The organism is Micromonospora arida (genome assembly GCF_042873195.1).
GTDB classification, from domain to species: domain Bacteria; phylum Actinomycetota; class Actinomycetes; order Mycobacteriales; family Micromonosporaceae; genus Micromonospora; species Micromonospora arida.
In genome coordinates, this window is record NZ_JBIALC010000008.1 from 56,704 (window position 1) to 109,586 (window position 52,883).

Annotated in this window: 66 protein-coding genes (2 of these 66 only partly in view); 48 read left to right on the plus strand and 18 right to left on the minus strand. The window is 69.2% G+C overall.

Translation table 11 applies throughout. The features are described 5' to 3' along the window. Both ACFYP0_RS22850 and ACFYP0_RS22855 read right to left on the minus strand, forming a co-directional pair. Positions 1-152 carry the beginning of an ABC transporter ATP-binding protein gene (locus ACFYP0_RS22850; RefSeq protein ID WP_356976817.1) on the minus strand. The gene continues 850 nt to the left of window position 1, outside the view, so only the first 152 of its 1,002 coding nucleotides appear in the window; the start codon lies at positions 150-152; its stop codon lies beyond the left edge, outside the window. Continuing rightward, positions 149-1,204 (minus strand): ABC transporter ATP-binding protein, encoded by a 1,056-nt coding sequence (locus ACFYP0_RS22855; protein WP_356976899.1) that lies wholly within the window; start codon positions 1,202-1,204, stop codon positions 149-151. Before ACFYP0_RS22855 ends, ACFYP0_RS22850 begins: the two co-directional genes overlap by 4 nt. Positions 1,205-1,729: 525 nt before the next feature. Between ACFYP0_RS22855 and ACFYP0_RS22860 the strand changes: the two genes are divergently transcribed. The 6 genes from ACFYP0_RS22860 (at position 1,730) to ACFYP0_RS22885 (ending at position 9,352) form a co-directional block, all read left to right on the plus strand. After that, positions 1,730-2,299 carry a Uma2 family endonuclease gene (locus ACFYP0_RS22860; RefSeq protein ID WP_356976819.1) on the plus strand — a complete coding sequence of 190 codons (570 nt, stop codon included), beginning with the start codon at positions 1,730-1,732 and terminating at the stop codon, positions 2,297-2,299. Positions 2,300-2,331: 32 nt separating this feature from the next. Then, positions 2,332-3,768: a TldD/PmbA family protein gene (locus tag ACFYP0_RS22865; RefSeq protein ID WP_356976821.1), complete on the plus strand. Its 1,437-nt coding sequence runs from the start codon at positions 2,332-2,334 to the stop codon at positions 3,766-3,768. Positions 3,769-3,888: 120 nt separating this feature from the next. After that, positions 3,889-5,295: a TldD/PmbA family protein gene (locus ACFYP0_RS22870; protein ID WP_356976823.1), complete on the plus strand. Its 1,407-nt coding sequence runs from the start codon at positions 3,889-3,891 to the stop codon at positions 5,293-5,295. A gap of 245 nt (positions 5,296-5,540) precedes the next feature. After that, on the plus strand, positions 5,541-6,347 hold the full coding sequence (locus tag ACFYP0_RS22875) for a hypothetical protein (protein ID WP_356976825.1): 807 nt from the start codon (positions 5,541-5,543) through the stop codon (positions 6,345-6,347). A gap of 12 nt (positions 6,348-6,359) precedes the next feature. After that, on the plus strand, positions 6,360-8,288 hold the full coding sequence (locus ACFYP0_RS22880; RefSeq protein ID WP_124859398.1) for a fumarate reductase/succinate dehydrogenase flavoprotein subunit: 1,929 nt from the start codon (positions 6,360-6,362) through the stop codon (positions 8,286-8,288). After that, a complete protein-coding gene (locus ACFYP0_RS22885; RefSeq protein WP_356976827.1) occupies positions 8,285-9,352 on the plus strand; it encodes a succinate dehydrogenase/fumarate reductase iron-sulfur subunit in 1,068 nt (355 codons plus the stop codon). Before ACFYP0_RS22880 ends, ACFYP0_RS22885 begins: the two co-directional genes overlap by 4 nt. 193 nt (positions 9,353-9,545) lie before the next feature. Here the strand turns inward: ACFYP0_RS22885 and ACFYP0_RS22890 are convergent, their stop codons facing one another. After that, on the minus strand, positions 9,546-9,989 hold the full coding sequence (locus ACFYP0_RS22890; RefSeq protein WP_356976829.1) for a (deoxy)nucleoside triphosphate pyrophosphohydrolase: 444 nt from the start codon (positions 9,987-9,989) through the stop codon (positions 9,546-9,548). Between the two features lie 183 nt (positions 9,990-10,172). Between ACFYP0_RS22890 and ACFYP0_RS22895 the strand changes: the two genes are divergently transcribed. Continuing rightward, positions 10,173-10,481, plus strand: a complete 309-nt coding sequence (locus ACFYP0_RS22895; protein WP_124859878.1) for a 4a-hydroxytetrahydrobiopterin dehydratase — start codon at positions 10,173-10,175, stop codon at positions 10,479-10,481. On the opposite strand, the gene ACFYP0_RS22900 is transcribed toward ACFYP0_RS22895, so the two are convergent. Together ACFYP0_RS22900 and ACFYP0_RS22905 are read right to left on the minus strand one after the other, a co-directional pair. Next, positions 10,468-10,881: a VOC family protein gene (locus tag ACFYP0_RS22900; RefSeq protein ID WP_357007918.1), complete on the minus strand. Its 414-nt coding sequence runs from the start codon at positions 10,879-10,881 to the stop codon at positions 10,468-10,470. The two genes, ACFYP0_RS22895 and ACFYP0_RS22900, sit on opposite strands and share 14 nt — an antisense overlap. 5 nt (positions 10,882-10,886) lie before the next feature. Beyond that, positions 10,887-11,240 (minus strand): DUF1801 domain-containing protein, encoded by a 354-nt coding sequence (locus tag ACFYP0_RS22905; protein WP_356976833.1) that lies wholly within the window; start codon positions 11,238-11,240, stop codon positions 10,887-10,889. Between the two features lie 114 nt (positions 11,241-11,354). Here ACFYP0_RS22905 and ACFYP0_RS22910 point away from each other — a divergent pair, with 114 nt between their 5' ends. The 5 genes from ACFYP0_RS22910 to ACFYP0_RS22930 all read left to right on the plus strand — a co-directional run bounded on the left by ACFYP0_RS22910 (position 11,355) and on the right by ACFYP0_RS22930 (position 15,800). Then, entirely contained in the window at positions 11,355-12,239 is an 885-nt protein-coding gene (locus tag ACFYP0_RS22910; protein WP_356976835.1) for a LysR family transcriptional regulator, read from the plus strand. After that, a complete protein-coding gene (locus ACFYP0_RS22915; RefSeq protein WP_356976837.1) occupies positions 12,236-12,991 on the plus strand; it encodes a class I SAM-dependent methyltransferase in 756 nt (251 codons plus the stop codon). Before ACFYP0_RS22910 ends, ACFYP0_RS22915 begins: the two co-directional genes overlap by 4 nt. A 10-nt stretch (positions 12,992-13,001) precedes the next feature. Then, entirely contained in the window at positions 13,002-13,364 is a 363-nt protein-coding gene (locus tag ACFYP0_RS22920; protein ID WP_030337500.1) for a PH domain-containing protein, read from the plus strand. A 223-nt stretch (positions 13,365-13,587) separates the two neighbouring features. Beyond that, on the plus strand, positions 13,588-14,319 hold the full coding sequence (locus tag ACFYP0_RS22925; protein WP_356976839.1) for a class I SAM-dependent methyltransferase: 732 nt from the start codon (positions 13,588-13,590) through the stop codon (positions 14,317-14,319). A 203-nt stretch (positions 14,320-14,522) separates the two neighbouring features. Further along, positions 14,523-15,800 (plus strand): MFS transporter, encoded by a 1,278-nt coding sequence (locus ACFYP0_RS22930; RefSeq protein ID WP_356976841.1) that lies wholly within the window; start codon positions 14,523-14,525, stop codon positions 15,798-15,800. Here ACFYP0_RS22930 and ACFYP0_RS22935 read toward each other — a convergent pair. Genes ACFYP0_RS22935 through ACFYP0_RS22945 form a run of 3 tightly spaced genes read right to left on the minus strand, consistent with a single transcriptional unit; the run spans position 15,784 to position 17,035 of the window. Continuing rightward, on the minus strand, positions 15,784-16,227 hold the full coding sequence (locus ACFYP0_RS22935) for an SRPBCC family protein (RefSeq protein ID WP_356976843.1): 444 nt from the start codon (positions 16,225-16,227) through the stop codon (positions 15,784-15,786). The two genes, ACFYP0_RS22930 and ACFYP0_RS22935, sit on opposite strands and share 17 nt — an antisense overlap. A 2-nt stretch (positions 16,228-16,229) precedes the next feature. Beyond that, positions 16,230-16,580 (minus strand): ArsR/SmtB family transcription factor, encoded by a 351-nt coding sequence (locus tag ACFYP0_RS22940; protein ID WP_356976845.1) that lies wholly within the window; start codon positions 16,578-16,580, stop codon positions 16,230-16,232. Continuing rightward, a complete protein-coding gene (locus ACFYP0_RS22945; RefSeq protein WP_356976847.1) occupies positions 16,577-17,035 on the minus strand; it encodes an SRPBCC domain-containing protein in 459 nt (152 codons plus the stop codon). The genes ACFYP0_RS22940 and ACFYP0_RS22945 overlap by 4 nt, the downstream gene beginning before the upstream one ends. Positions 17,036-17,149: 114 nt before the next feature. On the opposite strand from ACFYP0_RS22945, the gene ACFYP0_RS22950 reads away from it, so the two are divergent. Together ACFYP0_RS22950 and ACFYP0_RS22955 are read left to right on the plus strand one after the other, a co-directional pair. Further along, a complete protein-coding gene (locus ACFYP0_RS22950; protein ID WP_124859860.1) occupies positions 17,150-17,524 on the plus strand; it encodes a VOC family protein in 375 nt (124 codons plus the stop codon). A gap of 59 nt (positions 17,525-17,583) precedes the next feature. Beyond that, positions 17,584-18,390: a nucleotidyltransferase gene (locus ACFYP0_RS22955; RefSeq protein ID WP_124859858.1), complete on the plus strand. Its 807-nt coding sequence runs from the start codon at positions 17,584-17,586 to the stop codon at positions 18,388-18,390. Between the two features lie 4 nt (positions 18,391-18,394). Here ACFYP0_RS22955 and ACFYP0_RS22960 read toward each other — a convergent pair whose 3' ends face one another. Further along, the gene (locus ACFYP0_RS22960) at positions 18,395-18,721 is read right to left on the minus strand and encodes an HflX-like GTP-binding protein (protein ID WP_208741321.1); all 327 of its coding nucleotides are present in this window, start codon (positions 18,719-18,721) and stop codon (positions 18,395-18,397) included. 65 nt (positions 18,722-18,786) lie between these two features. Further along, positions 18,787-19,557, minus strand: coding sequence for a class I SAM-dependent methyltransferase (locus ACFYP0_RS22965; protein ID WP_356976850.1), 771 nt, complete (start codon positions 19,555-19,557; stop codon positions 18,787-18,789). Between the two features lie 40 nt (positions 19,558-19,597). Here ACFYP0_RS22965 and ACFYP0_RS22970 point away from each other — a divergent pair, with 40 nt between their 5' ends. Both ACFYP0_RS22970 and ACFYP0_RS22975 read left to right on the plus strand, forming a co-directional pair. After that, positions 19,598-20,200: a DUF3592 domain-containing protein gene (locus ACFYP0_RS22970; RefSeq protein WP_356976852.1), complete on the plus strand. Its 603-nt coding sequence runs from the start codon at positions 19,598-19,600 to the stop codon at positions 20,198-20,200. 70 nt (positions 20,201-20,270) lie between these two features. Then, entirely contained in the window at positions 20,271-20,909 is a 639-nt protein-coding gene (locus ACFYP0_RS22975) for an SAM-dependent methyltransferase (RefSeq protein WP_356976854.1), read from the plus strand. A gap of 28 nt (positions 20,910-20,937) precedes the next feature. On the opposite strand, the gene ACFYP0_RS22980 is transcribed toward ACFYP0_RS22975, so the two are convergent. Then, a complete protein-coding gene (locus ACFYP0_RS22980) occupies positions 20,938-21,288 on the minus strand; it encodes a hypothetical protein (RefSeq protein WP_356976856.1) in 351 nt (116 codons plus the stop codon). Positions 21,289-22,000: 712 nt separating this feature from the next. On the opposite strand from ACFYP0_RS22980, the gene ACFYP0_RS22985 reads away from it, so the two are divergent. From ACFYP0_RS22985 to ACFYP0_RS23020, 8 genes are all read left to right on the plus strand, one after another. Further along, positions 22,001-22,393, plus strand: a complete 393-nt coding sequence (locus ACFYP0_RS22985; RefSeq protein WP_355494594.1) for a YbaB/EbfC family nucleoid-associated protein — start codon at positions 22,001-22,003, stop codon at positions 22,391-22,393. Next, the gene (locus ACFYP0_RS22990; protein ID WP_355494595.1) at positions 22,393-22,707 is read left to right on the plus strand and encodes a hypothetical protein; all 315 of its coding nucleotides are present in this window, start codon (positions 22,393-22,395) and stop codon (positions 22,705-22,707) included. The genes ACFYP0_RS22985 and ACFYP0_RS22990 overlap by 1 nt, the downstream gene beginning before the upstream one ends. 19 nt (positions 22,708-22,726) lie before the next feature. Further along, the gene (locus ACFYP0_RS22995) at positions 22,727-23,452 is read left to right on the plus strand and encodes a WXG100 family type VII secretion target (RefSeq protein ID WP_355494596.1); all 726 of its coding nucleotides are present in this window, start codon (positions 22,727-22,729) and stop codon (positions 23,450-23,452) included. Between the two features lie 10 nt (positions 23,453-23,462). Then, positions 23,463-24,101: an EndoU domain-containing protein gene (locus tag ACFYP0_RS23000; RefSeq protein ID WP_355494597.1), complete on the plus strand. Its 639-nt coding sequence runs from the start codon at positions 23,463-23,465 to the stop codon at positions 24,099-24,101. Between the two features lie 22 nt (positions 24,102-24,123). Continuing rightward, positions 24,124-24,381: a hypothetical protein gene (locus ACFYP0_RS23005; RefSeq protein ID WP_355494598.1), complete on the plus strand. Its 258-nt coding sequence runs from the start codon at positions 24,124-24,126 to the stop codon at positions 24,379-24,381. Positions 24,382-24,534: 153 nt separating this feature from the next. Next, positions 24,535-24,735, plus strand: coding sequence for a hypothetical protein (locus ACFYP0_RS23010; RefSeq protein WP_355494599.1), 201 nt, complete (start codon positions 24,535-24,537; stop codon positions 24,733-24,735). A gap of 494 nt (positions 24,736-25,229) precedes the next feature. Next, on the plus strand, positions 25,230-25,844 hold the full coding sequence (locus ACFYP0_RS23015; protein ID WP_386997513.1) for a RipA family octameric membrane protein: 615 nt from the start codon (positions 25,230-25,232) through the stop codon (positions 25,842-25,844). A 92-nt stretch (positions 25,845-25,936) separates the two neighbouring features. Continuing rightward, a complete protein-coding gene (locus tag ACFYP0_RS23020; protein ID WP_386997515.1) occupies positions 25,937-26,233 on the plus strand; it encodes a hypothetical protein in 297 nt (98 codons plus the stop codon). Positions 26,234-26,435: 202 nt separating this feature from the next. Here the strand turns inward: ACFYP0_RS23020 and ACFYP0_RS23025 are convergent, their stop codons facing one another. Next, positions 26,436-27,176 carry a hypothetical protein gene (locus tag ACFYP0_RS23025; protein WP_386997517.1) on the minus strand — a complete coding sequence of 247 codons (741 nt, stop codon included), beginning with the start codon at positions 27,174-27,176 and terminating at the stop codon, positions 26,436-26,438. 64 nt (positions 27,177-27,240) lie between these two features. Then, positions 27,241-27,810, minus strand: a complete 570-nt coding sequence (locus ACFYP0_RS23030) for a hypothetical protein (protein ID WP_386997519.1) — start codon at positions 27,808-27,810, stop codon at positions 27,241-27,243. Between the two features lie 1,785 nt (positions 27,811-29,595). On the opposite strand from ACFYP0_RS23030, the gene ACFYP0_RS23035 reads away from it, so the two are divergent. Next, positions 29,596-30,159 carry an HD domain-containing protein gene (locus ACFYP0_RS23035; RefSeq protein WP_386997521.1) on the plus strand — a complete coding sequence of 188 codons (564 nt, stop codon included), beginning with the start codon at positions 29,596-29,598 and terminating at the stop codon, positions 30,157-30,159. Here ACFYP0_RS23035 and ACFYP0_RS23040 read toward each other — a convergent pair. Together ACFYP0_RS23040 and ACFYP0_RS23045 are read right to left on the minus strand one after the other, a co-directional pair. Beyond that, positions 30,147-30,617: an NUDIX domain-containing protein gene (locus tag ACFYP0_RS23040; protein WP_386997523.1), complete on the minus strand. Its 471-nt coding sequence runs from the start codon at positions 30,615-30,617 to the stop codon at positions 30,147-30,149. The genes ACFYP0_RS23035 and ACFYP0_RS23040 overlap by 13 nt on opposite strands. A 4-nt stretch (positions 30,618-30,621) precedes the next feature. Continuing rightward, positions 30,622-31,380: an XRE family transcriptional regulator gene (locus ACFYP0_RS23045; protein ID WP_386997525.1), complete on the minus strand. Its 759-nt coding sequence runs from the start codon at positions 31,378-31,380 to the stop codon at positions 30,622-30,624. 176 nt (positions 31,381-31,556) lie between these two features. Between ACFYP0_RS23045 and ACFYP0_RS23050 the strand changes: the two genes are divergently transcribed. The 14 genes from ACFYP0_RS23050 (at position 31,557) to ACFYP0_RS23115 (ending at position 40,280) form a co-directional block, all read left to right on the plus strand. Next, positions 31,557-31,877 (plus strand): hypothetical protein, encoded by a 321-nt coding sequence (locus ACFYP0_RS23050; RefSeq protein WP_112681382.1) that lies wholly within the window; start codon positions 31,557-31,559, stop codon positions 31,875-31,877. A gap of 236 nt (positions 31,878-32,113) precedes the next feature. Continuing rightward, positions 32,114-32,542: a DUF3307 domain-containing protein gene (locus ACFYP0_RS23055; protein ID WP_386997528.1), complete on the plus strand. Its 429-nt coding sequence runs from the start codon at positions 32,114-32,116 to the stop codon at positions 32,540-32,542. Positions 32,543-32,576: 34 nt separating this feature from the next. Further along, a complete protein-coding gene (locus tag ACFYP0_RS23060) occupies positions 32,577-32,759 on the plus strand; it encodes a hypothetical protein (RefSeq protein ID WP_386997530.1) in 183 nt (60 codons plus the stop codon). A 104-nt stretch (positions 32,760-32,863) separates the two neighbouring features. Next, complete coding sequence (locus ACFYP0_RS23065; protein ID WP_386997532.1) at positions 32,864-33,796, plus strand: hypothetical protein; 933 nt, start codon at positions 32,864-32,866, stop codon at positions 33,794-33,796. A gap of 80 nt (positions 33,797-33,876) precedes the next feature. Next, positions 33,877-34,746 carry an FtsK/SpoIIIE domain-containing protein gene (locus tag ACFYP0_RS23070; RefSeq protein ID WP_386997534.1) on the plus strand — a complete coding sequence of 290 codons (870 nt, stop codon included), beginning with the start codon at positions 33,877-33,879 and terminating at the stop codon, positions 34,744-34,746. Then, entirely contained in the window at positions 34,743-34,952 is a 210-nt protein-coding gene (locus ACFYP0_RS23075) for a hypothetical protein (RefSeq protein WP_386997536.1), read from the plus strand. Before ACFYP0_RS23070 ends, ACFYP0_RS23075 begins: the two co-directional genes overlap by 4 nt. Positions 34,953-35,039: 87 nt before the next feature. Beyond that, complete coding sequence (locus tag ACFYP0_RS23080) at positions 35,040-35,480, plus strand: DUF6197 family protein (RefSeq protein WP_386997538.1); 441 nt, start codon at positions 35,040-35,042, stop codon at positions 35,478-35,480. Further along, on the plus strand, positions 35,477-35,779 hold the full coding sequence (locus tag ACFYP0_RS23085; protein ID WP_386997539.1) for a hypothetical protein: 303 nt from the start codon (positions 35,477-35,479) through the stop codon (positions 35,777-35,779). The genes ACFYP0_RS23080 and ACFYP0_RS23085 overlap by 4 nt, the downstream gene beginning before the upstream one ends. A gap of 20 nt (positions 35,780-35,799) precedes the next feature. Next, positions 35,800-36,180 (plus strand): RRQRL motif-containing zinc-binding protein, encoded by a 381-nt coding sequence (locus ACFYP0_RS23090; RefSeq protein ID WP_386997636.1) that lies wholly within the window; start codon positions 35,800-35,802, stop codon positions 36,178-36,180. Next, a complete protein-coding gene (locus tag ACFYP0_RS23095; RefSeq protein WP_386997541.1) occupies positions 36,180-36,893 on the plus strand; it encodes a hypothetical protein in 714 nt (237 codons plus the stop codon). Before ACFYP0_RS23090 ends, ACFYP0_RS23095 begins: the two co-directional genes overlap by 1 nt. Next, on the plus strand, positions 36,890-37,156 hold the full coding sequence (locus tag ACFYP0_RS23100) for a hypothetical protein (RefSeq protein ID WP_358086535.1): 267 nt from the start codon (positions 36,890-36,892) through the stop codon (positions 37,154-37,156). The genes ACFYP0_RS23095 and ACFYP0_RS23100 overlap by 4 nt, the downstream gene beginning before the upstream one ends. Then, positions 37,156-38,952: a replication initiator gene (locus ACFYP0_RS23105; protein ID WP_386997543.1), complete on the plus strand. Its 1,797-nt coding sequence runs from the start codon at positions 37,156-37,158 to the stop codon at positions 38,950-38,952. Before ACFYP0_RS23100 ends, ACFYP0_RS23105 begins: the two co-directional genes overlap by 1 nt. A 49-nt stretch (positions 38,953-39,001) precedes the next feature. Next, on the plus strand, positions 39,002-39,172 hold the full coding sequence (locus tag ACFYP0_RS23110; protein WP_386997545.1) for a helix-turn-helix transcriptional regulator: 171 nt from the start codon (positions 39,002-39,004) through the stop codon (positions 39,170-39,172). A gap of 1 nt (position 39,173) precedes the next feature. Beyond that, positions 39,174-40,280, plus strand: a complete 1,107-nt coding sequence (locus ACFYP0_RS23115) for a tyrosine-type recombinase/integrase (RefSeq protein ID WP_386997547.1) — start codon at positions 39,174-39,176, stop codon at positions 40,278-40,280. A 20-nt stretch (positions 40,281-40,300) separates the two neighbouring features. On the opposite strand, the gene ychF is transcribed toward ACFYP0_RS23115, so the two are convergent. Then, a complete protein-coding gene (gene ychF, locus ACFYP0_RS23120; protein WP_355494600.1) occupies positions 40,301-41,386 on the minus strand; it encodes a redox-regulated ATPase YchF in 1,086 nt (361 codons plus the stop codon). Between the two features lie 143 nt (positions 41,387-41,529). On the opposite strand from ychF, the gene ACFYP0_RS23125 reads away from it, so the two are divergent. Continuing rightward, positions 41,530-42,099 carry an exonuclease gene (locus tag ACFYP0_RS23125; protein ID WP_355494601.1) on the plus strand — a complete coding sequence of 190 codons (570 nt, stop codon included), beginning with the start codon at positions 41,530-41,532 and terminating at the stop codon, positions 42,097-42,099. A 3-nt stretch (positions 42,100-42,102) separates the two neighbouring features. Here the strand turns inward: ACFYP0_RS23125 and ACFYP0_RS23130 are convergent, their stop codons facing one another. Next, positions 42,103-42,837: a Type 1 glutamine amidotransferase-like domain-containing protein gene (locus ACFYP0_RS23130; protein WP_355494602.1), complete on the minus strand. Its 735-nt coding sequence runs from the start codon at positions 42,835-42,837 to the stop codon at positions 42,103-42,105. Between the two features lie 121 nt (positions 42,838-42,958). Next, on the minus strand, positions 42,959-43,462 hold the full coding sequence (locus tag ACFYP0_RS23135; RefSeq protein WP_355494603.1) for a hypothetical protein: 504 nt from the start codon (positions 43,460-43,462) through the stop codon (positions 42,959-42,961). A gap of 139 nt (positions 43,463-43,601) precedes the next feature. On the opposite strand from ACFYP0_RS23135, the gene ACFYP0_RS23140 reads away from it, so the two are divergent. From ACFYP0_RS23140 to ACFYP0_RS23175, 8 genes are all read left to right on the plus strand, one after another. Further along, positions 43,602-44,111 carry a SigE family RNA polymerase sigma factor gene (locus ACFYP0_RS23140; protein ID WP_355494604.1) on the plus strand — a complete coding sequence of 170 codons (510 nt, stop codon included), beginning with the start codon at positions 43,602-43,604 and terminating at the stop codon, positions 44,109-44,111. Then, complete coding sequence (locus ACFYP0_RS23145) at positions 44,108-44,623, plus strand: hypothetical protein (protein WP_355494605.1); 516 nt, start codon at positions 44,108-44,110, stop codon at positions 44,621-44,623. Before ACFYP0_RS23140 ends, ACFYP0_RS23145 begins: the two co-directional genes overlap by 4 nt. Positions 44,624-44,913: 290 nt before the next feature. Then, positions 44,914-46,338, plus strand: coding sequence for an FAD-binding oxidoreductase (locus tag ACFYP0_RS23150; RefSeq protein WP_355494606.1), 1,425 nt, complete (start codon positions 44,914-44,916; stop codon positions 46,336-46,338). Between the two features lie 85 nt (positions 46,339-46,423). Then, entirely contained in the window at positions 46,424-47,902 is a 1,479-nt protein-coding gene (locus ACFYP0_RS23155; protein ID WP_355494607.1) for a DNA-3-methyladenine glycosylase 2 family protein, read from the plus strand. Next, a complete protein-coding gene (locus ACFYP0_RS23160) occupies positions 47,899-48,408 on the plus strand; it encodes a methylated-DNA--[protein]-cysteine S-methyltransferase (protein ID WP_124854017.1) in 510 nt (169 codons plus the stop codon). Before ACFYP0_RS23155 ends, ACFYP0_RS23160 begins: the two co-directional genes overlap by 4 nt. A gap of 37 nt (positions 48,409-48,445) precedes the next feature. Beyond that, complete coding sequence (locus ACFYP0_RS23165; protein ID WP_386997553.1) at positions 48,446-50,302, plus strand: ABC transporter ATP-binding protein; 1,857 nt, start codon at positions 48,446-48,448, stop codon at positions 50,300-50,302. Then, positions 50,299-52,179, plus strand: a complete 1,881-nt coding sequence (locus ACFYP0_RS23170; protein ID WP_355494609.1) for an ABC transporter ATP-binding protein — start codon at positions 50,299-50,301, stop codon at positions 52,177-52,179. The genes ACFYP0_RS23165 and ACFYP0_RS23170 overlap by 4 nt, the downstream gene beginning before the upstream one ends. Before the next feature lie 117 nt (positions 52,180-52,296). Further along, positions 52,297-52,883, plus strand: the 5' portion of a protein-coding gene (locus ACFYP0_RS23175) for a trypsin-like serine protease (RefSeq protein WP_355494610.1). 982 nt of this gene lie beyond the right edge of the window; only the first 587 of its 1,569 coding nucleotides appear in the window; its start codon is at positions 52,297-52,299; its stop codon lies beyond the right edge, outside the window.

Below are 52,883 nucleotides of genomic sequence, written 5' to 3' on the forward strand. Positions count from 1 at the left end.
CCCGACTCCCCCACCAGGCCGAGCGTCTCGCCGGGGCGCACGTCGAAGTCGAGCCCGTCCACCGCCCGCACCAGGCCGGTGGCGCGCAGTCCCTGGCGTACCGGGAAGTGCTTGCTCAGGCCGCGTACCCGCAGCAGTGGTTCATCGGTCATCGGGCCACCCCCACGGATGCGACGTCCTCGGCGTAGAACGTGGCGCGCTCCTCGGCGCTCAGGTGGCAGGCGACCAGATGGCCATCGGCCCCGGCTGGGCGCAGCTCGGGCACCTCGGTGCGGGAGCGGCTGCCGGCGCGGTCCGCGTACCGGCAGCGGGGGTGGAACGCGCAGCCCGGCGGCAGGTTGATCAGGCTGGGCGGGTTGCCGGGGATGGGCACCAGGTCCGCGTCCGCGTCGCCGTGCAGCGACGGCACGCTGGAGAGCAACCCCCAGGTGTACGGATGCTGCGGCGAGCGGAGCACCTGCTCGACGCTGCCCCGCTCGACGGCCCGCCCGCCGTACATGACCAGCACGTCGTCGGCGACCTGGCCGACCACGCCGAGGTCGTGGGTGATCAGGATGATCGCGGAGTTGAACTCGGCCTGGAGGTCGGCGAGCAGGTCCAGGATCTGCGCCTGCACGGTGACGTCCAGTGCGGTGGTCGGCTCGTCGGCGATCAGCAGCGCCGGGTCGTTGACCAGGGACATCGCGATCATCGCCCGCTGGCGCATGCCGCCGGAGAACTCGTGCGGGTACTGGTCGAAGCGGCGCGCCGGCTGTGGGATGCCGACCCGGTCCAGCATGTCGACCGCCCGCTGGCGGGCCTCGCGCCGGTTGGCCTTCGGGTGGTGCACCCGGTACGCCTCGGCGATCTGCCGGCCCACCGTGTAGTACGGGTGCAGCGCCGACAGTGGATCCTGGAAGATCATCGCCATGTCCCGGCCGCGCAGCCGGCGTACCTCCTCGTCGCCGAGGCCGACCACCTGCCGGCCACCCACGGAGATCTCCCCGGTGATGGTGGTCCGTTTCGGGTCGTGCAGGCCGAGAATGGCCAGCGAGGTGACGCTCTTGCCGGAGCCGGATTCACCGACGATGCCGAGGGTGCGGCCCCGCTCGACGGCGAACGACACGCCGTCGACCGCGCGCACCACGCCGTCCTCGGTGTCGAACTGGACCCGCAGGTCACGCACCCGCAGGTAGGCATCCTCGTCGGAGCGCTGTGCCGGCACGGCGGGACGGTCGTCCGGATCGCCGGACGACAACGGTTCCGAGCTGTCCACGGCCACCTCCCTCAGTGACGAAGGGAACTTACAGGAAAGTCCCGAGGGTGAAAATAAGCTACAAAGTCGGCACGTGTCAGCGGGCCAGAGCGTAACGAGTCGGCATCGGCCTGAACACCCCGTCACCTCGCCATCCACGCCCGCGCCCCGCGCCCCGCGCCCCGCGCCAAGATCTGCGCAACATCTCCGATACTGCGCGGATCTTGACGACGAACCACCGCCCCCGAGAGCAGGAGCGGGGTCTGGTGCGCCCACCGCCGCCAAGGTCACGCTCGAACCAGGATCCAGTGGCATCGCCGACGCGCCGACACCACTACAACCAGGATGTTGCGCGATCTTGCCTTCCGCGGAGCGCCGGGAACGCCTACATCTGTGTAGAGCGCGATCTTTGGCGACTCAACCTTGACGGTTACCCTTCCTGACCGGACATTTCATCCTGTGCTCGCACGTCAGGTGCGACCTGGGCGATCCGGCATGAGCTGCACTGGGCAGGTGATTCCCGCCAGCATTCTTGGCCACGCGCTGCCATGGTCCGAGTCGGACTACCTCGCCCTCGGTGAGACAGCCCAGCGGATCGAGCTCCTCGACGGCAGCCTGCTCATCGGACCACCGCCTTCCGTCCGACACCAGGTGATCGTCCGTGGTCTGACGGCCGCGTTGGAACCCGGCTGCGCGGCGGCGGATCGCACTCTGCTCCCGGTGATCAACCTACGACTGAACGGCACGCGGATCCTCAACCCCGACCTTGTGGTGACGGCGGAGCTGGATCTCACGGCCGACTGCGTGCCGGCGGACCCGGTCCTGCTGGTCGGGGAGGTCACCGCACCACACACCGCCACCATCGACCGGGTGCTGAAGCCGCACCTGTACGCCACAGCCGGGATCGAGTGGTATCTCCTCGTTGAGCAAGAAAGCCTGAGCGTGAACCTCTACCAGCTACAGGGGGCCCACTACGTAGAGCGGTCGACCACCAGGACCGGCGAGGTGTTGGAGCTGACTGAGCCGGTGAAGGCCACCATCCGGCCGGAGGAACTGCTCCCCTGACGGGTGTCGGTCGGCTGGCCTAGGGTCGGTCCATGACCGAGTTCGACGCGGCCACCGCCGCCGTCCAGGCCGCCCTCGACGCGGGCGCCCGGTACGCCGACGCGCGGGTGATGCACCGCCGCTACGAGTCGATGACCGCGCGCAACGGCGACGTGGAGGAGCTGACGCAGGACGAGAGCATCGGCATCGGTGTCCGGGCTCTTGTCGGTGCGAGTTGGGGCTTCCACGCCGTACCCGATCTGTCGGACACCGCCGCCCGCGACGCCGGCCGCCGCGCGACGCGGACCGCCATGGCGAGCGCGCGGGTGCCGGGCCCTTCGGTCGACCTGGTGCCGGTCCAGGCGGTCACCGCGAGCTGGGCCTCCGGCTGCCAGATCGACCCGCTCGGGGTGCCCCTGTCGGACAAGGGCGATCTAATGGTCGACGCGACCCGCACGATGGCCGAGCACGGCGCGGACCTGGCCGAGGGCCTGTACCAGATCTGGGACACCGCGAAGTGGTTCGTCTCCAGCGAGGGCCACCGGATCGACCAGCGCATCCGCGAGTGCGGCGGCGGCATCTCCGCCACTTCGATCGGCGACGGCGAGACGCAGCGCCGCTCCTGGCCGAGCTACCGCGGTCAGTACGGCACCACCGGGTGGGAGCTGGTCGAGTCGCTGGACTTGGCCGCGCATGCCGCGCAGATCGCCGAGGAGTCCCGGGCGCTGCTCACCGCGCCGCCCTGCCCAGCCGGGGAGACCGATCTGATCCTCGGCGGGGAGCAGTTGGCCCTGCAGATCCACGAGTCGGTCGGGCACGCCATCGAACTGGACCGGATCCTCGGCTGGGAGGCGGCGTTCGCCGGCACGTCCTGGCTGGACCTGGCCCAGCTCGGCTCGCTGCGTTACGGCTCGGAGCTGATGAACATCACCATCGACCCGACGATCCCGGGTGCGCTGGGCAGCTTCGGTTTCGACGACGAGGGCTCCCCGGCGGTCAAGCGGGACGCGGTCCGCGACGGTCGCTGGGTGGGTGTGCTCGCCGGCCGGGATTCCGCCGCGATGGCAAGCCTGGACTACGGCGGCAGCGTACGGGCCGACGGGTGGGCCCGGCTGCCGATGGTGCGGATGACCAACGTCGGCCTGGAACCCGGCCCACACACGCTGGAGGAGATCATCGCCGCCACCGACGACGGCGTGTTGATGGACCTCAACCGGTCCTGGTCGATCGACGACAAGCGGCTCAACTTCCAGTTCGGCTGTGAGGTCGGCTGGGAGATCAAGAAGGGGCGGCGGGGGCGGATGCTGCGCAACCCCACGTACACCGGGATCGGTCCGCTGTTCTGGCGCTCGATGGACATGCTCTCCAGCGAGACGGTCTCCTGGGGGACGCCCAACTGCGGCAAGGGCCAACCCGGCCAGGTCGGGCACACCGGCCACCCGGCCGCGCCGGCCCGGTTCCGCAACGTCCGCGTGGGGGTGTCAGCGTGAGCGCGAGGAGTGAGCCGGGTTTGCGAGCCCCGCAGTCGCGAACGAAAGGTGGCTCAGCGTGAGCGCGAGGAGTGAGCCGGGTTTGCGAGCCCCGCAGTCGCGAACGAAAGGTGGCTCGGCATGAGTGGGCAGACGGAGTTGGAGCTGGCCGGGCAGGTCGTGGAGCTGGTTCGGCGTCTTGGCGGACCGGCCACGCAGGTCGAGGCGGTGGTGACACGGGCGGACCTCGCTCTGACCCGGTTCGCCAACTCGGGCATCCACCAGAACGTCTCCGAGTCCACGGTCGGGGTCCGGCTGCGGGTGCACGTCGACGGTCGGACGGCTGCCGGTGGCGGCAGCGTGGTCACCGACGACGGGTTGTCCGCCCTGGTGGAGCGCACGCTGGCCGCGGCCCGGCTCTGCCCGCCCGACCCGGGTTGGCCGGGGCTGACCCCGCCCATGCCCATGCCGGACGCCCCGCCCGTCGACGAGGCCACCGCGCACGCCGAGCCGGATCAGCGGGCCGATCGGGTCGGGGCGTTCGTGGCCGCTGCCGGGGGCCTCAGCACCGCCGGTTACTGCCGCACCGCGCACCGCTCGTCGGCGTTCGCCAACTCGGCCGGGCACTCGGCGTACGGCCGCTCGGTGGAGGCGGCGATGGACGGCATCGCCCGCCGTGACGGCGTGGACGGGGTGGCGCGGCGCAGCGCCGACCGGCTGTCCGACCTTGACGGCGCCGAGTTGGGCGCGCAGGCGGCCGCGAAGGCGCAGGCGGCGGCCGACCCGGTCGAGCTGCCGCCGGGGCACTACGAGGTGGTGTTCGAGCCGGCCGCGGTGGCGGACCTCCTGCAGAACCTGTCCTTCTACGGCTTCAACGGCAAGCGCTACGCCGAGCGGCAGTCGTTCGCCGAGCCGGGCGCGGCCCAGTTCGACCGGGCGGTGACAGTGGTGGACGACCCGCTTGGCGGGTCCGGGTTGCCGTTCGACGCGGAGGGCACCGGCCGACGGGCGCTGACGCTGGTCGAGGCGGGCACCACCCGTGCGGTGGCCCACGATCGCCGAACTGCCGCCGAGGCGGGCTCGGAGTCCACCGGGCACGCGGTCGCGGGGGGTGCCACCTGGGGCCCGATGCCCCGCAACCTGCGGCTGACCGGCGCGGTGGCGGGTCCGGCGAGTGCGGTGGGCCGGAGCACCACCGGCGCGGCGGCCGGGGCTGTCGTCGACGCGGACACTGCCGCGTTGGTGGCCGGCGTACGCCGAGGGCTGCTGGTCACCGACCTCTGGTACACGCGGGTGCTCGACCCGAAAAGCCTCGTGGTCACCGGGTTGACCCGCAACGGCGTCTGGCTGATCGAGGACGGCACTGTCGTCCGGGCGGTCCGTGACCTGCGGTTCACCGAGTCGTACCCGCGGGCGCTCGGGCCGGGGGCGGTGCTCGGGCTGGGGGCGCGGGCGGTGCGCCAACCGGAGCGGGTGGACGGTGCCTGGTGGGCGGCGCCCTCACTGCGGCTGGCGTCCTGGCACTTCACCGGAGGCGCCTCCGGCTGACGTTCTCGACCGCGGGCGCCAAACCGGCGTGTCGAGGGCTTTTCCGCAGGCCAGACACACGGGACACTCCCTTGCGCGGACGGCTCGCAGAGATCGGCGTAACGTGTGTCACTTAGCTGCGTCGGTCGATCCGGCGTGGTCGTTGGTGTGCGCATGACGTGGCAGCGGGTGCGGGTTCGCCGGTCCGCGTGCCGACCGGAGAGAGACCAGCCCGCCCGTACGGGCCCGTCGAGGAGACGACTCGAATGACTTCAACGGCAACGAGGCCGAAGGGGGCGCGGGCGCGCGCCGCCATCGCGGCGAAGACGTTGCGTACCGACCGATGGTGGTTCGCCCCGCTGATCACCGTGATCGGGCTCAGCGCCTGGGTCGCGTACGCGACCGTCCGGGTCTTCATGCACAAGTGGTACTGGGTGGACCAGTTCCACTACCTGACCCCGTTCTACTCCCCGTGCGTGACCGACCGGTGTGTCGAGGAAGCCTCGCACTTCGGCCAGTTCCTGCCCGGCTGGTGGATCATCCCGGACGCCGCGCTGACCCTGCCGTTCCTGCTGCTGTTCCGGCTCACCTGCTACTACTACCGCAAGGCGTACTACCGGTCGTTCTGGCTGTCGCCGCCGGCCTGCGCGGTCCCGGACGGGCACAAGGAGTACGGCGGTGAGACCCGTTTCCCGCTGCTCGGGCAGAACCTGCACCGCTACTTCTTCTACGCCGCCGCGATCATCTCGCTGATCAACACCTGGGACGCGATCCTCGCCTTCCACTCGCCCAAGGGCTTCGGCTTCGGGCTGGGCAACATCATCCTGCTGCTCAACGTGGTGATGCTCTGGGCGTACACGATCTCCTGCCACTCCTGCCGGCACATCATCGGCGGCCGGCTCAAGCACTTCTCCAAGCACCCGGTGCGGTACAAGGCCTGGACCTTCGTCTCGGCGTTGAACGTCCGGCACATGCAGCTCGCCTGGATCACCCTCGGCACCCTGGCGCTGGCCGACTTCTACATCATGGCGCTCGCGGCCGGCTGGTTCTCCGACCTGCGGTTCATCAACTAAAGGGCCCCTGACATGACCACAACCACTCGCATCGAACGACACCACTACGACGTCGTCGTCATCGGGGCCGGCGGCGCCGGTCTGCGCGCGGCGATCGAGGCCCGGCTCGCCGGCAAGAAGACCGCGATCATCTCCAAGTCGCTGTTCGGCAAGGCGCACACGGTGATGGCCGAGGGCGGCGCGGCCGCCGCGATGGGCAATGTGAACAGCCGGGACAACTGGCAGGTGCACTTCCGCGACACCATGCGCGGCGGCAAGTTCCTCAACAACTTCCGGATGGCCGAGCTGCACGCGAAGGAGTCGCCGCAGCGGATCTGGGAGCTGGAGACGTACGGTGCGCTCTTCGACCGCACTAAGGACGGCAAGATCTCGCAGCGCAACTTCGGTGGCCACGAGTACCCGCGCCTGGCGCACGTGGGCGACCGGACCGGCCTGGAGTTGATCCGCACCCTCCAGCAGAAGATCGTCTCGCTCCAGCAGGAGGATCAGCGGGAGTTCGGCTCGTACGACGCCCGGATCAGGGTGTTCTCCGAGACGACCATCACCGAGCTGCTGCTCGACGGTGACCGGGTGGCCGGCGCGTTCGGCTACTACCGCGAGTCGGGCGAGTTCATCCTCTTCGAGGCGCCGGCGGTCGTGCTGGCCACCGGCGGCGTCGGGCGCTCCTACAAGGTCACCTCGAACTCCTGGGAGTACACCGGGGACGGGCACGCGCTGGCGCTGCGTGCCGGGGCGACGCTGATCAACATGGAGTTCCTCCAGTTCCACCCGACCGGCATGGTCTGGCCGCCCTCGGTGAAGGGCATCCTGGTCACCGAGTCGGTGCGTGGTGACGGCGGAGTCCTGAAGAACTCCGACGGCAAGCGGTTCATGTTCGACTACGTCCCCGACGTCTTCCGCAAGCAGTACGCGGAGACCGAGGAGGAGGCGGACCGCTGGTACACCGACCCGGACAACAACCGGCGTCCACCGGAGCTGCTGCCCCGCGACGAGGTGGCCCGGGCCATCAACAGCGAGGTCAAGGCCGGCCGGGGCTCCCCCGCCGGTGGTGTCTTCCTGGACATCGCGAGCCGACGTTCGGCCGACGAGATCCGCCGCCGGCTGCCGTCGATGTACCACCAGTTCAAGGAGCTGGCCGACGTCGACATCACGGCCGAGCCGATGGAGGTCGGCCCGACCTGTCACTACGTGATGGGCGGGGTCGAGGTGGACCCGGATTCGGGTGCCGCCTTCGGCCACGTACGCGGGCTGTTCGCCGCCGGTGAGGTCTCCGGTGGGATGCACGGCTCCAACCGACTCGGTGGTAACTCCCTGTCCGACCTGCTGGTCTTCGGCAAGCGGGCGGGCGGGCACGCGGCCAGCTACGCCGACGGGCTGACCGCCCGGCCGAAGGTGGCCGTGCACGAGGTCGAGGCGGCCGTGGAGACCGCCCTCGCGCCGCTGCAGCGGGACACCGGCGAGAACCCGTACACCCTTCAGCAGGACCTCCAGGCGGTCATGGGTGACCTGGTGGGCATCATCCGCCGCGAGGGTGAGCTGGCCGACGCACTGGTCCGGCTCGCCGAGCTGCGTGAGCGGGTGGCCAAGGTGAGCGCGGCCGGCGGCCGACGCTACAACCCGGGCTGGCACCTGGCCCTGGACCTGCGCAACATGCTGGTGGTCTCGGAGTGCACCGCGAAGGCGGCGCTGGAGCGGCAGGAGTCGCGCGGCGGGCACACCCGGGAGGACTACCCGACGATGGAGCCGAAGTGGCGGCAGGTCAACCTGGTCTGCGCGCTGGACGGTGACACCGTGCAGCTGACCCGCAAGCCGCTGCCGAAGATGCGGCCGGAGCTGATCGGCCTCTTCGACCGGGCCGAGCTGGCCAAGTACCTCACCGACGAGGAGCTCGCCGACTTCGACGCCCTCGTTGCCGACGCTGGAGAGGCGGACAACCGATGAGCGGGAAGCGTCAGTTCCGGATCTGGCGGGGCGACGAGAGCGGCGGCGACCTCCAGGACTACATGGTGGAGGTGAACGAGGGCGAGGTCGTCCTCGACGTCATCCACCGCCTGCAGGCCACCGACGCGCCCGACCTGGCCTGCCGGTGGAACTGCAAGGCCGGCAAGTGCGGCTCCTGCTCCATGGAGATCAACGGCAAGCCGCGGCTGGGTTGCATGACGCGGATGTCGACCTTCGGCGACGACGAGACCGTCACGGTCACCCCGCTGCGTACCTTCCCGGTCATCCGGGACCTGGTCACCGACGTCTCGTTCAACTACGAGAAGGCACGGGAGACCCCGGCGTTCGCCCCTCCGGCGGACGTGGCCCCGGGTGACTACCGGATGCAGCAGGTCGACGTGGAGCGCTCGCAGGAGTTCCGCAAGTGCATCGAGTGCTTCCTGTGCCAGACGGTCTGCCACGTGATCCGCGATCACGAGGAGAACAAGCAGGCGTTCTCCGGCCCGCGGTACTTCATCCGGGCGGCCGAGCTGGACATGCACCCGCTGGACGCCCGGACCGACCGCAAGGAGTACGCGCAGGCCGAACAGGGCCTCGGCTTCTGCAACATCACCAAGTGCTGCACCGAGGTCTGCCCCGAGCACATCAAGATCACTGACAACGGGATCATCCCCATGAAGGAACGGGTCGTCGACCGCAGGTACGATCCCCTTGTGTGGCTTGGTAGCAAGATCTTCCGTCGGGGCGAGACGCCCCAGACCAGCGTGACCACCGCCCGTCAGGGCTCGGCGAACCCGTCGGGCGGGACCGGGGGCGGGGTCCACTCGCACGCCGGTGGCTCCCACGATTCGCGGGCTGAGGCGCAGGCGCAGAGCGGCGTCAACTGGCATCGGGAGGTGCCCCACCCGACCGCTCCGGCGGTCGACGACCGGGGCAAGCTGCCGCTGACCGAGCTCACCTTCGACCGGGCCGCCGCGCCGTCGCCGTTCGGCGACGACGTGACCTTCCCGCTGCCTCCGGAGCACCTCAACTTCGCGCACCCGGAGCAGGACAACAAGCACTAACCACCCGAACAACAACGGGGGCCGTGGCAGTTGCCACGGCCCCCGTCCCACTTCCCGCACCCCCAGCGCTCGCCCCACCCACCCCCACCACCCGGGTGATCAAGAGGTTTCGGTCATGCAAAGGCGTGGTCGTGACCGAAACCTCTTGATCACCCGGGTGTCGGGGCTCGCGGGTGGGGAAGGAGAGGATGAGTTACGGGGTTGGGATCAGGAGGGGACGGAGGGCTGCCACGATGGGGGCGTCGGCGGGGAGCCAGGTGACCGAGTCCAGTTCGTCGGCGGTGAGCCAGCGGAGCGCCTCGTGTTCCAGCGCCTGTGGCTGGTCGTCGCCGAGAAGGCGGGCCGCGTACACCTTGAGCACCGAGCGGCCGTGCGCCATCCGTACGTTGCGGCCGACCCGGGCGCCGATTTCGACGCGTACGGCCAACTCCTCGGCGCACTCCCGGATCAACGCGTCGGTCTCGGCCTCCCCCGGCTCGACCTTTCCGCCCGGAAACTCCCACATGCCCGCTACTTCAGGTGGGGCGGAACGCGCACAGGCGAGCACCCGCCCATCCCGGATGATCGCCGCACCGACGATCACCTTCAGGTCCCGTCGTTCGGCCTGCCCGCCATCATTCGCCCGTTCGGTCCGCACGGGCGTCCAGGGTGCCAGATCAATCGGCGGTTTGGGTACCGTAGCCGGCCGCTAGGCCAGCAAGACACGGAAGTGTGGGCGTGGACACCCCCTCCGAGCAGCGGGAGACTAGGGGGCACCGACAAGACACGGGATGGCGACGATTTGGCCACAAGCCGGCAACGGCGCTTGGGGGGTGCGGTGATGCGCGTGCTGTTCAACAGCAGGGCCAAGCACGACTACCTTTCCGACGCGTTGACCTTGCTATCTGGTTGGACGCGCGAGGGCGAGCAGATCCGACGGACGCTCGTGATCGACGATACCCAACACGCCGCACTAACTGAACGGGTCAAGGTCGTCGCGGATGCGCTGCATCTGCGACCCGAGATCAGCCGCCGGGCCGACAGCACCCAGATCCGGGTCGGGCACGGCAGCGGCGAGCCCCTGACCGAGGGCGAGGTCCTGTTGGCCGCCCGCATCGAGGACGCGTACCGAGCGGTCACCGAGGGCTGACGACCGTCTCCGAATCCGACCCGGCGTCCTGTGGGTACCAGCGCAGCTCCACCGAGTTGCCATCCGGGTCCCGTACGTAGATCGAGGTCGCCGAACCGCGCGCGCCGAACCGGCTGACCGGCCCGGTCAGCACCGTGAAGGTCCCCGACTCGATCACCTGCGCCCAGTCCAGTGGTGCCACCACCAGGCAGAAGTGATCCACGTTCGCGCCCTGCGGCTCACCGCGGACGAGGTCGATGATGCTGTCGGGGCTGATCCGCACCGACGGGAACGGGACGCTGCCGGCACGCCACTCGTCGACCCGTACGGGTGCCAGCCCGAGCCGGCCGCAGTAGAAGTCCAGGGACCGTTCCACGTCGGCGACGGTCAGCACCAGGTGGTCGAAACCGGTTACCCGCACCGCGCTCACGCCTCCTCCAGGTGGGCCGCCGCGCGCAGCCAGTCGTTGAACAGGGCCGGGTCGATGTCGGCGACGTCGCGCAACTTCACCGCCGCCATCGCCCGCGCACCGGGGATCAGCCGCCCCGACGGGTCGGTGATCTCCTGCCCCCGCCACAGCCCGAAGGTGACGTACGACCCGTACGCCTTGACCAGGCAGACCGGGCGCTGGCCGGGCCGGTCGCCCAGGCTCCAGACCGGGTGCCCGTGCCACATCGCCCCGGTCGCCCCGGGAAGGGCCGCCGTGATGATCGGCGTCAGCTTCTCGCCGATCTCGCGCAGTGGGCCGGCCAGGCCGGCCAGGTAGTCGTCAATGGTCACGTCAGAGCCTTTCGCTCGGTTGTCCCTGCCGCGTTCACGATCCTCGGACGAGGGACGCCGACCAAGACCTGATACCGCTACGATCGTTGCCCACAGGTCAACGATGGGAACGGTGTGCTGGAGCGGTACGAGGTCGAGACGTTCCTGACGCTCGCGGAGGAGCTGCACTTCGGCCGGACCGCCGAGCGGCTGACCGTCAGCACCGGCCGGGTCAGCCACATCGTGAAAAAGCTGGAGCGCCGAATCGGCGCACCGCTGTTCGCACGCACCAGTCGGGTCGTCCGACTCACCCCGATCGGCCGGCAGCTCGCCGACGAGCTGGCCCCGCTGGTGGCGGGCATGGACGAGGCCGTCCGCCGCGCGACCGACGCCGCCCGGGGCGTGACCGGGACCCTACGGGTGGCGTTCCTCGGTGAGTGGACCGCGCCGGTGCTGCTCCGGGCGGTGGCCCTGTTCGGCGAACGGCACCCCGACTGCCGGGTGGAGGTGCACGAGGCGCAGTTGTCCACCACCCGATCGGGGCTGCTCGACGGCTCGACCGACGTGTTGATCGCCTCGTACCCGTTCGACGGGATGGCCACCGGCCCGGCGCTGCTCTCCGAGGACCGGGTGCTGGCGGTGGCGACGGGCCACCCGCTCACTCGCGAGCGGTCGGTGTCGTTGGAGGTGCTCGCCGACCACCCGGTGGTGCAGTACCCGACCGTGACCTCGGTGGAGTTCAAGCGGGACCGCACCCCGGAGCGCACCCCGTCCGGTCGGCCGGTGCCGAAGGGGCCCGCCGGGAACACGTTCTCCGAGATGCTGTCCCTGGTCGCGCTGGGCCGGGGAGTCCTGCCGGTGGGCGAGCACACGCGGCGCTACTACCCGCGCCCCGACGTGGCGTACGTACCCATCCACGACGCGCCACCGATCGAACGAGGGCCGGTCTGGCTGGCCAGCAACACCACCACCCGGGTACGCGAGTTCGTCCGCGCCGCGACCGACGCGAACCCCCGATGAGGCACTCCGAGTTCCGCCACCAACGGCTGGTCCAGGTGTACGACGCGGAGTGCCGGTGGGGGCCGGACGACGACTTCTTCCAGACGGTGGTCGACGAGACCCCGGCCGCCCGGGTGCTCGACCTCGGCTGCGGCACCGGTCGGCTGACCATTGCCCTCGCCGCCGCCGGCCACACCGTCACCGGTGTGGACCCGGCCGACGCGTCCCTGACCGCCGCCCGCGCCAAGCCGGGTGGTGAGCGGGTGACCTGGCTCGCGGGCACCTCGGCACAGCTGCCGGAGCGGGCGTTCGACGTGGCGGTGCTGACCAGCCACGTCGCGCAGTTCTTCGTGGACGATGCGGAGTGGGCGCGTACCCTCGCCGACCTGGCCCGGGCGCTGGTGCCCGGCGGCCGGCTGGTGTTCGACGCCCGCGACCCGGCGGACCGTCGCTGGGAGCGGTGGAACCCGGTGGACTCGCACCGGCTGGTCACGCTGCCCGACGGCGGCGAGGTCCGCGCGTGGACCGAGGTCACCGGGGTACGCGACGGAGTGGTCGACTTCACCCACCACTACCACTTCGACGACGGGGAAGAACTCCTCAGCTCGGCGAGCCTGCGTTTCCGCACCGAGGCCGAGCTGCGCACCTCTCTGACCAGCACGGGCTTCATCGTGGATCGCGTTCACGGGGGCTGGCACGGCGAGCCCGTCGGCCACGGCGACGGCGAGTTCGTGGTCCTCGCCCGGGTGGGCACGTTGGCACCGGTTTTCTAGCCTGGATCACATGGCGAACATCGCGTACGACCGCAAAGAGCAGGTCCAGCAGATTGAGAGTGGCCTCCTCGAAGGCGAGCAGATCATCGCCGTCTACGACGCCGTCGGCACCGGCACCGGGTTCATCGGGCTGACCGACCGCCGCGTGATCATCCAGGACCGGTCCTTCGTCGGGAAGCGGTTCGCGATCACCAGCATCCCGTACTCGAAGATCACCAGCGTGAGCGTGGTCAGCAACAAGTCGTGGGGTGGTTCGTTCTTCTCCACCGGCGCCATCGCCATCCACGTCGGCACGCACACCTATGAGGTGGAGTTCCGTGGCGCGCAGAAGAGCCACCACGTGCACAACGTGATCCTGCACCACATCTCCTGACCACACGTTTCGTTGTGGGCCCGGCTGGCGTAATTGCCTTGCCGGGCCCGCGGTGTCTCTGGTGTCCTCGGTCGACAGCCGCGCGAAGGGAGCAGCCGCCATGCCCAACACGACGAAGTCCCCCGAACCAACCCTCATCCGACCCGAGGAATCGAGACTTCGTGAGCAGAATTGTTCCCCTGACGCTGCCGGGCGCCACTGACCCCAACCTCGGAGGCCGCTGATGTCGGTCTTCGACGATCCCGGCCTCTTCGGCCGGCTCTGGGCCGCCGACTACGACGGCCCAGGCAACCCCGATCCAGTCCCCGCCGTTGATTTCCTGGCCGACCTGGCCGACGGCGGCCCAGTTCTCGAACTGGCGATCGGCACCGGCCGGGTCGCACTGCCGTTGGCCGAACGTGGTCTCGCCGTGCAGGGCGTCGAGGCGTCCGAGGAGATGCTCGCGCAACTGCGGGCGAAACCCGGCGGCGACCGGATCCCGGTGGTCGTCGCCGACATGGCGGACGTGCCGGTGGCCGGTGAGTTCCGGCTCGCGTACCTGGTCTTCAACACGCTGTTCAACCTGGTCGACGCCGAGCGGCAGGCGGACTGCTTCCGCAACGTCGCCCGGGTGCTGTCGCCCGGCGGCGCGTTCGTCATCGAGACGTTCGTGCCCGACCCGCGCGACTTCGACGAGGACGAGCAGGTGCAGGTACGTGCCGTGACAGAGGACTCCGCGACGATCCGACTGCACAAGTACGACCGGCCGGCGCAGCGGTTCATCCGGCAGACGATCACGTTCGACGTGGACGGTGTGCACCTGAAGCCGTTCGCCATGCGGTATGCCTGGCCACACCAGATCGACGAGATGGCGCAGCAGGCCGGGCTCCGGCTCACCGAGCGGTACGCCGACTGGCACCGACGACCGTTCCAGGCCGACAGCCCGTCGCACATCTCCGTCTACCGGGCGGAGTAGCGGTTTGATCGGCTCGGGTTCCGGAAAGTCGGTGTGTCATCGCCCCGACTTCAAGGAACCCGAGTCGGTCTACCGCCGCGTCCTTCGGCGCTGCCCGCGATAACGACGGCCCGGACCGGTAGGTCGAGCCTTCCGCCCTTGGCTGATTCTGCTGGTGGCAGTAGGTATTGATCCGCAGGTCCCTCGCCGGGTGAGCTGACTGCATGCCGGACGCCTCCCGTTTCCCGCGCTCCTCCCCGTACTGGCCGGTGGTCAGTCACCCTCAGCTCCGGCGCGTTCTGCCCGGGCTCGCCGTTTCCGCGTTGGGTGACGGCCTGGCGGTGGTCGCGGTGAGCTGGCTCGCCATCCAACTCGCCCCGCACGATCACCGCGGCACCTGGTTCGCGCTGGCCATGGCGGCGTACACGCTGCCCAGCGCGGCCGGGACCGTCGTCTTCGGCCGGCTGCTGCGCGGGCGTAGCGGTGCCCAACTCGCCGGGTGGGACGCCATCCTGCGGGCCGGCGCGCTCGCGGCGATCCCCATCGCCCACCTCGCCGGCGTGCTCACCATCGGGCTGTACGTGGTTCTGCTGGCCGCGTCGGCGCTGCTGCACTCGTGGGGTTCCGCCGGCCGATTCACCCTGATCGCCGAACTGCTGCCGCAGCGACACCATCTGCCGGCCAATGCCGTGCTCAGCACCATCGGAGGGTTCGCCACCATCGTCGGCCCGCCACTGGCGGGCATCCTGATCGGCTGGGTGGGGCCGATCTGGGTCATCGCCATCGACGCCGCCACCTTCGCCGCGCTGGCCCTCACGTACCGTCTCGCCCTTCCCACCAACGACGGACCCGCACGGTCCGAGAGCGGCGCTTCGCGAACGGCCGGCTTCGCGGTCATCCGCCAGAACCCGGCCCTGCTGGGCCTGCTGGTGCTGAGCCTCGGGTTCTTCTTCCTCTTCGGGCCGGTGTACGTGGCGATGCCGATCCACATCACCGACGACCTGCACGCCTCCGCGACGCTGCTCGGCGCCTACTACGCCGCGTTCGGCGTCGGCGGTCTCGCCGGGGGTCTGGTCGCCGGTTACCTCCGCCGCTGGCCACTGCGAGCCACCACCATCGGCATCGTCGTCGCGTTCGGCGTTGCCATGCTGCCGCTCGGCCTGGGCGTACCGGTCGGCGTGTCGTTGCCGGCGTTCGCCCTGGCGGGCTTCATCTGGGCGCCGTACATGTCCACGTCGATGGCGCTGTTCCAGCGCAGCACGTCGACCGCCCGACTGCCCGCGGTGCTCGCCGCGAACGGTGCCATCCTCGTGCTGGCGGTGCCGCTGGGCACCATGCTGGGCGGGCCGCTGGTGGGTGCCATCGGCCCCCGCCCGACGCTGCTGCTCTGCGCCGTGGCGATCGTGGCCCTCGGCCTGATCGCCGGAGCAATCGCGATCTCCAGGCGGAGTTCGCGATTGCCCGGCGATGCAGGCGTCACCGAAGTCAGTGCCAGTCGCTGATCCGCACGTCGTCCGGGGCCGGTCGGCCGTGGCCGGTCTCCATCTGCTCCTTGAGGCTCATCAGGAACAGCGCCCACTTGGTGCTGCAGTGGTGCATGAACTCGACCGGCTCGCGCCAGCCCTGGTGCGCGAACTGGACGATCGTGTACTCGCCTCGCTGGTCGAGACGCCAGTCGACCTCGGTACCGACCCACTCCTCTGGGCCGTCGACGACGCGCCACCGCACCCGTCCGGCGGGGTTCAGCTCCAGGACCTCCATGTCGAAGCCGCCGGCATCGCCGAACCGGAAGGCCAACTGTCCACCGACCTCGCTCTTGCCCACCGTGTCGGTGGTCCACCAGGCGGCGAGGCCCTCCGGCGTGGCCACCGCTCGGTAGACGTCGTCGAGCGGAGCGACGACGCCGACCCGGTGCAGGATGTCGACCATTCTCAGTCTCCTTCGTCGTTGGTGCGGGTGCGTTCGATCGCCTCGGCGATCCGCTTGATCCGGCGTAGTCGGGCGTCCCAGGTGGAGCCGACCGCCGACAACTGGGCGACCGCGCGGGCGAGCTGCGCCTCGTCCACCTGGTAATGGCGCTCACGACCGGCCGGTTCGGCGTGGATCAGCCCAACCCGGTCGAGGACCGCCAGGTGCTTCGAGACGGCCTGACGGGTGACGGGTAGCCGCCTGCTCAACGAGGTGGCCGTGCCCGGACCGTCGGCGAGAAGAAGATCGATCATCGTACGTCGGATCGGGTCACCGATCGCCGACCACAACTCGTCGTCGACCACCGCGCTCACGAGGTCGCGACCAGCCGCGCGACGTACTCGCCCAGCCGGGGCATGTAGTGGTCCCAACCGTTTTCGTGGTCGCGGTACTGCTCTTCCAGGACAGCGACCTCCCAACCCAGCTCGCGGAACCCGGTCTCGGTCATCCGGATCAGCGTCCCGCCGCCGCTGGGCACCAGATCGAAGGTGACGAACAGCGCCTGACCGCTCCGGTCCGGCTCAGTGAAGCACCACCGGAAGGAGAACCGCTTTGGCGGGTCGACCTCGACGACGGCGAGCTCGACCGTCTTCGTCTCGCCGGTGTCGGCGTCGCGCCACACCAGCTCACCGGGCGCGCCGGCGACGGACTCGAACCGCGCGTCGTCGGGCCACCACTCCCGCATGTGCTCGGGTTGGCTGACCACCTCGAAGACGACCTCGGGGGACGCGTCGACGTGGATGTCGCGTTCGATCGTTCCCTGTTCCATGTCCACAACCTTTCGCAACCTTTGGTTGCACTTAACCTACGACAGCCCACGTCCATCGCGCAACCTTTCGTTGCGCGTCGCGGTTCCGTCGTACCCGGGGTGCACGATCGGCGCATGTCTGAGTCATCGCCGCACCGACACCACGCCATCGACTACGTCGAGCTCACGGTGACCGACCTCGCCGTGGCCAAGCGCTTCTACGCCGACGCGTTCGGTTGGCAGTTCAACGACTACGGGCCGGAGTACGCCGGCATCCGCAGCCCACACGGCGACGCCGCGCCCGAGGTCGGCGGTCTCCGTCTGGACGGGGAAGTCCGGGCGGGCGGCCCACTCGTGCTGCTCTACTCCACCGACCTGGACCGGTCCGTGCAGGCCGTCAAGGAGGCCGGCGGCCAGGTGGTGAACGGGCCGTACGAGTTCCCCGGAGGCCGGCGGTTCCACTTCACCGACCCCAGCGGCAACGAGCTGGGCGCCTGGGCCGAGCAGTAGGGCGCCGAAGTCGCCCGGGCGGGGCTGAACGTGCTCGCCAGCTCCGGCAGAGTGTCGCCATGGCCGGAAGAGGACTGGACGTCGAGGGCTGCATTACGCGTGAGGGTGCACTGAGCCGGGTCCCGGCCGCCTTCGCCGGTGTTGTCGACGCGGCACGCGCTCGGATAGCCGAGTCGTTCGACGGTGATCTGCTGCACAGCGCCTACATCTACGGCAGCATCCCCCGCGGCACCGCCATCCTCGGCGTCTCCGACCTCGACCTGCTCCTCGCCCTACGCACCGAACCAACCGAGGCCGACCGGGCGGCTGCCACCAGGATCGAGCAAGACCTCGACCGGTCCTTTCCGCAGATCGACGGCGTGGGCATCCTGCTGTTCAGTGCACGTACGCTGCTCAGCGAGCTTGAGCGGTACGACCTCGGCTTCTTCGTCGCCTGCCTGTGCACCCCCCTGCTGGGCGACGACCTCGCCGACCAACTCCCCCGCTACCGGCCCACTCCCCTGCTCGCCCGCGAGACGAACGGCGACCTGTCCCTTGCGCTTCCGGGATGGCGCCGCCAGGCCGCCGAAGCGAACACCGACCAGCAACGGAAGGCCCTCAGCCGGGTCGTCGCGCGGCGCATCGTCAGGACGGGGTTCACGCTGATCATGCCGCGGTGGGGAGGCTGGACGAGCGACCTCACCCAGTCCGCCGAGGCGTTCGGGCTCCACTATCCGGAACGAGCGGAGCAGATGCGGAGAGCTGCCGTTATCGGCCGCACGCCCTCGCCGGTTCCGAGTGTGCTCCGCGAACTCATCGACGACCTTGGGCCCTGGCTCGCCGCGGAGTACGCAGTCGTCCATGGCGAGAAGGCCGCCCGTCCGTGACCTGTCAGAGGTCCTCGCCAGTCAGGACGGGACAGCCGAACATGTCCGCGAGGACGGCCCTCTGGTGGTCGGTCAAGGGGTTCGCGAACACCGCGACGCCGACCCCGCGCTGCCGGCAGGCCTCGGCGATTTCACGGGCCCTACCGGGGCTGAGCAACGTCCGCCGCGAGAACGGGTCGCCCATCTTGTCCGCACCGCCGGAAGAGACACCCCGCCGCTGCACGTGCCGGCTCACGACCTGGCCACCGTGGGCTTCCACCACGCTGGCCAGCAGATTGAGCTTGCTTTCGAACTCCCTGTCCTTCGCCGAGAACAGGCCCACCAGCGCCACCTCGGCACCTGCCAGCGCAGCGTTCAACGCCCCCGAGCGATGCCGGTTCACCAGGTCTGCGACCGTCAGCTCCGGCGGGCGCGCAGCACGCCGGTCAGCATCGGCAGCGTGAACTCGCCGTGGGCGGTTTCGGGTCGGCTCCCGAGGAAGGAGCGGATCCGGCCGAGGGTGGCCTCTCGCTCCTCGTCCGGCATGACCAGCATCCCGGCCCGCGTCGCGAGCGTCGCGACGAGCGAGTCGGCGGTACGGCGCTGCCCGTGCGGGAACTCGACCTGCTCTGCCGACCCGAACCGGGCGATCAGGCCGGGGCTCGGAACGAGCATGTCCGCCGTCGCGGCGCGCCAACTGCTCAACGTGTCACGCGGGCCGATGGCCGCACTCCCGCTGACCCGTTCGAGCCCGGCAACCCAGTCGATCCGGTCGTCCATGATGTTCCACAAACCGGCCAGGACACCGCCGGGCGCGAGGACCCGGGCGATCTCCGCGCCCGCGACGGCCATGTCGAACCAGTGCAGGGCGTTGCCGGCCAGCACGGCATCGACGGACCCGTCCGGCAACGGGATGGCCTCGGCGCTACCCGGCAGGGCACTGACGGTCGGCAGCGCACGGCGTAGCTCGGTGAGCATCGCCGGGTCGGGCTCAACCGCCACGACGTCCGCGCCGACCGCGACCAGCGTCGCGGACAGCTTGCCGGTGCCGGCGCCCAGGTCGAGCACGCGCAGGCCGGGGGCGGCCTCCAGCGCCCACCGCACCGCGGCCTGCGCGTAATCCGGGCGGTGCTCGGCGTACGCGGTCGCCGCCGCGCCGAACGACGATCGGAGCAGTTGTTCCGTCATCCGGTCAACCTACCGCCGCTTGTCGACATCGACTGCGACCATGACCACCGTGCAGATCTTGCGGAGCTGTTGGCGTGCCCGCTACCCCGTCTACGTATTGGGCCTCGCGGTCGGGATGGTCATGATCTGGCTGCCCTTCAAGACCTTTCAGGACAACGACGCTTGGGAGAGCCGACTGCGGGTCGATGGCGTGCCAGCGCAGGCAGTCGTCGATGAACTCGTGCACAAGCGGCGGAACAGCAACACGATGCACCTGCGCTACGAATTCGCCGGTGCCCAGCGTCAGGCCGAGGTTGGCTGTTGGGAGGTCTGCCTACCGGCGGGCAGTGCGGTGCGGATCTGGATCAACCCCGACGACCCGGACGATTTCGTCACCGACTTCGGCGTGCTGAGTGGGAATCGAGGCCGGCTGCAAGGCGTGATCGGGATGGCGGGTCTGATCCTGGCCGGGACGATGCTGACCGCCGTGGTCGGCCGCTTCCTCGGGCGACGACGAGACCGCCGACAACGCGACTGGCAGCGGCAACAGCGAGAACAACGCCGACGACAGCTCGCCAGCGCCAGGCCCGGCAGGAAACGCAAGCCGAGCAGGCGACGGCCGAATCAGGGCAATCTCGCGACCCGCGACAAGGGCGAAGCATGACCGACCGCCTTCCGGCCCCGACGACCCGCCGACAGATCACGACAATGGATCACAGGTAAGGATGGCCCAGATGACCGCCCGGACTCCCTGGCAGGTGTGGCATGAGCCCTACGCCGACGAGGCCTCCCCGCTCTCGCGTCGGCTGCGGCTGGTCCAGCAGCACATTGCCGCGTGGCTTGATCAGCGCTCCGCCGAGCGGCTGACTGTGGTGAGCGCGTGCGCGGGTCAGGGCCATGACCTCATCGGTGTCCTCGCCTCAAGGTCTGATGTCCAACGTGTACGCGGAACCCTGCTTGAGTACGACCCAGGCAACGTCGCTGCCGCTCGGACCGCCGCCGACCAGGCCGGGCTCACCAAAATCGTGATCAGGCGGGCGGACGCGGGCCAACTCTCTTCGTATGCGGGGGCGGTCCCAGCCGATTTGGTGCTCATGGTTGGAGTCTTCGGAAACATTTCGGACGCCGACGTAGAGCGGACCGTTGCCGCCCTGCCCCAACTGTGCGCTGAGAGCGCTACCGTGATCTGGACCAGGGCGAGGCGAGATCCGGACCTGACACCAGCACTACGGGAATGGCTTCGAGATGCCGGCTTCGTGGAGCACGCCTTTCATGCCCCGGACGACGTGCAGTTCTCCGTGGGCGTTCACCGGCTCGACAGCCCTCCACAGCCCCTTGACCCCACCGGAACCATCTTCACGTTCCTGCGCTGATTCCAACTGGTCGCTACGCGATCACTCGTCATTGACGCCATAGCCAGTCTGGACCGGTGGGTGAGGAGACCCGTATCGGGCCGTGGCGGTCACGGATGTACGTCGCATAGACCGCAAAGTGGCGACGACGGCCGAGGAAGTGCGGGTAGTGATCGAAGTGCCACCGGCAGGCCTCGACGAACTCCGTGTGGTCATCGAGCCCGAGGCGAGCACAGACACGTGCGAACTCGTCCAAGCCGTCCAGCATCTCGGCGCACTGGTCAGGTGTCGCGCCATCGGCGCCCCACAGCACACCGGCCGGCAGCTCGTGGACCGCATAGTCAAGCCACTGGCGATGACGGACATAGCGGGCCCGGTCGTCGTCGGCCGAGGCGTTCACCGGGTTACCCCTGCCTGCACCATGCCGCCACCCTAAGCAACAGCCGCCGGACCGGACTCCTCGTAGCCGGATGGACACTGGTCAGCCCCGAACGGGTTCAGAACCCCGTCGACGTCCAGCAGGAGGAGAGGCAGGCCGCTCGGCATGGTTGCCACAGTACGGAATCCGGCGTACGGGTCGACTCGTCCGTCGCCCACCAGGTCAGCCGCTCAAAAACGGCAGCTGACCTGCTGTTTCTTCGGGGCCGCTGGTCGTCGCTGGTTATCTCTGGTCAGCGTTTGACGGCCCGATGCTTCGCCGAGCCGACACTGCGCAGTCTCGACGTCATTCATCTGGCGACCGCGCAGGTTCTTACCAACGAGTCCGGAGCGGAGTTAGTTGCCTTCGTCACTTACGGCCGGCGTCTGCTCGACGCTGCCAAGGCGGCCGGCCTGCCCACCGCGAGTCCTGGCCAGACAGGAGAGCTGCGCTTGCGGACCTCCGGAAGGCGCTGACCGGGCTCATCACACCTGGCCGCCCAGGTGGTGGGCGCTCCCTGGGCCGAACACCGCCGCCAGGTCGAGCAGGTCCGAAGAAGGCGATCATCAGCACCCACGTCGCCGCGATCCACATGGACCGGATCACGCCGCATTCGCTCGGCAATCCTGGTGGGCGGGCCGCGGCTACACTGACGCCTCTGAATCCCCTGCTCGGCAACGGAAACGGAGGCGCGATGGGTAATCCGCTGTTGGACGCCGAGGATGCGCGGGAACGCCTGGAGGCATGGCAGGCCAATGCCGTGCGCCGGGCCGCCGACACGCAGGCCGCCAGTGCCGGCTTGCGCGCGCTGCGGGTCGCGGCCACCGACGCCCACGGGATCGTCGAGGTCACCGTCGACTCCACGGGGGCGATGGCCGACGTCCGGCTCTCCGCGCGGGTGCAGCGCGTGAGCCTGGAGCAGACGCAGCAGGCGATCATGGGCGCCTATCGCAACGCGCGGGTCAAGCTCGCCGAGGCCGCCGCCGAGGTCGTGCGGGAGACGGTCGGCGCCGACTCGGCGACCGGTCGGGCCCTGCTGGCCGGATTCCGGACCGCCGACACCGAGGACGAAGAGAGGCGATACTGATGCACGCGGGGTTCGAGGTCGACGTCGAGGCGCTGCGCGCGCACGCCACTGCCATGTCGGCCATTCACGACCGCTTCGCCGCCGTCATGGCCGCGAGCGGCACCATTTTCCAGGCCGACGAGGCGTACGGACAGCTCTGCCAGTTCTTACCGCCCATCCTGGAGGGACGCCACCGGGACCAGGACAAGGGCGTGGGGATGCTCGCCGAGAACATCGAGCTGCTCGCCGCGGGAATCAAGAAGAACGCCGAGGCCTACGAGCGGACCGAGGGGTCGACCACCGACGGCTTCAACTCCTTCCACTCCGCGACCTGAGCCGGCCCGGCGCCCTCTCATGAGCAACCCACTGGTCGCCACGACCTCCGACATCCCTTCGACCAGCGCCGCGCACCGCGACGGCTGGACCGGCCTGCCGCTCGCCGACGACTACATGGGCATCAAGGACGCCATCGACTCCGGCAGCTGGATCGACGGCTCAGTCGCGGGCTTGGGCGCCGCTCTCGACGGGGCGGCCATCGCCATCGACCCGTTCAGCACGCTCCTGTCGATGGGCATCGAGTGGGCCATCGAGCAGGTAGAGCCACTGAAGCAGGCCCTCGACTGGCTCGCCGGTGATCCCGAGACCATCGAGACGCACGCCTTGACCTGGGACAACATGGCCAATGAGCTGTTCTCCATCGCCGAGGACCTCAAGGCGCGGCTGGTTGGCGACCTCGACGGATGGCAGGGCGCCGCCGCCGACGCCTACCGCGACATCCTGACCATCAACATCGACGTCGCCGGGATCTTCGCGGGCACGGCCGCCGGCATGGGTGCCGCGACCCGCGGCGCGGGGGTCCTGGTGCAGACGGTGCGGGAGGTGGTGCGCGCCTTCATCGCCGACTGCATCGCCAAGGTCGTGGTGTGGCTGGCCGAGGTGGTCTTCTCTCTCGGCTTCGCCACACCGCTGGTTGCCTCCCAGCTCGCGATCGCCGTCGTCCGCTGGACCGGCCGCATCTTCGGCTGGCTGATGGGCCTGATCAGCAGCATCTCCGCCCTTCGCGCACTCCTCGACGTCTAGGCGGCCCACGATGCGACAACTCATGGCGGCTCTGCGGACCACCGCCGTCCTGGTGGTCCTGTTCGCTGTGGCGGGCCTCCACAAGCACCCCTCAGGCCCCACCCCACCGCACGGCGGTGGCGACGACGGCCCCAAGCGTTCCAAGTTCAGCCCCGGCATGATGCCCAAGCGCGTGGGACCAGCCCAGCAGCACGGCATCAAGCGCGCCGAGGAGGGCCATCCGAAGGGCGCCGACACATCCGAGCCCGAGGCGCCCAAGCGGACCAACCCCTGGGACGACCCCGAGTTCGCCGACGCCATGTACGACATGCACCGCTTCGGTCAGATGGGCGACGGGGCGATGGACAAAATCTGGGACGGCGACGGGAAGGGTAATGGCGACCACAAGCCCTCGTCCACCGAGCCCGGCAAGACGCTCTTCCCGCCCGGCACCACCAAGGAGCAGGTCGAGGGCTGGTTCAAGAGCATCGCCACCAACCCCGACAGCCGCCCTCAGCCACGTCCCGGCGGCGACGGCTGGATCGTCACCGGCACCCGCGACGGCATCACTTGCGTCGTTACCCTGGACAAGGACGGCAGCATCTCCGGCGGCCACCCCCTCAGCGGCGAGGGCGTCACCACCAACCCGCGCGCCAAGCGGCCGACCTAGCCACCGAACCCACGGGAGACCCATGGAAGTCAACGAATACTACTGGTACAGCGACCAGATCACCGCCCAGCTCGCGCCCAGGATCAGCCCGAGGTACCGGCCGATCGTTCTGAACGCCGCCGGCGCCGGGGCCTGGGACCTGGCGATCACGACGCTCGTCGGCGCCCTGTGGGAGGAGGGCGTTGTGATCACCACGGCGGAGAAGGACGCGCTGTGGGAGCTCATGGAGTACCTCCAGGAACCTCTGACGCGCCTGGAGCAGATCCGGACCTCGGACTGACGGCCGAAGCGTAGATCGGGCCCCTCGAACCCTGAACCGTGTCGACCATCTGGCGTCCCAGACCTGGCCCGATCTCGGCGAGCATGTCGATGGCGACATTCACCGAACGGTAGATCTCGGGATCCGACTGCGGAAGGCGTCACCCCCGCCCCCATGCGGATTGAGTGGCAGTTCGCGCCGCAGTCCAAGGTGCGGACGGCACCTAAGACACCGCGCTCACGCCGGTCGTCCGTGCCGCTGCCCCAGGTCATCGCCGACGCGTTGCGGGCGCACATGGCGCAGTTCCCGGCGGCTGATGACGGCACCTTGTTCACGACCCGCTTCGCCGGCCCCTACCGGCACGACTACTACTGACCTGCGGCAACGGGCCGGCTTCAGACGTTGAAGCGGAACATAGAGCCGCCGTCCCGCCACAAGCCTGAACGGCCGGCGGCACCTGCTCACACGGCGTCTCGGGCTGCCACCGTTGGTGGCTGGTTGACGAAGTTTGACAGTGTCTTGTGCCCCCTGGGTGCCCCCAGGCTGCCGGGACGCGGCAGCGCTTGCAGCCCTCGGGCCAGCGGATTAAGAAACTCACCCTTGCGCCCGGTCAGGCCGCTACCTCGGTTGCGATCGTCGCCGGGTCAGGGCTGCGGGGCGCGCGAGCCTCGGTTGCTGTCTGCGTTGCTGTCGAGAGCCGCGCGCTCCGGCCCCGAAGGGAGCGCGATACAGGCGACGACGGACCATCGCGGGCCCCTCGAGACGGACGCTCATCCGGGGAGCTGCTGTATGGTCATTCACTTGGAGGGCGGGGCGCGTTGGTTCGAGCCCAACTCTTAATCGACTCTCGCCATCGAGGGGAAAGCGTCGTGGACGAGCAGGCGGCACCTGCACCGAGGCTATCTTTCGACGAATTCCGCATGTACTACGAGTCCGCCGAACGAGTTACTAATCGTCGGCTCGATATCAACAAGTGGAATTACTCCATCATGGCGGCAACACTTCTTGCGGTCGGAGCAATTCTGACCTGGGCAATATCACGACCAGCCAACATGCTTGTCGGGACAATCGGTGTATTAATGATTTCGGCCATGGCGCTTCTGCACTGCACTTACTGGATATTGCAGATTGACGACTTTAAGGCGCTTAACGCCGAAAAGTTCAGGATCCTTAACGAGATGGCACCGAACATTGACTTTCCGATCGGCATGTCAAGTGGGCCAGTCGCCTCTTACCAGCCGTTCGAGAGGGAATGGCACGCTCTCGAACGAAAGAAGGCGCTAGCAGAAATCAGTCGTTCTGGCCTACACGACCTGGTCGCCCTCAAATCCTCCAGTGCCGAATACTTTATTCCTAAAGCGTTCCGCGTTCTTTTTGCACTGATCATCATCGGCACACTCACTCTCGGCATCATGAGCCATAAGCAAATCATCGAACGGGTATCACCATTTGACGGAGTCACCGAGGAAGCGCAAGAAAAATGAGCCGAATCATTTATTCCGTCATGCCTGTCGCCTCTGATCCTAATCACTCAGCTCGCAGAGCCACAGTAGAGCTTGCCGCAAGGATGCTAGGCATGGACGCCTACTTCCCGCTTGATTATCGGCAACACCACGAAGACTTCCAAGCGGCAACTGTTCGAGATGAGATTGGGCGCTGCGTTGTTGCCGTGGTGGACCTTACGCTAGAACGCCCAAGCTGCTATTACGAGCTCGGGATGGTTCAGGGCGTCGGATTGAGCACCATTCTCGTAGCGGAAATTGGAACACAAATACATCAGACGGCCAGCCGAAAGTCCGTGGCCTTTTATCGGTCGCATGAGGAATTGTTGGCCAACTTGATTCAACTGCTTCGGCCGCACTCCAGGGCCTGACCATTGCCCTTGACCCCCAGGCAACATGCATGGCTCGGTGACCTGCCTAGCCTATACCGCCTTCTGCGGGACCTCGTCCATCGGCGTTCGTGGCAGTCCGCCACAACCCACGCCCGTCGTCACTCAGTTAGTCACCCAGCCGAAGGGCGAGACGCGTCGGGACCGGTTGAACAATCCGCTCCGCCTTCTTACTGCTGACCACTTAGCGACGCCCCAACATGTCATCGATCAACCGCTTGTCCGCCACGTCTTTAGTGTTGAGGAAGGCGTAAGCGAGCTTGAAGGCCACCAGGAGAAATGCGACCGCGACAATCAGTGAGAGCCAAGTCGCAAGGCTGCCGACACCACCCCTAGCGAAGATTTGCCAATACGCATAAAAGCTGAAGACGGGAGTAATTAAAACTGTTGCCACTGCCTCGGCGGCAGGCAGGACGAAGGGCCAGATGTGATCGCCGTGCATGTAGTAACGCTTAGGGACGCTGCTGAACGTCAGCCCCCGTGAATTGGTAAACAAACGATCCATCTGCGATGCATAAAGACCTGGAAACCGTTGCCCCACGATGGCGTAGTAGACAGAGGCGTAGATGTCTCGGTCCTTCGCCACTGCGATAGCGCGAAGGAACAAGTAACAAACAGCAGCTGGGATTGGGGTCTGAAGGAAATCAAGTCGAGCAAGCTTGACTCCAACCAACGAAGCCTCATTTACAAGACTGCGATTCAATAACTCAAATACAAGCATTAGGGACAGGATTCCAACAATGGTCCGCCGTTGAGACATCGCGAGGTCCCGCAAGATATCCACGATTCGCCACAGGCATTCGCGCAGAAATTCTGGCGTTGCCTCTTCGGAGTCAAGAAACTGGCGGACATCCCCTTCGAGCGTATCTTCGTCAGGGACTTGGCTCTGCCCATCGTCTGGCAATTGGGTCACTGCATCGCTCACGACACCTCCGTTCAACGCGGCTATTGCCAGTACTCCTGCGGCGATCTACCTCGTCGATGACACCTCAGCGGTCTGGCATTCGCCGGGATGCCCGAAGCATGATGTCAGCAGCATCAGAAAGCCTGTTAACGGCACGCCGGAATCCTTGTCCACCTAGCTTCTCCACTGAATCCGCCAGGGTTGCAACCGTCCGTGCATCGAGCCCGACTGGATTATCAGTTAGGGTCGATATGATTCCTCGAAGCTCTGCAACGCTATTCGCGTTGACAGTCCCCGTCTTTTCGAGTTGCTCCGCAATGCTTTCCAGCCGCTTTAGCGGAGGTTCGAAGATGTCCGCGATAAAATCCATAAGCACATCCTCATGAACCGGGCCGATTCTACTTAGCTCGGCGTTGAGATCGCCCTCGTGTCTCCTCTTCCACTCAAGTAAGATATCCGGCGGGTAAAGCTTTTCTCCGGTCCTTTTGTCGTCTACCTCCGAATGATGGGGCAGGCAGAGAAGTAGTAGATTCCTGAAAGAATCACGTTCAGTGTCGGGCAATCCGTCTTTGTACCGAGGCGCGTTCGGCCTAACACCGTAGACATGAGCAATTTGAACATTCTTTCGATACACGCCAGGGCGCGTCTCGAACATGACGGGCATGGGACAGCCAGGCCCGTAGCATCGACCATTACTAATCGCCCATAGAGCTGCCTCAACGGACGCCGGGATTCCTCGCCGCATGCCCGTCATTTCACACTTACCGCTTCCCGATCTTATACGTTGCCTCGCTGACTCTTCGGAGAGTGGCGTCGACCTCCCGAAGTACCTCGAATCGCCCCTCGCGTCGTCCGACCTGGTGTGCATCGAGATTGGCAGGAGTCAGGACCACAACTTCTCCCATGTCCAGCAACTCGTCCCAACTCAGGTACTCACGACTGCTTTCGCAGGTCCACGCGTCGTGCGATGTCCGCGTCCAGAGCTGCTGGCCTGAGTAGCCCCACTCTGTAGCAACCACGCAATCGAACTCGGGTTCATCTAGCCGCTTCGCCATGCAGCCATCCTCTCCAAGCATCGACCGAAGTCAAGCGGTAGCGACACCGTCACTCAGAGAAGTTACCCTCTGTCTATGGATCTGGCGCTTCGCTCGTCACGGGCGGCCGAGTCCCTGACTAAGTGGCTCGCCCCCCTCACCTTCACCGATTGGTCTGCCCCACGGGTCACCTCGGCACTGACACGCGGCGTGGTGAACTGGGGCGTAGCGCACGGTTGGCGAGTCCGGCGAGAAGTGCCAAGTATCGCGGGCCTACCCGGCGCTCATCCGGATCGCCCTGGCTACCTCGATGTTGTCTGCGAGCGTCTGGGAGCACCCCCGATCGCCGTAGAGATTGACAGGACCGACAAGCAATGGTCGTCGCGCAAACTGCTCTGCGAAGCCGATGCGGGAGCAGTTGCAGTCTGGGTTCGTTGGGGAAGCCCTCGGACATGGATCGTGCCCCATCCGGTGGCCCTGGTCGACATTCCCACCACTAGCCGCCGAGTCTCCGGACGTCAGCTTTACTCACGCGTCGAGGTGCCAACGTCCGTTGCTGTGGCAGCACCGGCACCGCCCCAGGCTCCCCGCTGCCATGCCACCACCCGCAAGGGCCTTCCCTGCCCTATCAACCCACGCCCCTCGGGCCTTTGCCATGTTCATGACCCAGCGGTCCAGTGCGGTGCCCGGAAGAAGAACGGTCAGCGCTGCGGAAACGCCACCGGAGGCGGTCGCTGCGCCACCCACCAGAGCAGCCCCATGTTCGACTCCACTCCAACTCTGCTCTAGCCGGCAGCAGCAGCCCTGAGAGAACCTGCCATCCCGTCTGCCGTCGACCCGCCCTCCTGGGGAGTGGGCCGCCGTCCGGCCCGCCACGTCAAGACGGCCTTGACACCCGTACGGACGCTGGCGGGTCGGGCGGTGGTCTGCTCGGCTTGCCCGGGTCGTCGACTGGCGGGATGGCCCGCGCAACCACCCACGGACCGCAACCCGCCGACGGGGTTGCAACCATCTCGGAGCCCGAGCGCCCCCGCCGGAGGCGCAGTAACCGCAACCCCGCCACCGGCGGGCAGCTCGCCGACGCGGGCCGACGTCCGCTCCCCTACGCCGCGCGGGCTCATGGCCGCGTGGCCCGGCCGGCTGCCGGCCCACCACTAGCGGTCACCCGCCTGTCGTTCTGCGGCGGCCCCTTGGGCTTCCCGCTTCCGCGCCAGCTGCCGGGCGTGTTGCGTGGCCGGAGTCGGAGCGTCAGCGGAGCGACGGACGCGCGCCCAGGCGGCGGCGCGTGCGGCCCGTTCAGGGCCGCCTTGAAGACGTACAGAAACTTTGAACCACTTCGCCGGCAGCTCGGCCGGCACTCGAACACGGGATGGCGAGCGGACCGGGTGTCTCCGTACCCTGGCGATATGGCCGACCTCGTCGACACCGCTCGGGAAGTTGCACGACGCCTGCTGGAGACACCGTTGCCACGTCGATGGAGTCACGTCCAAGCGGTCGCTGCCAAGGCGGACCGGATTAGCGGAGCAGTCCCGAGCGAGGATCGTGAGGTGCTCGTAGCGTCGGCCTGGCTACACGACGTCGGTTACAGCCCTGACCTGGTCGACACCGGCTTCCACTCGCTCGACGGTGGCCGCTGGCTACGCCGTGAGCACTTCAATGAGCGGATTGCCGCCTTGGTCGCTCATCACTCCTGCGCCTGGCTGGAAGCCGACGAGCGTGGGCTCGGTGAGGCCCTGGCCGCCGAGTTCCCTCGGGAGGAAACCGCGGTGACCGACGCCATCTGCTGCGCAGACATGACGACCGGACCGGATGGCCAGGATTTCGAGGTGTTGGACCGGCTAGCGGAGATTCGGTCGCGGTACGGGCCGGAGCACCTCGTTACCCGTTTCATCAGTCGGGCGGAACCGGAGATGGTCGCTGCCGTGCGGCGGACTCAGCGCCGGCTCGCCGGCGTCCATCAGCCGATGTAGGGCTCGGGACGTTCCTCGTAGCCGTGGGTGATGCGGAGCAGGGTCGACGGGTGGATGTCGAGCGCGGCCAGCTCGTCGCGGGCCACCCACCGGACGTCATGTGACTCTTCGCTCGGCGTCGGTGTGCCGCTGACCGGTACTGCGCGGAAGCAGAGCGAGAACTGCTGTCGTACCTCGCCGTCTGAGTACTCGATGACGTGACCGGGGTCGGAGTAGACGCCGACCATCCCGAACACTTCGACGCGGATGCCGGTTTCCTCGTGGGTTTCCCGGACTGCCGTCTCTCCGACCGACTCGCCAACTTCCTGTCCGCCGCCGGGCAGGGACCACAGGCCGTTGTCGGTCCGCTGGATGAGCAGCACCCGTCCGCGATCGTCTCGTGCGAAGACGGAAACGGCGACGACGATGCTGTTGGCCTTCGGCGCGCTCGGGTCCTGGTAGTGCTCGGTTCTTGCCATGCTCTTAGGCTGCCATCTCGCCGCGTGGCTGAGTCGTCGAGGCAGCTAGGACCCGGTCAAAGCTGTCGGCGTACGTGCCGAACAGATCGCCGCCGTTGAGCCTGCGCAGATGCATCACGGGCGCATGTGGCGCCGGAAACCCGAGCACGTGCATGTTCACCAACATCTCGTCATCGAAGCGATAGATCGAGTTGTATAACGTCGTGTCGTGGTAACGGATCTTCGCCCCGGGCGCATCTTCAAGCCGGTTGTAGTACTGCTGAACTTGGCGGATCTTCGCCGCCATCACACCCGGCGAGCCTTCCTCGATGCTCTTGCGCTCGATCGCCTCGCTATTCGGGTCGCCGAGCAGGATTGTCACCGTGACGCCGTCAACAGCCTTTTGACGCAGGGTGTCGATCAGCCTGCGGTCCTGCTCTACGAGGAACAGGCCGGCGTAGGCCAGCACGTCTATTCGCTTCTCCGCGCGTTCGATCAGTCGACGCCATAGGTCGTACGGCACGGCAGAGCGCCGGGTGTAGAGCTGTACCAACTCGCTCTGCCCAATCCTCGACGCCTTCTCTGGGGTCACCGCTTCTGGCCACAGGTACGGCACGTCTTCCCGCACCATTGCCGCGATTGCGTGTCGGTGACGCGGGTACGGCGTCCGATCCTGCGTGATCCACCGTTCTACGGTCTTCGCGTCAACCCCGATTTTTTCGGCCACAGTGACCGGCGTCAGGCCGTTGCGCAGGATGGCATCGCGGAGCCGGTCGTTTGGCATCGTTTCTCCTCAAGGGACGACTAGGGACGCATTCATCGTAACCAAGACGTCCCATGGTCGTCCAGCCCATCGGATGGGTTGTCCCTGGCTTTTCGGGAGCCTTATCCCCAGAGGCCACGAGCAACAGTCCACCGGGGACTAGCTCATTACCTGGCCCGAGACCCAGGAGGTTTGTTGTGAAGCTGTACGTGGACACCCAGAGCAAGCAGGTCCAGGTGACGAAGGACCCGGAGCCGAAGAACGACCAGAACGGCAATCAGCGGTCGGAGAAGAACACTGGCCGGCTCATGTGGTCGACCCAGGTCTTCGTGCTCGACGAGACTGGCGGCGAGATCATCACCATCACCACGGCGGGTGAGAAGCCGGGCGTGACGGTGGGACAGCTCGTCGCTGTCGAGCAGTTGGAGGCTATTCCGTGGGCGACCAACGGGCGTAACGGCGTCGCGTTCCGTGCGATCACGCTGAAGCCGAAGGCTGGTAACTCGGCGGCTAAGTAGGTCCCTCGCTCACCGCACTGTGTGAGCCCTGGTGTCTGAACGCACGAAAGCGGCCTGATGGTCCGCTGATCCATCTCTGATTCGTCCGGAAGCGGTTCTGGTTCGCACGTTTCCGGCCGGTGACCACGTCAGATGGTCACATCCCTCAAGGCACGGGGTCGGTACTGGCTCGCATACCTGCCGACCCCGTCTGCCTTTCCAACCTGTCTGCCCTCGTCATAGGGAGTGGTTGTCTCATGCTCGTTTCCGCCATCGTGTTCGCCGTTGTCGCGGCGACCCTCTACGCCGGTCACCAGGTGGCCGATCACGTTCTCGGCCAGTCCGACAAGCAGGCCGCGCACAAAGCCGCCCCTGGTTGGGACGGCTGGCGTCACCTGTTGGGCCACGTGGTGGCCTATCACCTCGTGGTGGTGGTCATGCTGGCCATCACCATCGCCGCCCTGGACCTGCCCGTCACCGCGCTCGGGCTTGCCGCCGGGCTCGGCTTCTCCGCCGTCTCGCACGCGTTTCTTGACCGGCGGTGGCCGGTTCGCTGGCTACTCACTCACACGGGAAGCGGCGACTTCGCCGACCGTCAGGCCCCGATCTGCGGGATGTACCTGGCCGATCAGTCCCTACACGCGGCGTGCCTCTGGGCGTCCGCGCTGCTCATCGCCTGCCTCTAACAACCCCTCACTCTGAGCAAGGGAGATCCCTGCCATGGGCAAGAAGTACCTGTTCAGCGAGGACAACACCGGTCGTGTCCGTGAGGTCAAGGTCGACCCGAAGCACCTGGACAAGCAGTTCCGCGAGGAGCGCGCCGCTGGGCGCACCCCAACCGTCCTCGACGAGGACGACCGCATCCGCTTCGGCCTGCTCGCCAACAAGCTGCCCAACGACTGACCTCGGTCAGCTCTAGGAAACGAGCGCGGGGCCGGTACTGGCTCGCAACCTGCCGACCCCGCTCTCTCCAACCCATCCAACCCAGTCTCTTGGGAGGACGTGTCATGTCCAAGTCTAGCCCTCGCCGCTTCGGTGGCAGGTCAACCGGAACGGTGACGGTCATCGAGGCCAAGGTCCACCGTTCCTCGGCCCGCAACGCCCGCATGGCGTTCATCCTCACGGCGGTCATCGTCGGCCTTCTGTCGGCAGTGGTGGCCGCTTCCTACATCCACCCGATCCTCGCCGTGTTCGTCGGCGCGCTTATCGGCGTTCCGACCGGCGGCCTCGTCTGGGTGCTCGTCCGCATCTGGCCGGTAATCCGGCTGCTGTGGTGGTGGACCCCGGAAACCATCCTGGGCGTCCTGCTGCTCACCGCGTGGGTGCAGCTCGCCAACCACACCCCGACCCTGGTGACCCTGCTCGTGGTCGCCCTGGTCGTCGGCGTTCCCGCCGCCATCCGCCCGGTCCGCCGCCAGGTCATCGCCTGGACGTGGTGCCTGATCGTCCGGCACCGGCTGCGCGTGTGCTTCGCGCAGTTCATCATCGCCAACCAGTCCGGCAGCCTTCCGCTGATCCTCTGGGCCAAGCCCACTCCTGTTGGCGAGCGGGTCTGGGTCTACCTGCGTCCCGGCCTGTCCGCCAAGGACCTAGAGGGCCGCCTCGACAAGATCGCGGTCACCTGTCACGCCTCCACCGTGCTGATTGAGCGCGCTTCGGAGAACAACGCCGCGTACCTGCGGTTCGACATCAAACGCCGTGAGGTGCTGACCGCTCACGTCGGTTCCCCGCTGGTCGACGTGATCGACCCGAGCGCCCCCGTCTCGGCATCGCCGCTGACGGTCCCCACCGCCCTGGACCTGCCGGACGTCGCCGCTCCGACGATCACCCTCCCCACCCAGGGCAAGCCGGCGAAGACGCCGGCCACCACCGCCAACGGCAGTAAGCCCGCGGCTTCCTCCGCGTCGCCCGAAGCGGACGACGTCTCCGACTGGATCTGACCCAACCCAACCCGGACGCGAGGAGCCATGGCGGCTCGTTCGTGTGGCTCCTCGCGCCCACAACGCCCAGGAGGGCACTGATGACCACCACGATTCCCACCACTGCTGAGGCGGTGCCGGTGGGTCCTGGCCTGTCGATGTTCGACCCGATCTTCATCGGGATCGACGAGTTCGGCCAACCCGTCTACCTCGACGTCATCTACCGCAACCTGCTCACCGCAGGCGAACCCGGCGGCGGCAAGTCCGGCCTCATCAACAACATCTGCGGCCACGCCGCCCTGTGCGACAACACCCGCCTCGTGCTCTTCGACGCCAAACTCGTCGAACTCGGCCCCTGGCGCGACCTCGCCGACGCCTTCATCGGCCCCGACATCGACCAGGGCATCGAGGTGCTGCGTCGCCTCCTGGTGGTCGCCACCAACCGCTACGCCTGGCTGCTGGCCAACCGGCGCCGCAAGCTCGCCGACGGCGACGGCATGTCCGTCATCGTCACCATCATCGACGAACTCGCCATGTTCTCCACCGTCCTCGGCACCAAGCAGCAGCAGGAAGAGTTCTCCACCCTCCTGCGAGGGCTCGTCTCCCTCGGCCGGGCCTGCGGCATGCCCGTCGTCGCCGCGACTCAGCGCCCGTCGTGGGACATCATCCCCGCCTCGTTGCGGGACCTGTTCGGCTACCGGGCCGCGTTCCGGTGCACCTCGCTGAACAGCTCCAACATCATCCTCGGTCAGGGCTGGGCCGAGCAGGGCTACACCGCCTCCGACATCTCGCCCACCAACCAGGGCGCGGCCTACCTCCTGGCCGAAGGCGGCGTTCCCCGCCGCATCAAGGCGGCCTATCTCACCGACACCGACATCTACAACATCGCCGATTACGCCGCCTGGACCCGCCGCCCCAACGGCACCAACACCCCGGCGGTCAACCCCACCGAGTGGGAGATGGCGGCATGACCACCCGCGAACGGGCCTACGCCAAGGCCAACAACCAGCGGGCCGCGCAATTCACCGAGCTTTGGGTCACCGGCAGTCCCGAGGACATCGCCGCCCTGGTCCAGGCCGTCGCCCGCAGTGGGCGACTGGTGTATCTCTCCGCACCCACCCGCATGCCGGGTGACGACAACCGGCACCGCCGCTACCTGCGGCTACGCGCCCGATAGCCGGTCGACAGGACCAGTCAACGCCTGCCAGCAACCGCTGGTCCTGCCGACCTCCACCAACCGCCCTACTGAAAGGACGTGGTTGCCATGAAGGCTACCCAAAACCCACCCACCGCAGCACCGGTCACACCCGCTGACCTGCTGCGGATGGCTGCCCTCTACCTACGCCGGCACGGCTGGCACCAGGGCACCTACTACGCCCACACCACCGACACCCTCACCCCGCCGGCCTGCGCCGCCGGGGCCATCGGCATCGCCTGCGCCGGACACACCGTCGAGCACTTCTCGCAGCTCGACCCCGACGCCCTCGCCGACTACCTGACCGCCTTGGGCGTGTTCGTCGACTACCTCGACACCACCGCGCCCGTGTTCTTCGTCGACGAGGACGGCTACCTCCTCGACGAGCACACCTCCCCCTACTCGTGGAACGACGACCCGACCCGCACCGCCGAGCAGGTCATCACCGCCCTCACGGCGGCTGCCACCGACTGGGACTCCCTCCGCAAGGCGGAAGGGGAGACGCGATGAACACCGTCAAGAAGCCCTTGACGCCCAACCTCCCCCGGCAACGGCGTCGGGACGTGGTTGAGAACGACCAGTTCGCCGGCTTCGCCAAGCGCATCATCCGCGCCCACGGCCGCCGCGTCGCCACCGGCGACGTCGAAGCACTCCGCGACCTCATCGCCCTGTCCTCCGTCATCGACGACGCCATCGGGGAAGCCGTGATCGGCCTGCGGGCCTTCGGCTACTCCTGGGCCGAAATCGGCTCCCGCCTCGGCATCACCCGCCAAGCCGCCCAACAGCGTTGGGGCGGTGACAAGCCATGACCGACCTACGCCGCGTCGACCTGGACAACCTGGCCGAGCGCACCGGCATCCGGGTCGAGTTCTACGACCCGCTCGGCACCCGCTACGGGTTCCCCACCTTCCCCTACCACTGCGCACCCACCGGCCTGGCCACCCTGCGGCAACTCCGCGCCGCCGGCCTACGCCCCGGAGGACACGACCCCGTCGCCCAGATCTATTGGCGGCACCGCGCCAACCGGCGGGTCGCCTACCTCTACCGCACCGACCTCGCCAAAGCGAAGCGCACCGCCACACCCGCCCAGCGGGAGGCCATCGCCAAAGCCCTGCTCGCTCGCCGGACCTGCCGGCACTGCGGCCAGGTGAAGCCCTACTACATCCCCCGCCGCTACGGCTGCTGCCTCGACTGCCACGGAGGCCACTAATGCCCGTTAACACTCCGGCCAGCGCCGGCACCCGCTTGGAGGGCCTGGTCCTGGTCCTCATCCTCATCGTCGTCGGCGGCTCCGCCGGGGCCGCCTCGTTCACCCACGTCCACGACTGGACCATGGCCAATAGCCCCGACAACACCCCGGGATGGTTCGGCTGGGCCAACGCCGTCATCTCCGAACTCGTCCCCATCGCCGCCCTACTCACCATCCGCCGACGCCGTCGCACCGGCGCACCGATCGGCTACCCGATGGTCCTGCTCATTGCCGCCGCCGGCCTCTCCCTGGCCGCACAGTTGGCGGTTGCCAAGCCCGGTCCGTCCGGGTGGCTTCTGTCGGCGGTTCCGGCGCTGGCGTTCATGGCCCTGGTCAAACTCGTCCTTGCCCCCGCGCCCACCGCGCAGCCCATGACGGCTCCCTCTGAGCCGGGGCAGCCGATCCGCGTTCAGGTGGCCGAGCAGGTCACCACTGAGCCGGCACCACCGGCCGCCATCACCCCGGCACCCGAGCCAACCCCGGCCGTCACCGAGCCGGCCTCCGAGCCGGTCGACGTCCCCGCCCACCTGCTGCCTACCGCCCGCTTCGCCGCTGTGCAGCACGAACAGGCCACCGGTCAACCCATCACCCCCGCCGAGCTGGCCGACCGCCTCGACGTCAGCACGGTCGTCGCCGGGAAGCTTCTCGCCACCATTCCCCGGGGTGCCCGATGACCATCGTCTTGGTCGACATCGAGCAGGTCACCCACACCTGCCCCGCTTACCCCGACGCTCACCCGTTCGACATCCGCCGAACCCTCATCGACGTCATCCCCGGCGGCCCTTGCCGGGCACCGGTCACTATCCGCTGTGGTGACACCACCGCCCTGATCCCGTGCCGTCGGCACGAACCGGTCAAGCGCCAGTGCGGCGCCTGCCGGGTCATCGTCACCGAACGCACCATCACCACCCGCCACCTCACCGAGGTACGCGGCTGATGGCCTCGACGCTGGACCTCACACCCCGGACCATCACGGCCCGGGGTGTGGGCTCGAACGCCGACACCATCCCCGTCTACGACTACACCGCCGAAGGCTCGGCCTTCCACCGCGCCACGAAGCCGGATTACTTCGGGTGGCTGGAACACGTCCGCGCCGCTGCCGGCTGCACCCGACCCATCCGCCTCGCCGGGCAACTCCTCACCGTCGAGCAGGGCACCGGACGGGTCCTCGACGCCCGGCACACCGACGGCATGCCCGACGCCGCGATTTACACCGCCTGCGGCAACCGCCGCGCCACCGTCTGCCCCGCCTGCGCCCACACCTACCAACGCGACGCCTTCCAACTCCTACGCGCCGGCCTCATCGGCGGCAAAGGCGTCCCCGACACAGTCACCCAGCACCCGGCGGTGTTCGCCACATTCACCGCACCCTCGTTCGGCACCGTGCACACCCGTGCGGTCAAGCGGCACACCTGCGGTAACCGCAAACGATGCGACTGCCGGCCCGATCCGTGCCACGCCCGCCGCGACACCGGCCTGTGTGAGCACGGCCAACCGGCCGTCTGCTGGGCTAGGCACGAGGCCGGGGACCAGGTGCTCGGGCAGCCGCTATGCCTGGACTGCTACGACCACACCCACCAAGTCGTGTGGAACCTGTTCTCGGGCGAGCTGTGGCACCGCACCAAGCAAGCCGCGGAACGGTCGCTCGCCAAACTCGCCCGCCGCCGGGGAATCCCCCGCGTCCACGTCGTCACCGCCTCCGGCAACATCCGCAAAGTCCCACCGGTTCGGCTGTCACACGGAAAGGTGGCAGAGTTCCAGGCACGCGGAGCGGTGCACTTCCACGCCCTGGTCCGCCTCGACGGCGTCCACCCCGACGACCCCACCGCCGTCATCCCACCGCCGGCCGGCTTCACAGTCGCCGACCTGGACGACGCGATCCGGGCCGCCGTCGAGCAGGTCACGTTTGCCACTCCGACCCACCCCGACGAGCCCGAAGGCTGGTCGATCGCTTGGGGTGACCCGGGCAAGGGCCTCGACATCCGACCCATCAGCCTCACCGGAGACGGTGAGGTCACTGACAGCATGGTCGCCGGTTACCTTGCCAAGTACGCCACCAAAAGCACCGAGGTAACCGGGCACCGCTCCGTAAGGCTCGACGCCGATTCGATCGGCGACTACGCCGACCCCGACGGCGACCACACCGCCCGCCTCATCGACGCCTGCTGGCACACCGGCCGACCCACCGCAACGCCCGTCCCGCTCTCGGAACGGCCCCGGGACCACCGGCCACGGCCCGGTTTTGTCGACCGCTGGGAGTGCCCTGACTGCGGCACCCACACCCGCTACGCCGCCTGCCCCGTCTGCGTCGCCCACCGTCAAGCCGCCCTTGACACCCAACCGGCCAGCAGACCACAGGCCACCAATCCCTACGCCCGGCTACGCCGGTGGGCCCACATGCTCGGCTTCGGCGGCCACTTCCTCACCAAAGCCCGCCGCTACTCCGTCACCTTCCAAGTCCTGCGCGACACCCGCGTCAGCTTCCGACGCCACGAGCACCAGGACCAGGCCGACGAACAACCCGGCACCCTCCGCGCCGTCGACCACCTCGACGAAGACACGACGCTCATCGTCGGCACCCTCACCTTCGCCGGAGTCGGCTGGCACACCACCGGAGACGCACTCCTCGCCAACACCGCCGCAGCCATGGCACGCGAACGACGAACCACCGGCCGCGAAGAACTCGCCCACGAACTCGGCACCACCCCTGCCGGCCTGTCGCCGGCCGCCTAGATAGCACCGACAAGGAGGACTGACATTGGCAAGCCGAGCAGCAACGAGCATGGATGATCTGTGGTCGATTGAGGACGTGTCTGCGTTCCTCCGGGTTCCGGTGGGCACGCTCTATCAGTGGCGTTACCGCCGGACCGGTCCACGCGCCTTCAAGGTCGGCCGGCACCTGCGGTACGACCCGGCTGACGTCCGGTCCTGGCTCGCCGGACAGGCGGCCTGACATGGGCAGCGTCGAGAAGCGCAACCGCGACGGCAAAGTCAGCTACCTTGCCCGCTGGCGGGACGATGCTCGCCGGCAGCGGAAGCGTTCCTTCACTCGAAAGGTCGATGCTGACCGATTCCTCGCTCAGGTCGAAGGCGACATCCTGCGTGGCCAGTACGTCGACCCGTCTGACAAGACGACCGTCGTCGAGTACGCCCGACGCTGGGCCGCTGGCCGCGCGCACCGGCCCACGACCGCCCGCCGGGTGTCCGGGCTGATCGAAACGCACATCGCCGCCACCCCGCTCGGCTCTCGCCGCCTAGCCGCTGTCGTGCCGTCTGAGGTGCAAGCGTGGGCGGCCGACCGATCCAAGGTGCTCGCCCCGTCGACTCTTCGCAACCTCGTCGGGCTGCTGCGGTCGGTCTACGCGGCTGCGGTGCTGGATCGGCTTGTCGGCCGGTCTCCCGTGGTGCGGATCAGTCTGCCGTCAGCCCACCGGGAACGCATCGTGCCGCTCACCGTCGACCAGGTACGCGCCCTGGCCGCCGCGATGCCCGCCCGCAACCGTGCAATGGTGATCGTGCAAGCCGGCCTCGGGCTACGCCTCGGCGAGCTGCTCGCACTGCGCGTTCAGGATGTGGACTACGTCGGCCGGACAGTTCGGATCGAATGGCAGTTCGCTCCGCAATCCAAGGTGCGCACCGAGCCGAAGACCCGCCGATCGCGGCGAACCATCCCGCTCCCCCAAGTGGTGGCGACAGCCATCCGCGAGCACTCGGCGCAGTTCCCGCCGGCCGCTGACGGCACCATCTTCAGCACCCGTTTCGCCGGCCCGTACCGGCACGACTACTACGGTTCGCTGATCTTCTCGGCTGCCGTCGAGCAAGCCGGGCTACTGAAGGGCACCACGAGTCACGACCTGCGGCACCACTACGCCTCCGTACTGCTGATGCAGGGCGAGTCGGTCATCGTGGTTGCCGAGCGTTTGGGGCACGAGAACGCAACGTTGGTCCTGTCGACGTACGGCCACCTGATGCCGGACTCGGAGGAACGCACCCGCCGCGCCGTCGATGACGCGTGGGGTTGTGCCCCCGACGTGCCCCAGGGCGACGACTCAACCGTCTGACCTGCGGCAACAGGCCGGATTCAGACGTTGAAGCGGAACTCCACCACGTCGCCGTCCTGCATGACGTACTCCTTGCCCTCGATGCGGACCTTGCCCGCCGCCTTGGCCGCCGCCATCGAACCGTGCTCGACCAGGTCGTTGTACGAGACCACCTCGGCCTTGATGAAGCCGCGCTGGAAGTCGCTGTGGATGACACCCGCGGCCTCCGGCGCGGTGGCGCCGACCGGGACGGTCCAGGCGCGCGCTTCCTTGGGGCCGGCCGTGAGGTACGTCTGGAGGCCGAGGGTGCGGAAGCCGACCCGGACGAGTTGGTTGAGGCCGGGCTCGTTCTGCCCGATCGACTCCAGCAGCTCGCGGGCCTCGTCCTCGGGCAGGTCCACCAGCTCAGACTCGATCTTGGCGTCCATGAAGACGGCCTCGGCGGGGGCGACCAGGGCGCGCAGCTCGTCAAGGAACGACTCGTTGGCGAGCTCGGCCTCGTCGACGTTGAAGACGTACAGGAAGGGCTTGGTGGTGAGCAGGTGCAGCTCGCGCAGGTGCTCCAGCTCGATCTTGGCGGCGGCGGCCCCGGAGTAGAGGGTGGTGCCACCGTCGAGCACCTCGATCGCGGCCTTCGCGGCGGCGACTGCGGCTGCCCGGTCCTTGCGGAGCTTGGCTTCCTTCTCCAACCGGGGCAGCGCCTTGTCCAGGGTCTGGAGGTCGGCGAGGATCAGCTCGGTGTTGATCGTCTCGATGTCGTCGGCCGGGGAGATCTTGCCGTCGACGTGCACCACGTTCGGGTCGGAGAAGGCCCGGACGACCTGGCAGATCGCCGAGGCGTCCCGGATGTTGGCCAGGAAGGCGTTGCCCCGGCCCTGCCCCTTGGAGGCGCCGCGGACCAGGCCGGCGATGTCGACGAACGACACCGGGGCCGGCAGCACCTTCTGCGAGGAGAAGATCTCGGCCAGCTTGCCCAGCCGCTCGTCGGGCAGCCCGACCACGCCGACGTTGGGCTCGATGGTGGCGAACGGGTAGTTCGCCGCCAGCACGTCGTTCTTGGTCAACGCGTTGAAAAGCGTGCTCTTGCCGACGTTGGGCAGGCCGACGATGCCGATGGAAAGACTCACGACCGGCCAGCTTACGCGGGTGCCGACCGGGCCGGTCCAGGCGGCTCCGATGCGGCACCGCGCCGGTGGTCGATCGTCGCTCCCACCGGGCCCCGTCAGGCGTTGCTAATCTCCCGGTTCGATGTTCCGCTGCTGGAGGTGGGATGACCTCGACATTGCCTGAGCTCTACATCGCTGTCGATGTGGAGGCGGACGGGCCGATCCCCGGGCCGTACAGCATGATCTCGCTGGGCATGGCCGTGGCCGGCCGCCCGGACCTCACCTTCTACACCGAACTGCGTCCCATCTCCGACGAGTTCGTCCCGGCGGCGCTGGCCGTCTCCGGCTTGGACCGGGACCGGCTGCTGCGGGAGGCGCCCACCGCGCAGGAGGCGATGTCCGCCGCAGCGGCCTGGGTCGACGAGCTGCGCCGGGTCGGTCGTCCGGTCTTCCTCGCCGCCCCGGCCGTCTGGGACGGCATGTTCGTGCACTGGTACTTCGTCCGCTTCGTCGGGCACAGCCCGTTCGGTGCGACCGGCTCCGGTGTTGATCTCCGCAGCTACTGGATGGGGTTGACCGGCAGCGAGTGGGCCAAGACCCATCAGGGCACGATCAAGCACGAGCTGGGCCTGCACGACATGCCGCACACGCACCACGCCGGGGAGGATGCCGCCGAGCTGGCCCAGGTCTTCGACGCGGTGCTGCACCGCCGACAGCCGGTCGAGGAGGCGTGACGCTCAGCCGAGCAGGCGGGGGGCGATGACGGCCTCCCGGACGCTGCCGTCCGCACCGCGGCTGACCTCGTACGCCGAGACGCCCTCGCGGTCCGCGATCGCCTCGACCAGCTGGGTGCCGCGGTAGACCAGGCCGACGCCATCGTCGGTGCAGTGGCTGGTGGGGAGCGTGCCGTCACCGACCAGCTCGTGCATGAGCGGGCGGCGCTGGCCCTCGCTGTCGTAGTGCACCCCGTTGCCGTACGGCAGCCATGCCAGGCCCTCGGTGAAGCCGCGCAGCCGGGGGCCGAAGCTGTCGGTGGCACCGCCGACATGCCAGCAGATCGAGCCGGCGGAGACGCCGGCCAGCACCACGCCGGCCTGCCAGCACTCGTGCAGGATCTCGTCGAGCCCGTGCACCCGCCACACCGCGACCAGATTGGCCACGCTGCCACCGCCGACCCAGATCACGTCCTGGGCGAGCAGGTGGGCGCGGAAGTCCTCGACGTTCGGCATCGGGAACAGGGCGAGGTGTGACAGCCGGAACCGGGTGTCGGCGAACGCGCCGTAGACGGCGGTCAGCGAGGTGGGCTGGTCGCCGACGGCCTGCCCGAGGTAGCAGACCCGCGGCTGCGGACCGGCCTCGGCCAACTCGGCCGCCAGCTCGAAGACCGGGCTGGGGCGCAGGTCGTAGGGCCCGCGGTCGCCCCGGAAGAAACCCATGCTGGTGGCGATGATGGTCGGCTCGCTGGCGGGCATCGAAGCGTCCTTCCGTCGGGTGCGGTGCGGCGTCCATCCTGCCGTAGCCGGTCTCCGGTCTGCTCGGTGCGGGGCTCGACCGCCACCCGCGGGTGGCGGTCGAGCCCCGCCACCCTCATGATCAACCAGCCTGGTCAGGCCGCCGTTGGCGGGGCACCTCGACCTCGGGCCAACGGCCCAGGGCCCGACGGTCGGCCGGGGGCAGTTGCCCGGCGGCGGCCCGGGGCAGGGTGAACCGGTCGGCGGCGGCCGGGCCGGCCGAGACCGACTCGCGCAGCATCCAACGCACCTCGTCGGCCGTCCAGCCCAGCCCCGGCCGCGCGGCGATCTCGCGGATCAACCGCCGGCCGACCCTCGTGTCGTCGTCGTAGAAGCGCATGCACCAGTGGTGCGTCCACATCCCGAGCGCCCGCAGGCCCGCGTCGTCGAGCGAGCCGGCCAACCGGCCGCAGGCCGTGTCGGGCAAGCTCTGGTCGGGGTCGCCCGCCCGGTCCCGTTCGATGGCGCCCACGGCGGCCGGCGCGACGGCCCGCATCCGGCGGTAGAAGGACTGCGCCACCGCGCGGGGCAGCGGCGGGAACGCACCCGGTGTCGACGCCGCCGCCCAACCCGCCACGCTCGTCATCCGCCGCACCCCTTCTTCAGTTGGTGGCCGGACGCTACCCGGCACGACCGACACTTTCGGGCCGAAAAACCCCACCGATCGTGGATAGCGACGATGACCTGGGACGTCTGTATCTGTGACAACGAAACGGGGGTGGTGGGTGGACGAGGACGAGCGCGCGCGGCTGGCCGAGTTCGTCGGCAGCCGGACTCCGGCGCTGATGCGGGTCGCGTACCTGCTGACCGGGGACCGCAACGCCGCCGAGGACCTGTTCCAGTCGGCGTTGGCGCGAACCATCCCGAAGTGGGGAACCATCCGGCACGCCGATCCCGAGGGCTATCTGCGGGTGGTGATGTACCGCGAGCAGATCAGCTGGTGGCGGCGACTTCGCCGGTGGCGGGAGACACCGCTCAACCCGGCCGACGAACCGGTCGGCGGCGACCCGAGCGGCGGCACCGACGTGCGGTTGGCGATGCGGGCCGCGCTGCGTCACCTGCCACCGACACAGCGCGCGGTGGTGGTCCTCCGCTACTACGAGGACCTGCCCGAAGCCCGGGTGGCCGAGTTGCTGGGCTGCTCGGTGGGCACCGTCCGCAGCCGTACGCACCGGGCGGTCACGCGCCTGCGCGACCTGCTGCCGGAGATCGAGTTGCTGGAGGTACGGCGATGACCGATCCCTTCGAGAGCCTCATCCGATCCACCCTCACCCACCTGGCCGAGGAGGCACCGATCGTGCATGACCAGTTGAACCGAGCGGAACGGCGGGTCCGCAACAGACGCCGCGCCACGGTGACGATGGGGGCGGTGGGCACGCTCGCGGCGATCCTGATCGCGGCTCCGATCGCCCTGGCCGCCAGCGGATCGGACGGGCCTCCGCCGGCCGCGCCGAGCCCGGCGGGCCCGGCGGCCGTACCCAGCCCGTCCGGGCCGCCGCCCGGCGTGCCGATCGTCACGCCAGGCCCCGCCGACCCCACCGCGGTACCGAGCCCGCCCGGCGTGCCGGGCCGACCCACCGTCACCCCGGTTCCGGGAGGCCCGCCCGGCGTGCCGGGCCAACCCACCGTCACCCCGGTTCCGGGAGGCCCGCCCGGCGTGCCGGGCCGACCCACCGTCACCCCGGTTCCGGGAGGCGCGCCTGGCGTGCCGGGCAGGCCCACGGTCAGTCCGACCCCGTCCAGATGAGCAGGACCGGTCAGGCCGGCGGCGTTCCGGCGTCGGCCTGACCGGCCGCCCCACGGTCATCTCCGGCCCCGGTGGTGCCACGACGCTATTGACTTCCGTGAGCCGCAGGGCAGGGAGTCGGTCGGAGATCCCGGTCACCATCGCGCGGCGCTCCCCGTACCGGCGAGCGCCGCGCGTGCCGGCGAACACGACGGATCGGTCCACCACGTTTGTCGAGGCCGGCATGCCCCCTACATCCTTGGGACCATGACCGATGAGGGACACCCGGTGTGCGAGCTGCGGTGGCAGCGATGACCACCGCCATGGCCCGGGTGCCCGACTCCCTCCGGGGGCAGATCGTCACGCCCGGCGACCGCCGGTACGCGCAACTGCGCTCGACGTACACCAGGTCGGCGTCACCTGCCGCGGTCCTGCTGCCGAAGACCCCCGCGCAGGTGGTCGACGCGCTGCGCTACGCGCGGGAGCAGCGGCTGCCCATCGCGGTCCGCAGCGGCGGGCACGGCCTGGCCGGAGCCTCCTCCAACAACGGTGGGGTGGTCATCGACCTGTCCATGCTCAACCGGGTTCAGGTGATCGACGAGCGGGCCGGGTTGGTCCGGGTCGAGGCCGGCGCGCGCTGGGCGAACGTGGCGAAGGCGCTGGCCCCGTACGGCTTGGTGATCAGCTCGGGTGACTACGGCGGCGTCGGCGTCGGCGGCCTGGCCACCGGCGGTGGTGTCGGCTGGCTGGTCCGCGCCCACGGCCTCACCATCGACCGGGTCCGCGCAGTCGAGGTGGTGCTGGCGGACGGGACGCTGGTACGCGCGGACGCCGAGCACGAGCCGGAGCTGTTCTGGCTGATCCGGGGCGCCGGGGCGGGCACGGGCATCGTGGTGGCCTTCGAGATCGAGGCGGTCGAGCAGCGCAACGTCGGCGTCACGCAGTTGGTCGTCGAGGCGCATCCGGACGGTCGCACCGTCCGGGAGTGGACGAGCTACCTCGCCCAGGCACCACGGGAGTTGTCCGCGGCCGCCGTGGTGTACGCCGAGGGTCGATCGGTGCTCATGTCCATCACCGCCGTGGTCGCCGCCGAGAGCCTGCGCCGAGCCCGGCCGGCGGTGGAACCGCTGCTCGCCATCGGCAAGGTGCTCGAACACCGGACCGACCTGCTGCCCTACCCGACGCTGGTACCGACGGCGCACCTCAACCCCAACGTCGGGCAGCAGCGTGGCACGACCACCAACGGTCTGTTCACCGCGCTGGACGACGCCGGGGCGCGGGCCGTGACGCGAGCGGTGACCGGGCCGGGGCGGGCGGTGATCCAGCTCCGCTCGTTGGGTGGGGCGGTCAACGACGTCGCCTCCGAAGCAACCGCGTACCCGCATCGCCACCAGGACACGCTGATCGTGGCCTCGGTGTTTCCGCCGCAGGCCGACGCCGCGTTGAACGCCGCGTGGCGGGCCGCCGGGGCACGCGCCGACGGCGCGTACGTCAACTTCGAGAGCCGGCCGGACCCGGCCGCGTTCGCCCGGATCTACCCGGGCGAGACCGGGGCCCGGGTCCGGCGGCTGTGGAAGCGGTACGACCCGGACGGTGTGTTCCGATCGCCCCTGCTCACCGGTCAGGCCAACCGCGCCGGCCAGGCCGACCGGTCCAGCCGTGCCGGCCAGGCCGACCGAACCAGTCAGGCCTCCCGGGCCGGCCGGTCCGGTCAGCCGCACCGACGCCGCCGCTGACCCGGGGCGGGCCCCCGCGCGGCGCGCACACCCAGGTCCGATTCCCGCCAGCCGATGACCGGTCGAGCGGGGCATCATCGGTGACATGGAGATGGACTTCGAGCGGTGTTACCGGGCCGTGGACAGCCGTGACCAGCGGTTCGACGGCTGGTTCTACACCGGTGTGACGTCCACCGGGATCTACTGCCGGCCGTCCTGCCCGGCCATCACACCGAAGCGGCAGAACGTCCGATTCTTCCCGTCCGCCGCCGCCGCGCAGGGCGCCGGGCTGCGCGCCTGCCGCCGCTGCCGGCCGGACGCCGCGCCCGGCTCACCGCTCTGGGACGTCCGCGCGGACGTGGTCGGTCGGGCGATGCGGCTCATCGCCGACGGGGTTGTCGACCGGGACGGCGTACCGGGGTTGGCCTCCCGGCTGGGCTACACCGAGCGGCACCTGCACCGGATGCTGAGCGCCGAGATGGGCGCCGGTCCGCTCGCGCTGGCCCGGGCCCAACGCGCCCAGACCGCCCGGATCCTGATCGAGACGACCGACCTGGCGATGGCCGAGATCGCGTTCGCCGCCGGCTTCGGCAGTGTGCGGCAGTTCAACGACACGCTTCGCGAGGTGTACGCGAGCGCGCCGTCGGACCTGCGCACGGCCCGTGGCCGCCAGCAGGCGCCGGCCGGGGCGGGGACCATCGCGCTCCGGCTGGCGTACCGCCCGCCGCTGCACGCCCGGGCGCTGCTGGATTTCCTCGCGGTGCGGGCGTTGCCCGGCGTGGAGGCGGTCCGCGACGGGACGTACCACCGGGGTCTGCGGTTGCCGCACGGCACCGGCCGGGTGGCGCTGACCCCGGCGGACGGGCACGTGGCGGCGACGTTGCGGCTCGCCGACCTGCGCGACCTGGCGCCGGCGGTGGCCCGCTGCCGCCGGTTGCTCGACCTGGACGCGGACCCGGCTGCCATCGACGCCACGCTGGCCGCCGACCCGGCGCTGGCCCCGGTGGTCACCGCCGAACCCGGCATCCGCGTCCCCCGCGCCGTCGACGGCTTCGAACAGGCCGTCCGGGCCATCATCGGCCAACAGGTCTCGGTCACGTCCGCAAGAACAACCCTCACCCGCCTCCTCTCCCACCGCGTTGATCATGAGGTTGACGAGGTCGATGAAGATCAAAGCCCAGGCCAACCTCATGATCAACGGGGTGAGCTGCGCGGGTTTTTGAGCGCGGAAGACCTTTTGGCCCTGCCGGACTCGGGGTTCGGGATGCCTGTGGGGCGGCGGGAGGCACTGCGGGGGTTGGCTCGGGCCGTGGTGGACGGATCCGTCGACCTCGCCGCCGGGGTGGATCGGGAGGAGGCCGTTCGACGGCTGCTCGCGCTGCCCGGCATCGGCCCGTGGACCGCCAACTACCTGGCCATGCGCGCCTTCGGCGACCCGGACGTCCTCCTCAGCTCCGACCTCGCGGTCCGGCGCGGCGCCGCCGCACTCGGCCTGCCCGACACCCAACCAACCCTCGACAGGTACGCCGAGCGTTGGCGTCCCTGGCGGTCCTACGCCACGATCAGACTCTGGAGAGCGGCATGAACATCGACAGCACCGTACTGAACACACCTGCCGGCCCACTGAGCATCCTCGCCGGCCCCGACGGTGACGTACGGGCGGCCGGCTTCACCCCGGACCCGGCGGCGCTGCTGCCCCTGGTCCACCCGGCCCTGCGGGCACCACTACGGGAGAGGGCCGACCTCGGCCCGGTCAGTGCGGCGGTCCACTCCTACCTGGACGGTGACCTCACCGCCATCGACGCGGTGCCGGTGCGTCAACGCACCGGTGGAGAGTTCATGGCGCACGCCTGGCAGGTGCTGCGCGAGGTGCCGCCGGGAACCCCGGTCACCTACACCGGGTACGCCGCGTTGGCCGGCCGGCCACCGGCGGTGCGGGCCGCCGCGGCCGCCTGCGCCCGGAACGCGGCAGCCCTCTTCGTGCCCTGCCACCGGGTTCTCCGCACCGACGGCACGCTCGGTGGCTACCGCTGGGGGCTGGACGTGAAGAAGTGGCTTCTCGGTCACGAGCGACGCGTGACAACAAGCTGACAGGAGCACCGACACTCATTGACGCTACCGTCGGGTAGTGCCTGTGGAGAGCGACGGCGACCCGGCCGCCCGGGCCGCCGCGGGCACCCACCCCGTGCACAACCTCTGGCGGCTGCGCCCCTACCTGCGCCCGTACGCCGTCGAATTCGCCTGGCTGCTCGTCGCGGGCCTCGCCGGCACCGCAGCCGGGATCGCCGTACCACTGGTCGTGCAGCGGGTCGTGGACGGGCCGGTGGCCCGACACGAAACGGCCGGGCTGCTCCAACTCGGCGGCCTGGCGCTGCTGCTCGGCGTCGTCGAGGCGGTGCTCATCTTCATCCGTCGGTGGGTGCAGTCGTCCTCGGCGGTGGGCATGGAGGCGGCGCTGCGCGCCGACGTCTACGCCCACCTGCAACGGCTGCCGACCAGCTTCCACGACCGCTGGCAGTCCGGCCAGTTGCTCTCCCGGATCACCAGCGACCTGTCGGTGATCCGCCGGTTCCTCTCCTTCGGCGTGTTCTTCCTGGTGCTCAACCTGACCACGTACGTGGTCGTGGTGGTGCTGCTGATCAACCTGCACCCGGCGCTCGGGGTGCTGGTCGCGGCCAGCGCGGTGCCGCTGCTGCTGATCAGTCGGCGGTTCGGCCGGCACTACCACGCCGCGTCCCGCCGGATGCAGGATCAGCAGGGCGACGTGGCGACGCTGGTCGAAGAGACCGCGCAGGGCCTGCGCACCATGAAGGCGTACGGGCGGGGGCCCGAGCTGGCCGCTCGCTTCGCCGGTGCGGCTCGGCGGTTGCACGACACGGGCGTCGACAAGGGACGGCTGCTGGCGAACACCGCGGCGCTGCTCGACCTGGTGCCCAACGTGACCCTTGGCGTGGTGCTGGCGGCCGGAGCGGCCGCCGCCGCGCAGGGCGCGCTCACGATCGGCGAGCTGGTCGCGTTCGTCAGTCTCCAACTGATGCTCATCTGGCCGGTGCAGTCGCTGGGTTGGATCATCGCCAACGGTCAGGAGGCGGCCACCGCCGCCGACCGGATCCAGGAGGTGCTGGACACTCCACCGGAGATCGTGGATTCTCCCGGCGCGGTCGCGTTGCCGCGCGACGCGGTGCACGGTCGGCTGCGCTTCGAGCGGGTCGCGTTCAGCTATCCGGGCGCCGCCACGGGGGTGCTGCGCGAGATCGACCTGACCATCGAGCCGGGCGAGACGCTGGCCCTGGTCGGCGCCACCGGCTCCGGCAAGAGCACGCTGCTCTCCCTGGTGCCCCGGCTGCACGACGTGACCGCCGGCCGGATCACCCTGGACGGGCACGACCTGCGCGAGCTGCGGCTGGCCTCGCTGCGGCGGCTGGTCGGCGTGGCGTTCGAGGAGCCCACCCTCTTCTCCATGTCGGTGCGGGAAAACCTCACCCTGGGTCGCCCGGACGCCGGCGACGACGAGATCCGCGCGGCCCTCGCGCTGGCCCAGGCCGACTTCGCGTACGACCTGCCGTGGGGTTTGGCGACCCGGGTGGGCGAGCAGGGGTTGTCCCTCTCCGGCGGGCAACGGCAACGGCTGGCGCTGGCGCGGGCCGTGCTCGGTCGACCGGCGGTGCTGGTGCTGGACGACCCGCTCTCCGCTCTCGACGTGCACACCGAGGCGCTGGTCGAAGCGGCGCTACGGCGGGTCCTGCGCGACAGCACCGCGCTGCTGGTGGTGCACCGGCCGTCGACGATCGCGCTGGCCGACCGGGTCGCCCTGCTGGAGGACGGACGGATCACCGCGACCGGCCGGCACTCCGACCTGCTGGCCACCGTTCCGGCGTACCGGGCACTGCTCGCCGCCGAGCCGCCCGCCGGGCATCCACCGCCGGCCGGGGCCAGCGGCCCGAGTTCGTCCCCTTCGGACGGGTGGGGGCTGGTGCGTTCGTGAGCGTGCCGGAGCAGGCCGACCCACCTCCCGAGGAGGAGCCCGAGCTCACCCGCTGGCGCGGAACCGCCACCGACCCGGAGGCTGACCGCAGTCGAGCCGAGGACACCAGCCCCGAGGCGGTGGCCCGGCTGCGCCGGCTCAGCCGCATCCTGCTGGGCGGTCTGCTCCGCCCACATCGGAGGCGTCTCGCCGTTGCGGTCGCCCTGCTGCTGGCCCAGAACGCCGCCGCGATGGCCGGCCCGTACCTGGTCATGATCGGCATCGACCGGGCCATCCCGCCGTTGCGGGCCGGCGACGCCGGCCCACTGGTCGCCGTCGCCGGGGCGTTCGCGGTGGCCTCGGTCACCGAGTACGCGGCCCGCCGCGGCTTCCTCACCCTCTCCGCCCGGATCGGCCAGGCCGTTCTGCTCGACCTGCGGCAGCGGGTGTTCGGGCACTTCCTGCGGCTCTCGGTGGGCTTCCACGAGCGGTACACGTCCGGTCGGATGGTCTCCCGGCTCACCAGCGACCTGGACTCGATCGCCGAACTGGTCGACGGTGGGATCGACAGCCTGGTGCTGGCCGGGCTCTCGATCCTGTCGGTGGCCGCCATCCTGCTCTGGCTGGACCTGCCGCTGGCGGCCGTGACGCTGTTCGCCTTCCCTTTCCTGTTCTCGCTCTCCCGCTGGTTCGCCCGGTCGTCGGCCAGCGCGTACCGACGGACCCGGGACGCGGTCGCGCTGGTCATCGTGCACTTCGTCGAGTCGATGCGGGGCATCCGGGCCGTGCAGGCGTTCCGCCGGGAGCCTCGCAACCAACGGATCTTCGCGGCGCTCGGCGACGACTACCGGCGGAGCAGCCTGCACGCGTTCCGGCTGATCGCCACGTATTCGCCCGCGATCAAGCTGATCGGCAACGTCACAGTGGCTGTGGTGCTCTGCTACGGCGGTTGGCGGGTGCTCGGCGGGCAGACCGGGATCGGTGTGCTCGCCGCGTTCCTGCTCTATCTGCGTCGCTTCTTCGAGCCGATGCAGGAGCTGAGCCAGTTCTACAACTCGTTGCAGTCGGCCACCGCCGCACTGGAGAAGCTGGCCGGGGTGCTCGACGAACGACCGGCCGTCGCCGAACCGACCCGGCCCACACCGCTGCCGACCGGTCCCGGCCGTGGTGAAGTGACCTTCCGCTCGGTCGGCTTCGGCTACCGGGCCGGCACCCCGATTCTCTGCCGGCTGGAGTTGACCGTGCCGGCCGGGCAGACCGTGGCGTTGATCGGCCCGACCGGGGCGGGTAAGTCGACGATCGCGAAGCTGGTCGCCCGTTTCCACGACCCCGACACCGGCGCGGTCCGGTTGGACGGGGTCGATCTGCGCGACGTACGCGACGCCGACCTGCGCCGCGCGGTGGTGCTGGTGACGCAGGAGAACCACCTGTTCAGCGGGACCGTCGCGGAGAACATCCGGTTCGGTTGCCCGGGGGCCGACGACGCCGCCGTCCAGGCCGCCGCGCGGGCGATCGGCGCGCACGACTTCATCGCCGCACTACCCGAGGGGTACGCCACCCAGGTGCACCGGCGTGGCGGCCGGCTCTCCGCCGGGCAGCGGCAGCTGGTCGCGTTCGCCCGCGCGTTCCTGGCCGACCCGACGGTGCTCATCCTGGACGAGGCGACGTCGTCGCTGGACGTGCCGACGGAACGTCTGGTGCAGCGGGCACTCGGCACCATCCTGCGCGACCGCACCGCACTGGTGATCGCCCATCGGCTTTCCACAGTGGAGACCGCCGACCGGGTGCTCGTCCTCGACGGCGGAAGGGTCGTCGAGGACGGCCCACCCGCCGTGCTCGCGGAGGCCGACGGCCGGTACGCCGCCCTGCATCGGCAGTGGCGGGAGTCACTGGTCTAGCTACAATCACCGCTCGTCGGCCGCACCCGCGCGGTGAGGCCGCCAACGACGGCCGGATCCTTCCGGCCGGCACCACCGAACGCACGGGGAGGGTACGGGGTGCACACACGGGGACGCATGATCGTGGCTGGGCTGACGGTCTTCGGTCTGATCGGGGCCGCCGTCGCGGTGACCAGAGGAGACGGAGCCGACCGCCCGTCGACCACCGCGGCAGCGGCTGAGGAAAGGCTGGGCAGCGCGACAACCAGCGGAGCCAGCGCAGCACCCGGCGCAACCGCCTCCGGTGGCGTCGCGCCCGGGCCGCAGACGGAGCAGAAGACGGAGCCGAATGCCACCTCCGGCCCGGTGCGCGTCCGACCGGCCCAGGCGATCGCTCAGGCCGCGCCCGAGTCCGTCGCGTACCTGCTCGACCGCTACCGGATCTCCGCGACCGAGGCGGCCCGGCGGCTCGCCCTCCAGGAAATGTCCGCGCCCCTCGCCGCGCGGCTGACCGAGCAGGTCCCGCGCTCGTACGGCGGCATGTGGCTCGACCAGGAGGCCGGCGGCGTGCTCACCGTCGGAGCGACCGACGTCGCGGCGGTGCGGGCGGCCGTGGCCGAGGTGACGGACCCGGTGAACGTCCGGGTGGTCGCCGTGCGGCACGCCCTGGGTCAGCTCGCCGAGGCCGCAGCCGCCATCGCCGTCACGCTCGACGCGTCACCCGG

What these genes read in the sequence shown, in the direction of transcription:
- ACFYP0_RS23055 (WP_386997528.1), top strand. Translation starts at nt 32,114, where the DNA reads ATGCTCGTTTCCGCCATCGTGTTCGCCGTTGTCGCGGCGACCCTCTAC.
- ACFYP0_RS22930 (WP_356976841.1), top strand. Translation starts at nt 14,523, where the DNA reads ATGCCGGACGCCTCCCGTTTCCCGCGCTCCTCCCCGTACTGGCCGGTG.
- ACFYP0_RS23000 (WP_355494597.1), top strand. Translation starts at nt 23,463, where the DNA reads ATGCGACAACTCATGGCGGCTCTGCGGACCACCGCCGTCCTGGTGGTC.
- ACFYP0_RS23110 (WP_386997545.1), top strand. Translation starts at nt 39,002, where the DNA reads ATGGATGATCTGTGGTCGATTGAGGACGTGTCTGCGTTCCTCCGGGTT.
- ACFYP0_RS22965 (WP_356976850.1), bottom strand. Translation starts at nt 19,557, where the DNA reads ATGACGGAACAACTGCTCCGATCGTCGTTCGGCGCGGCGGCGACCGCG.
- ACFYP0_RS23030 (WP_386997519.1), bottom strand. Translation starts at nt 27,810, where the DNA reads ATGTTCGAGACGCGCCCTGGCGTGTATCGAAAGAATGTTCAAATTGCT.
- ACFYP0_RS22950 (WP_124859860.1), top strand. Translation starts at nt 17,150, where the DNA reads ATGTCTGAGTCATCGCCGCACCGACACCACGCCATCGACTACGTCGAG.
- ACFYP0_RS23085 (WP_386997539.1), top strand. Translation starts at nt 35,477, where the DNA reads ATGAACACCGTCAAGAAGCCCTTGACGCCCAACCTCCCCCGGCAACGG.
- ACFYP0_RS23115 (WP_386997547.1), top strand. Translation starts at nt 39,174, where the DNA reads ATGGGCAGCGTCGAGAAGCGCAACCGCGACGGCAAAGTCAGCTACCTT.
- ACFYP0_RS23010 (WP_355494599.1), top strand. Translation starts at nt 24,535, where the DNA reads ATGCGGATTGAGTGGCAGTTCGCGCCGCAGTCCAAGGTGCGGACGGCA.
- ACFYP0_RS22945 (WP_356976847.1), bottom strand. Translation starts at nt 17,035, where the DNA reads ATGGAACAGGGAACGATCGAACGCGACATCCACGTCGACGCGTCCCCC.
- ACFYP0_RS22860 (WP_356976819.1), top strand. Translation starts at nt 1,730, where the DNA reads ATGAGCTGCACTGGGCAGGTGATTCCCGCCAGCATTCTTGGCCACGCG.
- ACFYP0_RS22875 (WP_356976825.1), top strand. Translation starts at nt 5,541, where the DNA reads ATGACTTCAACGGCAACGAGGCCGAAGGGGGCGCGGGCGCGCGCCGCC.
- ACFYP0_RS22990 (WP_355494595.1), top strand. Translation starts at nt 22,393, where the DNA reads ATGCACGCGGGGTTCGAGGTCGACGTCGAGGCGCTGCGCGCGCACGCC.
- ACFYP0_RS23105 (WP_386997543.1), top strand. Translation starts at nt 37,156, where the DNA reads ATGGCCTCGACGCTGGACCTCACACCCCGGACCATCACGGCCCGGGGT.
- ACFYP0_RS22995 (WP_355494596.1), top strand. Translation starts at nt 22,727, where the DNA reads ATGAGCAACCCACTGGTCGCCACGACCTCCGACATCCCTTCGACCAGC.
- ACFYP0_RS22935 (WP_356976843.1), bottom strand. Translation starts at nt 16,227, where the DNA reads ATGGTCGACATCCTGCACCGGGTCGGCGTCGTCGCTCCGCTCGACGAC.
- ACFYP0_RS23060 (WP_386997530.1), top strand. Translation starts at nt 32,577, where the DNA reads ATGGGCAAGAAGTACCTGTTCAGCGAGGACAACACCGGTCGTGTCCGT.
- ACFYP0_RS22880 (WP_124859398.1), top strand. Translation starts at nt 6,360, where the DNA reads ATGACCACAACCACTCGCATCGAACGACACCACTACGACGTCGTCGTC.
- ACFYP0_RS22970 (WP_356976852.1), top strand. Translation starts at nt 19,598, where the DNA reads ATGACCACCGTGCAGATCTTGCGGAGCTGTTGGCGTGCCCGCTACCCC.
- ACFYP0_RS22895 (WP_124859878.1), top strand. Translation starts at nt 10,173, where the DNA reads ATGCGCGTGCTGTTCAACAGCAGGGCCAAGCACGACTACCTTTCCGAC.
- ACFYP0_RS23070 (WP_386997534.1), top strand. Translation starts at nt 33,877, where the DNA reads ATGACCACCACGATTCCCACCACTGCTGAGGCGGTGCCGGTGGGTCCT.
- ACFYP0_RS23005 (WP_355494598.1), top strand. Translation starts at nt 24,124, where the DNA reads ATGGAAGTCAACGAATACTACTGGTACAGCGACCAGATCACCGCCCAG.
- ACFYP0_RS23145 (WP_355494605.1), top strand. Translation starts at nt 44,108, where the DNA reads ATGACCGATCCCTTCGAGAGCCTCATCCGATCCACCCTCACCCACCTG.
- ACFYP0_RS23075 (WP_386997536.1), top strand. Translation starts at nt 34,743, where the DNA reads ATGACCACCCGCGAACGGGCCTACGCCAAGGCCAACAACCAGCGGGCC.
- ACFYP0_RS22870 (WP_356976823.1), top strand. Translation starts at nt 3,889, where the DNA reads ATGAGTGGGCAGACGGAGTTGGAGCTGGCCGGGCAGGTCGTGGAGCTG.
- ACFYP0_RS22865 (WP_356976821.1), top strand. Translation starts at nt 2,332, where the DNA reads ATGACCGAGTTCGACGCGGCCACCGCCGCCGTCCAGGCCGCCCTCGAC.
- ACFYP0_RS22920 (WP_030337500.1), top strand. Translation starts at nt 13,002, where the DNA reads ATGGCGAACATCGCGTACGACCGCAAAGAGCAGGTCCAGCAGATTGAG.
- ACFYP0_RS23020 (WP_386997515.1), top strand. Translation starts at nt 25,937, where the DNA reads ATGGACGCCTACTTCCCGCTTGATTATCGGCAACACCACGAAGACTTC.
- ACFYP0_RS23155 (WP_355494607.1), top strand. Translation starts at nt 46,424, where the DNA reads ATGGAGATGGACTTCGAGCGGTGTTACCGGGCCGTGGACAGCCGTGAC.
- ACFYP0_RS23100 (WP_358086535.1), top strand. Translation starts at nt 36,890, where the DNA reads ATGACCATCGTCTTGGTCGACATCGAGCAGGTCACCCACACCTGCCCC.
- ACFYP0_RS23045 (WP_386997525.1), bottom strand. Translation starts at nt 31,380, where the DNA reads ATGCCAAACGACCGGCTCCGCGATGCCATCCTGCGCAACGGCCTGACG.
- ACFYP0_RS22955 (WP_124859858.1), top strand. Translation starts at nt 17,584, where the DNA reads ATGGCCGGAAGAGGACTGGACGTCGAGGGCTGCATTACGCGTGAGGGT.
- ACFYP0_RS22885 (WP_356976827.1), top strand. Translation starts at nt 8,285, where the DNA reads ATGAGCGGGAAGCGTCAGTTCCGGATCTGGCGGGGCGACGAGAGCGGC.
- ACFYP0_RS22975 (WP_356976854.1), top strand. Translation starts at nt 20,271, where the DNA reads ATGACCGCCCGGACTCCCTGGCAGGTGTGGCATGAGCCCTACGCCGAC.
- ACFYP0_RS23065 (WP_386997532.1), top strand. Translation starts at nt 32,864, where the DNA reads ATGTCCAAGTCTAGCCCTCGCCGCTTCGGTGGCAGGTCAACCGGAACG.
- ACFYP0_RS22985 (WP_355494594.1), top strand. Translation starts at nt 22,001, where the DNA reads ATGGGTAATCCGCTGTTGGACGCCGAGGATGCGCGGGAACGCCTGGAG.
- ACFYP0_RS23160 (WP_124854017.1), top strand. Translation starts at nt 47,899, where the DNA reads ATGAACATCGACAGCACCGTACTGAACACACCTGCCGGCCCACTGAGC.
- ACFYP0_RS23135 (WP_355494603.1), bottom strand. Translation starts at nt 43,462, where the DNA reads ATGACGAGCGTGGCGGGTTGGGCGGCGGCGTCGACACCGGGTGCGTTC.
- ACFYP0_RS22925 (WP_356976839.1), top strand. Translation starts at nt 13,588, where the DNA reads ATGTCGGTCTTCGACGATCCCGGCCTCTTCGGCCGGCTCTGGGCCGCC.
- ACFYP0_RS23080 (WP_386997538.1), top strand. Translation starts at nt 35,040, where the DNA reads ATGAAGGCTACCCAAAACCCACCCACCGCAGCACCGGTCACACCCGCT.
- ACFYP0_RS23035 (WP_386997521.1), top strand. Translation starts at nt 29,596, where the DNA reads ATGGCCGACCTCGTCGACACCGCTCGGGAAGTTGCACGACGCCTGCTG.
- ACFYP0_RS23040 (WP_386997523.1), bottom strand. Translation starts at nt 30,617, where the DNA reads ATGGCAAGAACCGAGCACTACCAGGACCCGAGCGCGCCGAAGGCCAAC.
- ACFYP0_RS23095 (WP_386997541.1), top strand. Translation starts at nt 36,180, where the DNA reads ATGCCCGTTAACACTCCGGCCAGCGCCGGCACCCGCTTGGAGGGCCTG.
- ACFYP0_RS23130 (WP_355494602.1), bottom strand. Translation starts at nt 42,837, where the DNA reads ATGCCCGCCAGCGAGCCGACCATCATCGCCACCAGCATGGGTTTCTTC.
- ACFYP0_RS23125 (WP_355494601.1), top strand. Translation starts at nt 41,530, where the DNA reads ATGACCTCGACATTGCCTGAGCTCTACATCGCTGTCGATGTGGAGGCG.
- ACFYP0_RS22915 (WP_356976837.1), top strand. Translation starts at nt 12,236, where the DNA reads ATGAGGCACTCCGAGTTCCGCCACCAACGGCTGGTCCAGGTGTACGAC.
- ACFYP0_RS23150 (WP_355494606.1), top strand. Translation starts at nt 44,914, where the DNA reads ATGACCACCGCCATGGCCCGGGTGCCCGACTCCCTCCGGGGGCAGATC.